Here is a 57,671-nt window from a genome sequence, read left to right as displayed (position 1 = left end):
CGTGAATTGATTCCCTTCGCAATGGAGCGCACTCAGGCCAGCCTGGGCGCCTATCGCGGCGGCAAATCCAGTCTGACGGATTTGCTGAGCGCCCGTCGCAATGAGATAGAGCTGCGTTTGCAAACCCTGCAACTGCAAGCCGATACGGCCCGCTTATGGGCGCAACTTAACTTCTTAATTCCGGATGACGGGGCTGGCAGGCTGGCTACTCACTCCGCCCACCAGGACATGCCATGAAAAATCAACACATTATTCTTGCCATCGCCGTGGCCGGATTAGTCGGGATCAGCGGCTACGGACTTTACCGGCTCGGTATCAGCCAGGGAATGCAGGGCAGCGGCGTCAAAGATGCCAGCGCTCAGGCCGCAGCAGGTGCAGGAGACGACAGGAAGGTGCTGTACTGGCATGACCCTATGGTCCCGGCGCAAAAGTTCGACAAGCCGGGCAAGTCGCCTTTCATGGATATGCAACTGGTGCCGGTCTATGCGGACGGTGCCGATCAGGGTGCGGTCAGTATCAGTCCCCGGGTGCAACAGAACCTCGGCATACGCACCGCAGAGGTGATCCGCGGCCAGCTTGTCGCCGCGGTGGCGGCAGTGGGCAGCGTCGCCTACGATGAACGCGACCTGGTGCTGGTGCAGGCGCGCAGCAATGCTTTCGTCGAAAAACTCTATGTCCGCGCAGCGCTGGATCGGGTCAACAAAGGACAAGCCCTGGCCGAGCTGTATGTGCCGGAGTGGGTGGCTGCGCAAGAGGAATTCCTGACCGTCAAACGTATGCAGGCAAGCGGTATCGATCGCTTGCTCGACGGTGCCAGACAGCGCATGCGGCTGGCCGGTATGACGGATGCGCAAATCGCTGCGGTGGAAAGCAGCGGCAAGCTGCATCCGCGTATCACGATTAACGCACCGGCTGGCGGCGTGGTTGCCGAGCTGGCGGTGCGCGAAGGCATGAGCCTGCTCGCCGGTGCTCCGATGTTTCGTATCAACGGCTTGAGCCGTATCTGGGTGAATGCCGATATTCCAGAAAATCTGGCGGCTCAGCTGCGCATAGGGAATGCGGTCGAGGCACGCAGCCCGTCTTTGCCTGGCACGGTATTCAAGGGCAAGATCAACGCCATCCTGCCGCAGGTCGACATGACGACCCGTACGCTGAGAGCGCGGATCGAGCTGGCCAATCCTGCCGGTCAACTGGTGCCGGGCATGTTTGCCACCTTGAATTTCAGCACCGATGCGCGCCCGGACATCTTGCTGGTGCCGAGCGAAGCCGTGATTCAGACCGGCACCCGCACGGTGGTGATGGTGGCGCAAAGCGCAGGACACTTCCTGCCTGTGGAGGTCGAGACTGGCACCGAGAGCAACGGTCAAACCGAAATCCGCAAGGGACTGCAAGCTGGTCAGAAAGTGGTGATTTCCGGTCAATTCCTGATTGACTCAGAAGCCAGCCTGAAAGCGACTGCGACCCGGATGGACGACACCCCTGCCGCTGGCGCCGACCAGGCTGGCGGAATGACACATCACGCTAGCGGCAAGGTCGAAAAAATCGAACAGGAGGACATAACGCTGTCGCACGGTCCGATCGCCTCGCTGCAGTGGGGAGCGATGACCATGGCATTCAAACTGCCGCTCGGCGGCTTGCCGCGTAATGTCGAAGTCGGCGATATGGTGATATTCGATTTCCGCCAATCCAAGGACGGTAGCTACCAGCTTACCTCGATCTCACCGCTCGCCGGCACCGGGGTAGCAAAGACATCCGCGCTGCCCGCAGGAGCAAAGAAATGATGGCCCGGCTGATACGCTGGTCGATTGCGAACCGCCTGCTGGTGCTGCTGGCAAGCTTCATGATGAGCGCCTGGGGAATCTGGTCCCTGGCCCGCACGCCGCTGGACGCGATTCCCGATTTGTCGGATGTGCAGGTCATCATACGTACCAGCTACCCGGGCCAGGCGCCGCAGATCGTCGAAAACCAGATTACTTATCCCCTGACCACCACCATGCTCTCGGTGCCCGGCGCGAAGACGGTACGCGGCTATTCTTTCTTCGGCGACTCCTTCGTGTATGTCTTGTTTGAGGACGGTACTGATCTGTATTGGGCGCGTTCGCGCGTTTTGGAATACTTAAACCAAGTGCAGTCGCGGCTGCCGCCGCAAGCCAAAGCCTCGCTCGGTCCTGACGCCACGGGCGTCGGATGGGTGTATGAATATGCGCTGGTGGATCGCAGCGGCAAGATGGATTTATCCCAGTTGCGCGCCTATCAGGATTGGTTCCTGAAATACGAACTGAAATCGGTGCCCGATGTTGCCGAGGTCGCCAGCATCGGCGGCATGGTGCGCCAGTACCAGATTCAGCTCGATCCAGACAAAATGCGCGCCTATAACATCCCGCATGGGAAAATCATCGAGGCGGTGCAAAAAGCGAATCAGGAAACCGGCGGCTCGGTACTCGAATTGGGTGAAGCGGAATACATGGTGCGCGCCTCTGGGTACCTGAAGTCGCTCGACGATTTCCGCAAGATCCCATTGACGAGCACCGATGCCGGCGTATCGGTGCGGCTAGGGGATGTCGCGCGCGTCCAGACCGGTCCCGAAATGCGGCGCGGTATTGCCGACCTGAATGGCGAGGGAGAAGTTGCCGGCGGCGTGATCGTGATGCGCTCCGGTAAAAATGCGCTGGAGACCATCGCTGCAGTCACAGCCAAATTGGAAAAACTCAAAAACGGCCTGCCGCCCGGAGTCGAGATCGTCACGACTTACGACCGCTCGAACCTGATCAAGCGTGCAGTCAAGAACCTGCAAGAAAAATTGATCGAGGAATTCATTGCCGTCGCCGTGGTATGCGCGATTTTTTTGTTTCATTTACGCTCAGCCCTGGTCGCCATCATCACCTTACCGATCGGTATCCTGATGGCTTTTACCGTCATGCATTACCAGGGGCAGGGCGGAATCGGTGCCAATATCATGTCGCTGGGCGGCATTGCGATTGCCGTCGGTGCGATGGTCGATGCGGCGGTCGTGATGATAGAAAATGCGCACAAGCATATGGAAGCCTGGAGGCACGCTCATCCGGGCGAGCGGCTGGACGGCGCAACCCACTGGCAGGTGATTGGCGATGCTGCGGCAGAAGTCGGGCCTGCCCTGTTCTTCTCGTTGCTGATCATCGTTTTATCCTTTATTCCGGTCTTTACGCTGGAAGCGCAGGAAGGCCGATTATTTGCACCGCTGGCGTTTACCAAGACGTATGCCATGGCAGCGGCGGCCGGCCTGGCGGTGACCCTGATTCCAGTGCTGATGGGTTATCTGATACGCGGCAAGATTCCGGATGAACACAAGAATCCCTTGAACCGCTTTTTGATTGCCTTGTATCGTCCTTTGCTTGATCTGGTATTACGCTTCCCCAAAGGCACACTGGTGCTGGCAGCCTTGATCGCTGTCGTCTCGGTATGGCCGATATCGCGCCTCGGTGCTGAATTTATGCCGCCGCTTGATGAAGGTGATTTGCTGTATATGCCGTCGGCGCTGCCAGGGATCGCTGCGGGTAAGGTGGCCGAATTGTTGCAGCAAACCGATCGCCTGATCAAGACTGTGCCGGAGGTGCAAAGCGTCTTCGGTAAAGCGGGTCGTGCCGAATCGGCGACTGATCCGGCGCCTCTGGAAATGTTTGAAACCACGATCCAGTTTAAACCGCGTGAGCAATGGCGCGCAGGTATGACTACCGACAAAATGATAGAGGAGCTGGACCGCATCGTTCAGGTGCCCGGCTTATCGAATATCTGGGTGCCGCCGATCAGGAACCGGATCGACATGCTGGCAACCGGGATCAAGAGCCCGGTGGGCATCAAGGTGGCCGGCCCCAGTCTGAAGGAAATTGACCGCATCACAGGTGCAATTGAGCGGGTCGTCAAGAACGTGCCGGGCGTATCGTCGGCACTGGCAGAGCGGCTCAATGGCGGGCGCTATATCGACGTGGATATTCAGCGCGACGCTGCGGCCAGGTATGGCCTGAATATCGCCGATGTACAAAGCATCGTCTCGGCAGCCATAGGCGGCGACAATATCGGTGAAACAGTGGAAGGCTTGCAGCGCTTCCCGATCAATGTACGGTACCCGAGAGAGCTGCGCGATTCAGTTGAAAAATTGCGCCAGTTGCCGGTATTGACGGAACGTGGCGCACAAATCCGTCTGGGTGATGTCGCCGGTATCCGCATCAATGACGGCCCACCTATGTTGAAGAGTGAGAATGCGCGTCTGTCAGGTTGGGTATATGTCGATATTCGCGACCGCGATCTGAGTTCAGCGGTACATGAGATGCAGCAGGTCGTCGCCAGGGAAGTGAAATTACCGGCAGGTTATTCGCTTGCCTGGTCCGGCCAGTTCGAATACCTGGAGCGCGCCAGCGCCAAGCTGAAAGTCGTGGTGCCGGCGACCTTGCTCATCATCTTTGTCTTGCTCTACCTGACCTTTAAGCGCATCGATGAAGCCATATTGATCATGGCGACCTTGCCCTTTGCCTTGGCTGGCGGTATCTGGCTGCTGTGGGCGCTCGGCCATCACCTGTCGGTCGCCAGCGGTGTGGGTTTCATTGCACTTGCGGGTGTGTCTGCCGAATTTGGCGTCATCATGCTGCTATACCTGAAACACGCATGGGAAGACCGCCTTAAAGCCGGGAAAAACACGGAACAGGATTTGCTGGAGGCGATACGCGAGGGGGCTGTCTTAAGGGTCCGGCCAAAAGCCATGACCGTGGCCGTCATCATTGCCGGTCTGGTGCCCATCATGTATGGCGCGGGTACCGGTTCGGAAGTGATGAAGCGCATCGCCGCACCGATGGTCGGCGGTATGATTACGGCGCCTTTGCTGTCCATGTTCGTGGTGCCTGCGGTCTATCTGCTGTTGCGCCGCAGGCAGTCAGGCTTGTAGTTGGCCTGAAGAAAATCTCCAGTCCATCCTAACGGTTAAATAAATTACCGATGCGGATGGACGTGGGTATGGCCAATCTGAATATATTTTTCTTTTTTGATTTCTACCGGCACCAGATGCACGTTGCCGTAGCGGACCCCGGTCTGGGAAATAATGGCATCGGCACAGGCGCGCACCTCCGCAATTTTCCCTTTCAAAATGACAGTCTCAAGACAATTGTCGTGGTCGAGATGAATATGCTGGGACGCCACCGCGATATCGTGATGCTCATGCTGCATTTGGGTCAGCCGGTTGGATAGCTGGCGTTCGTGGTGATCGTAGACATAACTGACCGTCGCGACACACCATTTTCCTTTGCCCGGACTGAGTTCCGCCTCGCCCAATTCTTTACGGACCAGATCGCGAAATGCTTCTGAGCGGTTTAAATAGCCCTTGCGCTCGACCAGTTGGTCAAACGCATCTGCCAGTGCCTCATCAACAGAAATTGTTAAACGTCGCATGTCTCACCTTGGCAAAATAGTTAAAATAGATGTCTCATGATGACACGGGAAATGTCTGGTAGCTACAAACTTATCACATGCTGCGTACCCGTTCTTTTTACCCAAAGGCTCTAAAAAATCAGGCAGCGTGGGCCAAGGCTATTCATGCCGGAATCAATATGCCACTTAAAAATTGGCGATCAGATTGATCCGGAACGAACGTGACTCGATAGGATGAAAATGCTTGTCAAAGACGCCGTCCGCAGGCTCGCCCGGCAGTCGCGATACATACGCATAATCGATAGCCGCATCCTTGCGGTTGCTCAGGTTGTATCCCTCAAGTTCCACTCGCATGGCAGGATTGATTTTATAGCCGATGCGGCCATTCAGAGTGATCGTGCTGTTGGATCGTACCGAATTATCTTCGATTAAAGGACGAGGTCCGAAGTAACGTAATTGCAGGCCGCCAAAATACCGGCCCAGATGATCGATGGCCAGAGCCAGTGAAGCAACACCCTCAATGGCACCGGGAATATGCGCACCTACAGGATCGAAATTTCGATATCGCGCCTGTGCAAAAGCAAGATCGGCATCGATGGTTAACCAATTCGCCGGTTTGTAGTAGTTGGAAAATTCGAAGCCGATGCGGCGGCTAGGGCGTCCGGAATCTTGTGTTGTACCAGCGTCGCCCTGGAATAATAATTCTGAATCGAGGTCAAGACGATACAACGACAAGCTGGTTTGCAAGCCGGGAATGGCTTCGGTTCTGACGCCGACTTCCAGGCCGCGCGACAATACCAACGCCGATTCGCGGGTAGCCCTGGCAGCCGGATCGCGAGGATTGACCGCGATGGTTGCTCCGCGTGCGTCATTGCTATGAAATCCACGGCCCAGGTTGACGTAGTATTCCGTTTTTTGCCACGGCCCAAAAACCAAACTCAACTTGGGACTCGGTACATGTGCTGAAACGGTATTGGAATTTTCCGCCAGATTACTAGTGACTTGATCGCGATAGAAATCTTCCCTGATGCCCGCCACGCTCCTGAATTTATCATTCCACTGCGTTACATTTTCTGCGTAAAAGCCCAAACTGCTCTCTACGATATGATCTGCCCTGGTGGTCGATAGCCGCTGACGGCTTTTTGTCGAGTACAGTCCATTCCGGATATTGTCGTTCTGAATTTGCATTCCGATGGTGTTCTCGGATGGTCGTCCCATCAGCGGCGTTTTCCAGCTATGACTTGCATTGATGGCAGTCGTGATGCGCTTGTCTGGCTGATTAAATTGATCGCCGTTTACTGGATTATCTAAAAAATAGGTGAAGTTCGAATACAGATCGAGCTGACTGCTGACCAGGTAGGCATTGATTTTTGTCGCAGTCGTATCGGTAGTTTTTTGCCAGGCGCCGGAAAGACTGTAGCGATGCGCGCTACCGCCATCGGTGGGGTCGATAGCGTCGAAACGGTTCGCCAGCAGGCCTGTATCGATCGCCCGTTGAGGAATTTGATCGGTCGCATTCCAGCGCGCTTTATATGCCATCAAACTGAGGTTGAAGCCGTCGGTGTCGTTGCCCTCGCTGTAACGCAACACGCCGTTGACTTTCCGGTAGTCATCGCCATGCACGAAGGGACCATCATTATGGAATAACTCCAGCGCATAGAGCAGATTGCCGTTGCCCAGCTTAGGAGAGTCAGCGAGCAAGGTGCGAACGTAGCCATTCTGCCCGATGCCGGCGCTGACAATTCCCTGAGTCAGGCGATTTGCATACAAGACGTTGACCGATCCGGCCGAAGCAAAGTCTCCCTGTTTGGCCTCGAATGGCCCCTTGCTATATTCCAGGCGAGTTGCCAGCTCGGGAATTAAAAAATTCACGTCGGTCCAACCCTGACCGTGCGCATGCGTGCGTTGATTCACCAGCATACCGTCAATCGTCGTACGTAAATCAGTACCGTGATCCAAATTGATGCCGCGCAGATAAAACTGATTGGCTTTGCCCTCACCGCTATGCTGACTAACGATCAGTCCCGGTGTGGCTTCCAGTAACTCGCCTGGACGATACACCGTGCGCGCCTCTAATTGCTGCTGGGTGACTACTCCGGCACTGGCGGCATCCGCGATGCCGATCTGGCTATTACGCGAGCCCAGGATGATGACCGCCTCTACCGGCTCTGCTACCTCAGCGCTCCAGGCAGGCTGCGCTAATGCTGAAAGAATGGCGAGTGCCATCGGCATCCTCTTTAATCGAAAAGGAGTGAAATTTTTATTTGCATCGGTACTCATCGGGAAATCCTTTATTACCAGTGATTGACAGCGAGCGCAGTTTTTTTGAAATAGAGTCAAGCTAAGAGACTATCGCAACGTTCCTTTGATGAGACGCGACGACAATACGCACGGTACGGCTAGCAAGAGTAATGCCAGAGTCATTTTCAACCGATTTTAAGTCTCGATTCTGTTCATAAGAAGTTAGCTTCGATTTAGAGTGTATGAATAATATATTATTGTTCACACGTTATAGCTATACGTTAATCAATCGAGTTCGGATTCAGATTTTTGAGAAATAAATGGAATGTTGTTCGATGCGGCTTATTTTTTCTGCCTGGAAAATGTGCTGTGATAAGCGGGTCAAACACGATATTTGGATCGGAGTGGCGTAAACAATGGGATCGATACCGTGTACTGCCAAAATAAATAAAAGCGCTGCCGGATGTGCCTCCGGCAGCGCTTTTATGTCGGTTGGGTACTGCTGACTACCTTTATCGTCTGCCCACTGATATCCGGTGAGCAGACGATGTCAATTAAGGATTTCTTTTCGCAATCTCGTTGCCCACGTAGCCGCCGCCCGCTGCACCAACGATCGTTGCCAGGGTGCGGCCATTACCACCGCCTACCTGACTACCCAGCAAACCGCCGATAACCGCGCCGACGCCAATGCCGATGGGACTATTGCGCGCGACCGGTGCCGGTTGTTGATATTCCTGATTTGCATATTCTGTGCGTGCTTGTTGCGCTGGGGGATTCACGGCCGCGTAATGCACAGGACGATGATGCTGTACGACGTGAGTCGGTGGCGAGTAACGCTGCGCTTCGTACTGAGGAGCCATAGGCTGAGGCGCCAGCGAGGCCGGTTGCTGTGTCGCCATAGCAACCGGTGCGACTGAAGCAGGTGCGGCTGATCCATGTGAGTTTGGCAGCAAGCCAGTGATTGCCGCGACCCCCAATAAACTGACCAGAATCACTGATCCAGCAGCACCGGCAACCAAGGGGTGAATGCGGTTTGATGTTTGAGTCTGTTCCATGTTTTTCTCCATTTGAAGGCGTGTTAAACGCTTGTACCCAGATAACGCGTACCGCCATCCAAATAGGGACACCGAAATTGTTTCAGACGTAAGTAAATGTAAGTTGCAGCCAAAGAAGATATTTAGCGCATCTGTTATAAAATGTATCTTTTGTAAAAGACTATTTCCACAAAAGAATGAAGAATATGCAAAGACTGACTCGAACAAAGAGTTTTTTATTGAATTCTTTGATTTTTATTTTATTCGCCCAGGTATCGCATCATGCTGTATCCGAGGAAAAAATTATTGAACCGGTTGACAAAGTCAGTATGGGCAGGGAGCCGATCGGCATTGAAGCTGGCTATGTCTATACCAAGGGAACATATGGGGAGATGGTTGAAAGTACCACCCATATAAAAAGTCTGACATTATTTTGGACGGCATTCGACATCGATTTTCAGCTGAGTACGGCTCACTTAGAGCGAACTGCGCCTGCCGGAACCATCATAGCGAGAGTGAAGAAACGCGTCACTGTCACACCGCGGGTGGTTTCCACTTCTGGTGCAGGGGATATCATCTTATCAGCCAATAAAGAGATATTTACCGATCCCGCAACCGCAATCGCGGTGAATGCCAGTGGAGAAATAAAAATCGCGGCAGCAGATAGTTCGAAGGGACTAGGCACCGGAAAAAATGATTATGCCATCGGATTTTCCGCCAGCTATCCTCTGGAAACCGCATTAATCAGTGGCGGCGCAAAATATTCCGTGCTGGGCAATCCAGGACGGATAAAAGTTAACGACATCGTTGAAGACATTCATTTTAAAAACGTTTGGTCCGGTTATCTGGCGCTTTCTACCGAACTGACATCCAAAAACAGTGCCTCGCTTAGTCTTAATGTGGCGCAGCCATCGGGATCAGGTACCTCTTATTACCAGACGGTAGAACTGGCGACTTCGTATAGATTCGGTGGATCCGGCAGCCTGCGTATATTCGCCTTAAAAGGCACCAATCAAAATAGCCCGGACTGGAGCGCAGGCGTCCTGTTATCAGGCAGTTTTTGAGTCTGAGAGGCCGCGTAAAAATCCGGTAAAAATTCTCTTTGGAAAAATCATACCGGGTATCCGGCTTACTATATGAGAAATTTCTTTTGTATCAGTTCAGGAATAAGCTCTGCCGGCAATGGCCGGGAGATCAGGTATCCTTGAAGTTCATCGCATGACAACTCGCGTAAAGTATGGAGTTGTTCTCTGGTTTCCACTCCCTCTGCAACAACCGTCATATTTAAAGCATGCGCCATCGATACGATGGCCTTAAAAAAAATCCCGCCCTCGCTCGATTGGGTTAATTCGCTGGTAAATACCCGGTCTATTTTCAGGACATCCATGTCCAGCCGCTGCAACTGAGAAAGTGACGAATAGCCGGTTCCAAAATCATCCACCAGCAGCTGGATTCCAAGCGACCGGATAGCGACCAGTTCCGACATAATATTTTTATCTTCCCCCATCATTGCCGACTCAGTAATTTCGACTTCGAGAAGATTCGCGCTCAAATTATATTTTTCCAAATAATGTACGAGTCGTTTTTGTAATCCGCCGGCATGAAACTGTTTTGCAGATACATTGATTGACACCGGAATAGGCGGCAGATTCTGCGACTTCCATTGAGCAATTTGCGCGCACGCCTTGTCCATGACCATTTCACCCAGCTTTAAAATCAGTCCGGTTTCTTCGGCGATGGGAATAAATTCAACGGGAGAAACCATTCCTCGAGTCGGATGCATCCAGCGCACTAATGCTTCCATGCTGGTGAGTTCTCCCGAAATAGCATTCACTCTCGGCTGATAGTGTAAAACGAAATGATCCAGCTCCAAAGATTGAACAAAGGCTTGTTCCATTTCGAAGCGTGCTTTGATCTTGGTATAAAGTTCGGGTTTATAAAAATTGTAGTTGCCTTTTCCAGTCGCTTTGACTGAGTACATCGCGATGTCTGCATTTTTCAGCAAAGTTTCGGTATCTTCTCCATCATTGGGATAAAGGCTGATGCCGATGGATGCGCCGACCAGATGTTTTTGCCCGTCCCACCAGAATGGCTGCTGAAAAGCTTCAGCAATTCTTTCGGCTACTCTAGCCGGTTTATTTTCCCGTTCAACCGGTTCTAAGGCCACCACAAACTCATCGCCACCCAGTCTGACCACATTATCGCTAGGCCTTACTACCGACTGCAATCGGGACGCAACCGATTTTAAAAGATGATCTCCGGCGGCATGCCCTTGGGTGTCATTAACGTTTTTAAAACCATCTAAATCGATGAACAAAAGTGCCATCATTGACTGCTTGGATTTAGCGCGCTGGATCGCCTTGGGAAGATAGCTTAAAAACCAGTTTCGATTATATAAACCGGTCAGGCTGTCTTGATTTACCAGCAAAGACAGTTTTTTTTCCGCTTCTTTCTTTGCGCTGATATCTTTGATGGTGACGGCGAGCCCCGACCCTGAACGGGCTAGACGACGGCGTGCCCAGGCCATCTTCATAGGGCTGGCATCCGACAGCTCATATTCATCTTCATAAAAACCTGTTTCCATTGCCTTGGAATAGATTTCCAATAAGGTATTGAAATAGCCCTCCCCTTGTAAGGACGACATATTCACGCCGATGAGTTCTTCCCGGTTCAATCCAAAAAAATTAGCGCCCCGCGCGTTGCAATCGGCAAACTGGAAATCAATGATCTTTCCCCGCACGTCTCTGATGGCATTCAAAATATAAAAACCTTCATCGGTTCCTTCTGTCGCTAGACGGTAGGTGTCGCTAACGCCGCTTGCTTCGTGCTTGCGCCAGGCGAGCCGGATTGCCATCGTTGTCGACACAAGTCCGAACAACAGGAGAAAGACGCTGCCCTCAATCGCGGAAATCCTGTGTTTTCTGAAAATATCAAAATGGGACTTCATCAATTCGGTTTCAGATAAGCCGACAACGGCATAGAAAGGATATGAGCCCAGCTTTTGCCAACCTAAAAACCGCGCTTCCTGATCGTTGAACATCTCTTTGTTTTCAAAAAACTGCGACCCCTCAAAAGTTTTGAAGGAAAGCTCCTGATTGACCGCCTGAGCCAGTCCGAAAGGAATTTTATTTCCTATCCTGGATGCACCAATTTTTCCGTCAGTGCCAAGAATTGCCAATAGTCCGTTTGAACCCAGACTTTGGAAATCGTAAAAAGAAGAAAAGTAATCAGGTGAGATAGAAATCACAACGATGCCGGCAAACGACTCATCTCGATTATCTAAACGGCGCGTGAAATGAATCACGGGTTTGCCCGAGCTGTTAATCACTGCGGGAAGACTGATTTGCATAGCGCTGGAATTATTATTTTTATGGTAATAAAATTGACCGCGCAACGTGGTGTCTTGCCATTTCTCCATCGGTATCGTTGAGGTATTTGGTCTTCCTGATTTGTCTAAAATGGCAACAAGAGCAAATTGAGATGCCGTGAATAGACCTTGACTCCTTAATTTCTCAAGGCTAAAACTCTTATTCGAGTTTTCCCAGTCGTACTTGACGTGCATGCTAATCTGATCGATTTGCTCAAAAGTGCGATTGAGATATTGGGAATAGGCACGCGATAATGAAGCAACATCTTTAAGGGCGTCAGTATGAAGTTGTTTACTGTCTTGCGAAATTTGAGAATTCGTTAATGCCCAAATAATCGAAATCAAGATTAAACTTATCATCGGCCAGACGAAAATAAACGAATAGCTTTTTTTCAAAAGCAGAAATTCCGTAGACCATTTTGACAATAAAGACGTAAATTTTGTTGGTTGCACAATTAGCTTAATAATTTTTTGAAAGATATACCTAAATGGACGAAGATCGTTTTGGAGTTCCAAGTTCAAATATACGTGCTGCAGAAAAATGGTTAAAAAGAACGAGCAATAAAGATTTTAAATGTTACGTTCCAACACGCAAGGAAGTCTCCAGCTTAAACACTGAAAAACTTGCGAAAATATTAATCGACTGGATGTGCAAAAGCCCCACCGAAATAATTCCGAGTAAAAATCAAATTGTTGAGGTAAGAAATATTTTGCTTCAAAGAGATGACGCGCAAAAACTCAGCGGGATAATTACCATGTGCAACCATTATATTAATGGTGATTGACTCACGTTATTGTATGTATCAATACTGATCACGCATTTACACATGCCGTGTATCTGCATCTAAGATTGGTAAGGCAGGATATGCAGTAATTATGACTTGCCGATTACTTTCTCCTTTTGGCTTGGCTATCGATTTTGATACTAACGCGAGACATTTCCATACTGCGTAAAAAATATTAATGGCTGAAGAGTGTGGCTGCAATGTGCGCGAAGATACGCTTGCATAGGGCCGTAACCACGGGCAAGGCCTTGGTCGCTGGCTCAACTTGATTGAGATCAAATTGAGGATGAAAATCTTTAATATCTGATATGAGAAAAGCGAAATGCATGATGTCTTACTCCGTATTGCCTAATGATGGATCTAATTTCCGGAGCTGCTGCTTATCATCATGTCGAGATCGCCGGATCAGGGTGTCAACAAGATGGAATAACGCAGTATCCGGATTCAATTTCAACAAATAAAATAGGTGTTGAAGGGCTACAACTATTGTCTTCAGCCATGATGGCTCCCGGTGCGTTGATCAAAAGCTGTGCAATATGCACAGCGTACTTCCAATGAATGTGTCTGTTTCACATATCTGCGTGCAGGCGCAATCCAAACAAAGAAACCGGACCGCGGTCTTTGTTGTAGGCAGGGTTTGTCACGCGCTGGTAGTCGACGCTCAATGAAACATGCGGATGTAATTTGAATGAATAATAGGATTCAAATATTTTCTCATTGCCATAGTTCAAGTCGCCATCGCCGATCAAGACGCCCAGGCCTCCCGCCTTAAAATATCTTTTTGCATCGCTAGATAAACCATTGACGGCAAACGCAATGCCGACGGTATCGTCGTGACGATTCCAGCGGTCGCCTTTTATGGATAAGCCCATTGCCAGAGATCGATTAATGTCCGTGAACTCATACGCCTCTTTGTCGCCAGCATTCATGCTGAACCGAGCAAATGCGCCGACATCCGAGGTTATTTCTTGTTCTGCATTGAAAGCGAAGCCCGTGTTTGATCCGAAGCGGCGAGTCAGAGATGCATCCGGGATAGCATTGCTTGCGATGCCCAATTGCACCGCATCTTTATAGCGGCTCATTTTGGCGCGGTTAACGAAACCCAGTAATTTGATTTTTCCCGGATGATTCTGCCATTCATGGCGTCGTTCAAATTCAGCTATGACCGAGTACTGGCTTGTGTGGATGCCTGCAATTTTGCTATTCGGCTCCGGCGATAATTGAAACACCGCGCCGCGCAAGCTCCAGTTATCCTGATTCCATTCTATCGTTGCCCCATTGGTATAGCCCCAGACATCGGCCGCATAGTCAAACGCTCCAGATTCTATGATTGACCAATTTAAAAAATCTGCGCGCGGATCATGTGCGTAAGTGTTGGTATCAAAAATATCAACCACCGCATATCTGCCGACCGTTAACACGACATTATTTTGCGTCCGGGTACCGCTCAATTGGTTCACGCCCGACGGCACTGCTTCATCGGTGCCACCTAATGACAAAGTCTGACGAATAAATGCGCGGGGCAAACGAATATACGGTTTATTCTGACCTAGCTTATACGCGCCTCCGCTAGGGTAGCCTGCGACACCAAGCGTGTTGCTCAAGCCGAAGCCCTGATCAATTTCCGGGTTCAGCCAAAATTCTGCACCGCGCCATAAGCGCACACCGGCAAATAAGGTAATGTCTGTCGTTTCTTCGGTGCGGCCGTTCGCGATCAGGCTATTCGCTCCGGCATAGGGCGAGGCAAATTTAGAATGCCCTTGCGTGATATTCGTTAATTGCGCCGACCAGGCCCACGATTCATTATCCGGGGTAATCTGTTCAACAGATTGGGCTGCCGAGACACCCTTATTCACGCTTACCTGATCGTCTGCGCTGGCGTGCATAGCCAATAATATGCTGCTTCCAGCCATCATCGACAAGACTGTCGAGAGATGCGGAAAGGCTGGTTTTACAAAAGTAGAAATGATTTTTTTCATGCTAAATTTTTTAGTTAAATGTGATGAGAGTAGCACCATTTAAGCGCTACTTTTTCCATTACGCCTGAGCACAGACGCATCAAGCCATTGCGATCAATTTTCGCAATCAAATCACGCATAAAAGAATTTCTTTATGCGGGCACAGGTTTGTCAAAGCAAAGTCGCAGAATATGACTATGCCTTGTAAAGGGTATTTCGAATGGGGTATTGATGAGATGGCGAAAGAACTGCCAGACAACTATAGCCTGCACTATGCAAGCTATAGCAGAGAGAATCTACTTGGCGCTTGCGGATAATGCCGGGCTGAGAACCCATCCACTGGTAGGTTGAAAACTACAAATACTACAGTCCAAGATTGAACTCCTATTTAACTCGACGGGCGGATTGTAAACGCCTTAAAAATGATATGTCAAGAAAATACTTGACTTTGCGAATGCTGCGTATTTTGCGGCCCTTGTCTGTCAAAAATCATTTATTACTGCAGAAAAGAAGCGATCTCATGATTGCGTCTTTCCTTAAAAATACCTCTTTTGAGGTTGCAACGCACATTCATAGTCCCTCGATTACTGTTGAGTGGACTACCTCAAGCCAAGAATTTTACGCAGAATCGCCTGCTCAATAATACATCACAATGTGATATATTATTGTTTTATGTGACCGCACATCAAGCGTTGCCTGGATCGAAACTATGCTGTCTTTGGAGAACTGAGCAGCCGCAAACCGGGCGGTACGAGATGGCCGACCCTAACCGGCCGTAGTGAATCCGCACTTCTGAAAAAAATGCCGGGAGAACACGACGAGCGTCATTTCCTTAACGCTGTTTCCCCGATGCTATTGATTAACTTCTAGAGATAAATGTGAACAAGGACAATACCCGACACGACGCAAGACGCGACTTTGCAACCGATTCCAGGCTGCTACGCATCGCTGCGATTGCGGCAGTTATAGGTTTGCTCAGCACGATCGCTGCCTACATCTTGCTGCATTTGATTAGTTTTTTCACCAACCTGTTTTTCTTCCAAAGCATTTCCGATCTCAGCCGTTCTCCGGCAAGCAACACGCTAGGAGCCTGGGTCATCGCGGTTCCGGCGCTCGGCGGTTTGATCATCGGTTTGATAGCACGCTTCGGTTCGGAAAAAATACGGGGGCACGGCATCCCTGAGGCGATCGAGGCGATCTTGTTCGGCAACAGCAAGATGTCGCCGAAAGTAGCGATTTTGAAGCCACTGTCGTCTGGCATTGCCATCGGCAGCGGCGGTCCGTTTGGCGCGGAGGGTCCCATCATTATGACGGGCGGTGCACTGGGATCGCTGATCGGACAATATTTCCATATTACCGGCGCAGAGCGAAAAACCTTATTGGTGGCGGGTGCCGTGGCGGGAATGACGGCAGTTTTCGGTACACCGATTGCCGCGGTCATGCTAGCCGTCGAGTTATTGCTATTCGAATTGCGTCCGCGCAGCTTGCTGCCGGTCGCCATCGCCTGTGCGATGGCGGGATTCGCCCGCCCGTTTTTCCTCGATGCCGGAGCCTTGTTTCCATTGCAGACTGCACCGGTCGTGCTGGTCGATCTTGTCTCCTGCGTAATCGCCGGACTGGCTTGCGGCGCCTTATCGTGGATATTGTCCAGCTCTCTATACAAAGTCGAAGATTTGTTCGGCAAGTTGCCGATCCACTGGATGTGGTGGCCCGCCTTGGGTGGACTGGCGGTCGGGATCGGCGGCTATCTGCAGCCGCGCGCACTGGGCGTCGGTTATGACGTGATCGGTGATTTGCTGCAAAACCATCTGGCTCTCGGGGTCGTGATTACGCTCCTGACTTGCAAGGCCTTGATGTGGGTCATTGCACTCGGCTCAGGTACTTCAGGCGGTGTACTGGCTCCGCTCTTGATGATGGGTGCCGGGCTTGGCGTGGTGATCGGGCCGTACTTGCCCGGTGCCCAGCCTGCCTTGTGGCCGCTGGTGTTCATGGCGGCGACTTTGGGTGGCATGATGCGTGCTCCGGTCATGTCCGTGATATTTGCGTTTGAGCTGACGCATGATATCAACGCATTACTTCCGTTGCTGGCAGCATCTGCGGTGGCCTACGGTTTTACTGTGCTGACCATGCCGCGTTCCATTCTTACCGAAAAAATTGCCAGACGGGGGCATCACATTTATCGTGAATATGGAATCGATCCGCTGGAACGTCAGAATGTTGCAGAGGTAATGACGCGCAAAATGCAGACGATAGAAAGCGATACCCTAATAGATGAGGCATTGCATACGCACTTCGGACAACTGCAGGTGCACAGGGCTTTCCCCGTGGTGCGGGACGGCTGTTTTGTCGGCATGGTAGATCGTGAAATTCTGCTTACCGGGCAGGCCAGTGCGTCGGACAGACGCGTCGCCGATTTATTCGGTGCCAATGTACCAATTATGGCGTTGCCTGAAGAAACCTGCCGCACCATCTCGACCCGGCTAGCGGTACATGGAATGGAGCGTTTGCCAGTGGTAACGGATCCGCAGTCGCGACGTCTGATCGGCATCGTCAGCCGCAGTGATTTGGTCAAGCCCTCTTTCACTCTGTTTGCCGAGGAGCATCAGCATGAACGGTTCCGGAAAATACCATTTGGAACGCTGAAACGGCGCAAGACGACTGCGGCGGAAAAGATTGACTCGTCTATTTAATATTTTGTATATCGGCAAGACGTCCACGATATAACCCCGCCACCAAATCCGAATTGCTGATGATGCCCACCAGCCGCCGTTCGTGATCGACAATCGGAATGTGGTGGTGGCCAAATTCGGATAGCAAGGGAACAAGCTCGACGATGTGCATGCTGTCTGTTGCCGTATGCACTTTGCGCGACATGATTTGGCCGATCACTTCCGGCTTGTCGGAATGGCTGCGCATCAACGGACGCAGGAACTGACGCAGCTTGAAAGCAAAATTGTCGTACGCATCAAGATCCTCATGGCGCATAAAGTCGAGCAGCGTGACGATGCCGATGACCCGCCGGCAACGATCAATTACCGGCAACGCTTTGACCTTGTGGCGGTGGATCAATTCCCAGCCTTCTTGTAAGCCGGTGCCGAACTCGACTGTCACGACGTCGCGCGACATGATATCGCCGCAGGTAATTTCACCAAGCCGGCGGCGGTAGGCATGCATTTCAGTCTGCAGCAACAGCGATTCCAGATCATCGCGGCTGATATCCAGAATTTCATTGTGATGCTGCACCACATATTCTAAGTCGGCGGGCGTAAATCCTAAGCGGTCCCACGGCGGCGCATCCGCAGTTTGATGGGTGTTTTCGCGCACCGGATGATTGCTATGCGGATATCGATGTCGCGTGAGGTTGTTGAATAGCAGGGCAACACCGAGTAGCAGCAGCGAGTTGATGCCTATCGGCGCCAATAAAAAATGATATCCCTGCGCATGAATCGCCGGACCACCCAACACGGCAGTGAGTGCGACTGCGCCGCTAGGTGGATGCACGCAACGCAGGGTGAACATGGCGGCGATCGCCAACGCGATCGCCAGCGAGGCCGCCAATATCGGATCCGGTATCCACATTGCGCAGGTGACTCCGGCGGCAGCGGAAATAAAATTGCCACCTATAATGGACCAGGGTTGCGCCAGAGGGCTTGAAGGCAAGGCGAATAACAGTACCGCTGATGCACCCATGGGCGCAACCAATAGCGGCCAGGAGACTGATTCGCCCAATATCCAGCGCGTCGTAAGGCCGGTCAGCAGAATGCCGACCAGCGCTCCGCTACAGGCCCGTACACGCTCAAGCTGATTAACTGTCGTCGGGACGGGTATAAAGCTTTGCAGCCAATGCAATATTCTTCTCATGCATCCTCATGCTTTGGTCGGATCGTTTTGCCGAGCGAATTCAGTTGTGCCATTGCGGGTTCTTTAGATCGGCAGAATTATGTTGAATACTCGATTGACGGGATTGAAAAAACGCCGCTCAACGATCTCAGTTCGGCGCGATGCAGATGGGCCAGATGAGTCAGCAGTCGCTCGCCTTCCTTGAGCAGGTGTACCTCAACAACGCGCCTGTCGGTAGCGCTTTGATGTCGTTGTACCAGGCCACGCGCCTCGCAGCGCGAAACCAAGGCGACCACTCCATGCGGCTTTGCCTGCAGACGTTCGGCCAGTTCGCTGACGGTGGCGTAGCTGCGACCTGGATAGCCTTTGATGTGCAACAGCAAAAGATATTGAAGCGACGTAATGCCCTGCGCCTGGACAATATCTTCCGAAAAACGCTCGAATCGCCGTATCTGGAATCGAAATTCGGAGAGTGCTTCGAAATCGGTTTTTTTTAGTGGCTCCTGAGCGGATCGTTTCATGGGATTGACGCTTGATGGATTGATTTGAGTACGACTGTGTCAGCGCCACAATATATCACGTCATGATATTTATTGTATTGTGAGAAAGTGCAAGAACTGACCATTTTCCGGTTTTGGATTTACTATCTGAATGGCTTTCACATGTTCTAAAATCAACTGAGCGAATACCTTATAAATGCGCACCATTTTCTGCATCGTCGCGTTGTTGACCACGGTCTTGGCGCCAAGCGCTGGCAGGGCGCAAGAATTTCAGAACTGGTTCAACGATCCTTTCTTTCAGGTGACGAACGCCGATCCAGCTTGCCCCGAGCCCGCCGGACCGTTCGTGGATGAGCGGAGTCGTCTGGAGCAAGCCCATCACCGGGCTGAGAAAGGCGCCAGCTGCTGGCTCGCCCGCGAGTGCGATAGACCAAAAGCCTATTTATACGATCCAGACATTGCTGTCGGCATCAGGCAAGCGTTCGAACGAACTGACGCGTTTGCCGCAAGTACGCTTTGGGTCACGGTTCAGGGGCGGGTGGTCTACATTGAAGGCTGCGTCAGCGAACCGTCCGCCGGAACGCAATTGGAATCGCTTATCCGCGCTTTGCCCTACGTCCAGCAAGCCATCGCCATCGTGCGTACGGATCCCAGTGTTGCACCGCCATACCGGCTCCGCCAGCACAAATAGTTCGGAGCAGTGCAAGCGACAGGTCGGGTCAGATTTGTGCCTGGCGCTGCATTTCGATTAAAGGGTTTTTAGAAGCCACCTAAAAACCAACCCGCAAGCCGGGTGCGCCTGTTGGCCCGAAATGCCCCTGAAAGCCGCATCCAGCCTGCGGTCATGATGTAAATGGCGGTCAGCAGCTTGCTGCTTTGCGTAAGTCCTATTTCAACAGTGTTGCACGACGCGGAGGGTGTCCGCCGGACTGATGCTGATCCAGCTTAAAAGCGCTGACTGTCTGCGCCAGATGGCTGGCCTGTTCTTGCAGGGATTGCGCGGCGGCGGCGGCCTCTTCCACCAGCGCGGCATTTTGCTGGGTTACCTGGTCCATTTGACCTATCGCCTGGTTCACTTGCCCTATGCCGCTGCTCTGCTCTTTGGTCGCCAGCATGATCTCCGACATGATGTCGGTCACACGTTTGACGCTGGTGACGATTTCATCCATCGTGCCGCCTGCCTGAGCGACCAGTTTGCTGCCCGACTCCACCTGGGCAACAGAATCGACGATCAGCGCCTTGATCTCTTTCGCCGCAGATGCCGCGCGTTGCGCCAGGTTGCGCACTTCAGACGCGACCACGGCAAAGCCCCGGCCTTGCTCGCCCGCCCGCGCAGCCTCGACTGCCGCATTCAGCGCCAGGATATTGGTCTGGAACGCGATGCCGTCTATCACGCCGATGATATCGACGATTTTCTTCGACGAGGCGTTGATCGATTCCATGGTGTCGACCACCTGATCCACCACGTTGCCGCCTTTTGCCGCATAGTTAGACGCGGTCAATGCCAACTGATTGGCCTGGCCGGCATTCTCGGCGTTTTGTGTGACGGTAGAGGTCAGTTCCTCCATGGAGGCGGCGGTTTCTTCCAATGAACTCGCCTGGCCTTCGGTGCGGCTGGACAGGTCCAGGTTGCCGGAGGCGATTTCCTGTGCGGACACCTTTACCGATTCGCTGGAAGTACGGATTTCTATCAATACCGTGGCAATTTTGTCGACGAAGCGGTTGAAGGCAGAGGCGATATGCGCCAGCTCGTCTTCCCCATTATTGTCCAGGCGGCGGGTCAGGTCGCCTTCGCCCGAGGCGATATCCTCCATCGCGTCCCTGACCGTGCTCAGGCGCTGCAGCGCCTTGGCTACCAGCACGGTGGAAATGGCGGCAGCCACGACAATGGCGAGGATTGCCGTGATGACCGAGGTCGTCAGCATGGTACTCAAATTTTTGGTCGATTCCGCGCTGTCCAGCACGATGGCCAGCATCCAGTCCGTGCCTTCAATGCGGGTAACGTAGAGTGAATTGTCGCGGCCGTTCAGCTTGACGGCGCTGCTTTGCTTGGAGCGTTCAATTTCCACCAGTTTTTGCGCCGACAAGGAGGCATCGGTTTCGGCAATCGGCTTGAGCGTCAGCTTCTGGTCAGGATGGGCAATGATCTTGCCGCTACCGTCGACCAGGAAGGAAAAACTGCTCGGCGTCGGCTTGATCGCAATCACGCTGTTGACGACGGTATCGAGCAGGATATCCGCTGCAATCACCGCCGACACATTGCCCTTGGGGCCGACCGGTTCGGCAAATGTCACCAGCAGCTTGCCGTTGCTGGCGCCTATGTAGGGCGCGGTGACCACCGGTGCGCCGGCTTCCGACGCCTTGATATACCAGGGACGCGCCGTCGGGTCGTAATCAGGCTTGCGCGTACGCTCCTGCGAAAAAACCGCATGCTTGTCTGCAAAACCTATGTAGGCCAGATCAAAGGCACCGGCCTGTTCTGCCGCTTTCAATGCCGGAATAGGTTCCGCCACGCTCACCGCCTGCCCGATCGAGGACACCACCGCTTTCTTGGCGCGCACCCATTCCGCGATACCGGCCGCATGGCTCTGGGACAGCTGGAACATCTGGATATTCAAGGACTCCAGCGTGTGGGAACGGGTACCGATAAAATTGGCGATCGACAGCGCCAGCATGGAAAAAACGACGATGGCGACGCAGATCGCCGTCAGTCGTACGCGCAGTGAGGAGAACATGAATGGCATCCTTCAAAAAATAGTACGTCGACGGCAAGAGGTTTATGTCAATACACCTTCGCAGATCATACGTTTATTGTTATTAATTTACAGCCGTGACTGGGGAAAAAACGACATTTTTAGAATTTGTTGCGCAAATGCGGCAAGGTTCCGGCAGTGCGCAGCATGACAGACCGCCATTATGAGGCATGACAATACCGGAAGACGTCATCCTGTCTGATAAAATGCCGGCCTATGGAATTGAGGCGCATATCTAACAGGACCAACAGGAAATTCATCACCTGGCTCACCGTGTTTGCCCTGCTGATGCAGGCATTCATGCCGTCGCTGTCGCACGCCTATATGGGTACATCCATTGGCAAATCAGCGCCTGGCATGGCAGAGATTTGCCGCTCTTCTGGCCTGCAATCCCTTGCACCTGATCAAGGTAGCACGCCCACAGTACCAGCCAAAACCGATCACGGAGAGCATTGTCCCTACTGCTTTGTTGGCGGAAGCATGGCCTTTCCCGTTGCGCTGGAGGCGGCTGATTTTACCATCGGCAATACGAATGAAATTGCGATAGCAACACCGGCGTCCAACAAAAAATCTGCCTTGATCCTGGCCGCCGCGCCGCGCGGCCCGCCATACCCTCTTAGCTGATCCAATCCAATACCGGTGGCTCTGTAGCCGCCGGACACTTTATTTCGCCAGGCGACATCCAGCTTGGCAGAACCCCCTATGCTTCAGGATTTCCATGAATACCATTACCCGTAATGCGCTGGTCAGCGCCTTGATTTTGTCGCCCGCTTATGCGATGGCTTGTGCCAGTTGTGGCTGCACCCTGAGTTCCGACTGGGATAGTCAGGGATTCGTGACCGAACCCGGACTGCGTCTTGATCTACGTTACGACTATCTGAACCAATCCCAATTACGCAGCGGCACCGGCAGCGTCAATCGCAGCAATTATCCGGCACCGCAAGAACGAGAAATTGAACAGGGAACAAAGAATAATTACCTTAGCTTGGGACTGGATTACAGCCCGAACGCCGATTGGGGCGTGAACCTGCAATTACCCTATATTGATCGCTCGCACAGCACAATCGCTCCAGGCGATACGGAGATATCTTCCTCGCATACCAAGGGCATAGGCGACCTCCGCGTTGTCGGCCGCTATCAAGGTTTGACGGATGCCAAGAATATGGGACTGCAATTCGGTCTCAAGCTGGCCACCGGCGGCTATCACAACAGCTTCAATGGCGGTCCTCAAGCAGCGCAGGCGCTGGACCGCGGCTTGCAGCCGGGATCAGGAACTACCGATCTGCTGCTTGGCGCGTATACCTTCGGTCCGATTGACCAGCGCTGGGATTACTTCGCGCAAGGCCTGGTCCAGGTCGCGCTCAACTCCAAAGAAGAATACCGGCAGGGTTCGTCGCTCAACGTGAATTTCGGCGTGCGCTATACGGCCATCGATCATCTGTCGCCGCAATTGCAGATCAATGCACGCAGCGCTAAGCGCGACGCCGGATTGAACGCCGATGCGGACAATAGCGGCGGAACGCTGGTATATCTCAGCCCAGGCTTGACGGTGTCGATGACGAAACAAGCCAAGATATTCGGCTTCCTGCAGCTACCGGTCTATCAAAAAGTGAATGGCTTTCAACTGGCGCCACGCTGGACCGCCTCCGTGGGAGTTCGTTACGAGCTTTAGTCACTAGAATGCGTCGCTTGACTAAGGCCGTTCACGACTGAAGAACCAGTCACCTTTGTTTCGCGTTACTGCGATAAGGAGGTCACGACGGTCATTGTCCCGTGATAATTGAGAATGCCAGCGCTGCGCTTACCTGGTTTCTTGGTCGCACCGGCATTGAGAAGCCAAAATGGAGTAAGAGTGACATTGGCAATCTCGTCTGTGGTGGCGGATGGTTGGACGTTCTCGAACGATTTATTCGGGGAAGTGATCTTGTTCATTTTGCTCCCCAGTTGTTAGGTGTAGTTGCTACGAATAGGAAAAGGCCCATGACATGGGAATGTCATGGGCCTTCGCGGGTGCAGGGTGAGTGTCGTCGGTGTGGCACCTTCAGCGGTGGTGTGTGACGCTCGGTTAGATCAGTGCCGATATTTCAGAGAAAATTTCAGATCAAGGCTGCGCGGGAGTAGGGCTCGTTTGAGTGCCGAAGCGCTCGCCGAACGAGTTTGTTGGCGTGTTCTTGCGCGTCCACTGTCAGGTCGGTTTTGCCGTGGCGTTCATTATTGATGGGATTTCTTTTTTCTGCGTCGGAATGAAAAAAGCCCAAAGCCTTGTGAGGAGCTGTGAGCTGCGGTTGCGTTCAACCATCGAAATAATATATCACTACTGTCCTGTTAAATTGCTTTAAAAGCTGAAGAATCCGTATAACGACGCGGGTTCCTGGGCGATTTTGTTTGGTGCCAATTTAAAATTGGAAATTGCATTTTTATGTCATTTTTTAAGTTTTTCTAACCGAGGAGATGAAACACGAATGTTGGCAAGACGTTGTTTTCCCAAGTAATGGAGTTCATTCCTTGGACGAGTTTTAAGCGGATTGTTGATCGCTATGCGGGTAATGCAGGCGTCCGTCGATTGAGTTGTGCCGAGCAATTTCGAGTGATGGCGTTTGCGCAATTGACCTGGCGTGAATCGCTACGAGACATTGAAGTGACGTTCGGTGCCAACAGTCGTAAGTTGTATGCAAACCGGCCAAACGTAGGTGTTCTTGACGAACAATACTACGCTGCCAGCAACGACGATTGCGGCGTTGTACAAAAGTCGCTGGCAGGTTGAATTATTTTTCAAATGGATTAAGCAGCATTTGCGCATTAAACATTTTTTGGGTAACAGCGAGAACGCCGTGAAGACGCAAATTTGGTGTGCTATCTCGACTTATGTATTGATCGCCTCGCCCTACACTTTATTACAGATTTTATCGGTCTCCGTTTTTGAGAAAACTGAGATTTCACGCGCCTTTCAGACCGATGACTACATTTGTGAAATGGCAACCATTGCTAACCAATTGAATTTATTCGATTTTTAACCGGACACTACTAGTGATAATATATGTAAGAAATTGCAGTCAACATCAGGGATATGCCGTCGATTGGTTTGGGCATCCGACTGCCGCTTTGCTGTTCGTCCTGATTGGCTAGTGAGAGCAGATCCCGACTTGGCATAAAGCATCATCGCGTAAGCTGTCAGTCCGTGCTCGCCTTGGACGTCTTTTGCTGGGCCGTGACGACTGCAATCAGGTCGTAGTTGCGCAGACAAGAAAATGCCGAAATGAATTTTTATGATTGTTGGTTGGTTTCAATTAGTATTTACCGCGTACACTAGAAAAAATTGTTGATTTGCCAATCAAAAAGCGTGACTGGAGCGACGTATTTGCTTGACCTGGCAATCAGACGCTCGCCGATGGCGTGGTAGTGATTGTAGGCGTTGTCAACAATGGAACCTATCGCCGGTGCTCGGCAATTTTTCGAAATCTATTGTAGGAGTAAAAATGAACAAAGTCGCTGGTCTAATTTTGGTTTCCTTGGCCCTTGCAGGCTGCGCCACGCCACCAACCGTTAATCGATACTTTGCGAAGGCCGAAGTCGTAATTTTGCCTGCCATTGACGTTGATGCCGAAGCGGAAATCGGTCAGAACATTGTTTCAAAAGCTTACAGGAGAGTTTACCCTGCGATTCGCATTGATCAAGACCTTAGCGATCCCAAAGCATCGGCTTCAGGGACGCTGCGTGTCCGCGCTGGCGTTTTTAGGTTGGACTCAGAAAATGAAAGCGGCAAGTTTTTTATTGCTGAGAAAGCTGAAACTATATTTTTGGGCAAAGAACATCCCAATGGTGGCGGGGTTTTTGTGCCTAGCGATACATCGAAGCCTGCTGTAGTCTACGGTACCAATGGCGTTGCCGGCAGCATGACGTACATGATCATGCTGGGAGCTATTCCTGTGACCAATTTTAAACATACGACCTACGAGAAATGGGATGGAGACAGTTTTAAGCGTGAATTGGTTTACACGGGAATTTCACAAAATACGATCTCAGTACTTTATCGAGAATTCAGCGACGGCACTGCGCGGCCAGCATTTTCGCAAGACCTGAAATATGATCTTTCTCAGGGAGACACGATTGGCTACCGAGGGGCAAGATTTCAGGTGATTAAGGCAAGCAATACTAACATTCGCTACAAAGTAATTAAAACGTTTGATTGATCTAGTTTATTTTTCAGGGCGGGAGTATCTCATTTCAACCAAGTTGTCCTTTATATGACCGCTCTATTTTCTGATTTCTATCAAAGCCTCGATTCCGACACCGCGAAACGGGGTAAGCAGTTTGAACATTTCGTCAAATGGTTTCTAACGGCTGATCCAGAATGGTCCACCCAAATTGACCAGATTTGGTTATGGGACGACTGGCCTGGACGCTGGGGAGCGGACTGCGGAATTGACTTGGTTTTCCGCCATAAGAATGGGGAAAATTGGGCCGTTCAGGCCAAGTGCTACTCGCCCGATTACCACATCACCAAACACGATGTCGATAAATTCCTCAGTGAATCCAACCGCAAGGGCATCGACCATCGCCTGCTTGTCGCCACGACCGATTTGATCGGCGGTAACGCCCGGCAGGTCTGCGAAGCACAGGAAAAACCTGTTATCCGCTTTCTGCTGTCCGACTTCGGGCGCGCCGAACTCGAATACCCGGCGAATATGGCCAGCCTGGCGCTAGGTAAGCGCCGAGCGCCACCCCAGCCACGGGAACACCAGATTGAGGCCATTGACGCCGCAGTGCAGGGACTGCACAGCGCCGAACGAGGCCAACTCATCATGGCCTGTGGCACCGGCAAGACCTACGTTACCTTATGGGTGAAGGAGCGCCTCTCTGCGCATAGCACGCTGGTACTGGTGCCGTCCCTTGGCCTGCTGTCACAGACTCTGCGGGAATGGACGTTTGCCGCAACCTCGCCATTTGAAGTGCTGTGCGTTTGTTCCGATCAGACCGTCGGGAAAAAAGGTGACGATGAATCTATCCACACCGTGGCCGACCTGGCTTTTCCCGTCACCTCCGATGCCGACGCAATAAAGCGTTTTCTTGCGGGGGCTGGCAATCGGGTGGTTTTCTCCACCTACCAATCGTCCGCCATCGTCGCTTTAGCTCAAGCTGATGCAACTATTCCCGCCTTTGATTTGGTCGTTGCCGACGAAGCCCACCGTTGCGCAGGCAAAGTCGATAGCGCCTTCAGTACCGTCCTCGATGGCGCGCAGATACGCAGCCATAAGCGATTATTTGCTACCGCTACGCCGCGCACCTACGCCAGCAATATCAAGAAAGCCGCTGAGGAGCGAGGCGTCGAAGTTGTTGGCATGGACAACGTGAGCTTGTTTGGCGAAGTCCTGTATGCCCTACCGTTCGGGCAAGCGATCGCCAGAAAGCTACTCACTGATTATCGCGTCGTCGTCATTGGTGTGGATGACCCCACCATCGCTGCTTGGATTGCCAACCGTGATCTGGTTGCAACTGATACAGGCATTGAAACCGATACTGAATCGCTCGCCGCGCAGATCGGGCTGCTCAAGGCGATCAAAGACTATGACCTCAAGCGGGTGATCAGTTTCCATAGTCGCGTCAAGCGCGCCGAAGCCTTCACCACGGAAGTTCAGCAGGTGATCGGCTGGATCGGTGAGGAGCACCGGCCCAGTGGTAGCCTGCGTACTGATTTTGTTTCCGGCGACATGCCCGCCAGCAAACGCAAGGTAAAGCTCGATCAGCTCAAATCTTTGAACGCAGATGAGCGTGGCGTGCTGAGCAATGCACGTTGCCTATCTGAAGGCGTGGATGTGCCTTCGCTCGATGGTGTGGCCTTTATTGACCCACGAAGTAGTCAGGTGGACATCATTCAGGCGGTAGGTCGCGCTATTCGCCTGAGTCCAGACAAAAAGGTCGGCACCATTATCCTACCGGTGTTTATCGCGACAGGGAATGATGCCGAAGAGGCCATAGAGGCGAGTAACTTCAAGCCGATTTGGGATGTGTTGAACGCGCTGAAGGCGCATGACGATGAACTGGCGGCGGAACTTGATCAAGTCAGAACCGGGTTGGGCAAAAGGCCAGGCTCCGTTGTCAGGTCGGATAGTCTTCGGAAAATCAGTTTTGATTTGCCTGCATCAGTAGATGCGGCATTTGGCTCCGCCTTGCGCACTCACTTGGTTGAGCAAGTTACGGCGTCATGGAATTTCTGGTTTGGCTTGCTTCAAGCATTTGTTGAACGAGAACAGCATTGCCAAATTCCTCAGGATTACCGTGCGGAGGAAAGGTACCGTTTGGGTTGGTGGATCGGCACGCAACGTCAAGCGAAAGAGGCATTGCCGCCTTCGCGCAAAGCCATGCTTGAAGCTACCCCAGGGTGGACGTGGAATGTTTTTTCGGATAAATGGGATTTGGGACTGCGATATTTGAGCGATTTCGCAGATCGTGAAGGGCATTGCCGAGTTCCCCGGAAATTCAGTACTCCAGATAGATTTCGCTTGGGACTATGGGTATCCGTTCAGCGAATGGCCAAGGATGATTTGCTACCTGGAAGAAAAGAGCGACTTGAAGCCGTCGTTGGTTGGGTATGGGATGCTATTGAAGATCAGTGGGAGATGGGGGTTCGCCACTTAGAAGAATTTGTAGGCCGTGAAGGGCATAGCAAAGTCGAAAGAGACTATCGGACTCCGACCGGATTCCCATTAGGCACATGGGTCAAGAACCAACGAGTAATTCATGATGATTTGTCAGATTCGCGGAAAGAACGGCTCGAAGCAATGCCAGGCTGGGCGTGGAATTTGCTTGATGAGCAATGGGAAATCGGGCTGCGCTATTTGACGGAATTTGCAGATCGCGAAGGACATTGCCAAGTTCCTGTTAAGTATGAAACGAGCGATGGGTTTCGCCTCGGACAGTGGCTGACTGTGCAAAGAAAGAAAAGAGACGTTCTGCCACGTGAGCGGAGGAGCCGACTCGAAGCAATACCTGGCTGGGGATTGGACGTCCTTTCTGAACAGTGGGAAAAAGGCTATAGGGAACTCGTCGACTTTGCAGCGAGAGAGGGGAGGAGCGATGTTCCTCAACGATTCAAGACGACCAATGGATACAGTTTGGGGTGGTGGGTTAGTACGCAACGACAGAAAAAAGACAGCTTATCTCCGGATCGTAGAGCCCGGCTTGAGGCAATCGCTGGTTGGGTATGGGCCGTGGTGTCCGATGAGTGGGAGTTGGGATTTCGTCATCTTGCGGAGTTTGTGGCCCGCGAAGGACATTGCCAAGTCAGTGGAGATCATCTAACGGCAGATGGCTATCGACTTGGGCAATGGGTAACGGTGCAGAGAGCAAAAAAAGAAAGTCTATCGACGGAACGAAAAGCGCTGCTGGAATCGACGGGCAGTTGGATTTGGAGCGTCCGAGCAGAGCAATGGGAGCTTGGATATCGTCATCTCACTGAGTTCGTGGCTCGTGAGGGACATTGCCGAGTTGCGGCAAAACATCAAACAACAGACGGTTTCCGATTGGGCTTGTGGATTAGTAACTTGCGGAAAACCGCTAGTAGTCTGCCAGCCGAGCGGATAGAGAGGCTAGAAGCTTTACCCGGCTGGCTTTGGCGTGCCAGAAACGGCACCAACGATGAGGACTTGAATGCAAATGGCTGAGTTCAGTTCGCAACAAGCAAAGTTCCTTAGGAAATTATTCTCAATTGCACCATCCTCGAAGGGGCTTGCGGAGCCTGAGGCATTCCTCCTGCAGTTTGTTCTCTTCGAAGCATCGGTGCGGCTTGTCGGACGATACTACCGCGAACGTTCCGGGCAGAAGAAAAAATCGACGGCACACGAATCACTGAATATTGAGGTTGTTAAGCGTTCATTGGCCTATTTTTCCATCCCTGTTTCGGACGAGCGACTTGTCCAGTTGGTAAGCTCCGAGCTTCGCAAACGAAACCAGAAATCAGCGCGCAAGCTGCGCGATGGATTGGCGCACCAATGGAACGTTGAGGATAGACGCGAAGTTACTGATCGATTCAAGGACTTGACTAACGGCCTTGCTGGCGTAGTCGATGCGATTCGAATGCGAGCCGGATAATTACGAGCGAATTCAAAAAAATGGACTCACCGATCATCATAGGCCTAACTCGGTAGCACCATCCAATCCGGCGTTCGTAAGTGTTGATACGGGAAAATCGGCAGTCTAGCCCGGAAATGGACCGGAGCCGAGGACTGCGAAGTCCAGAAACGACAACGCCCACTTGCATGAGTGGGCGTTGCGTGAACGATGTTCTTGGTGGTCCGGGGCGGAATCGAACCACCGACACAAGGATTCAATCCTCGCATCCAAGGTTTCACTGTTTTATACCTGTTCTATGGGACGGGGTTCTCGAAACACGCGACCAACTTTATTCGCTCTAGTCAGTAACCAGCCCAACAACTATTCCACTGTCACGCTCTTAGCCAAATTCCGAGGCTTATCTACATCCGTACCGCGTGCCAACGCCGTGTGATATGCCAGCAATTGCAGCGGCACCGTATGCAAGATCGGTGACAGCATGCCGTAGTGTTCCGGCAGGCGGATCACGTGCACACCTTCGCTTGGTGCGATGCGGGAGTCGGCGTCGGCGAAGACGTAGAGTTCGCCGCCGCGGGCGCGGACTTCTTGCATGTTCGATTTGAGTTTTTCGATCAGTGCGTCTTTCGGGGCGACGGTGACGACCGGCATTTCTTTGGTGACTAACGCGAGCGGGCCGTGTTTGAGTTCGCCTGCGGGGTAGGCTTCTGCATGGATATACGAAATTTCTTTGAGCTTGAGGGCACCTTCCAGGGCGATGGGGTAGTGCAGGCCGCGACCGAGGAACAGGGCGTTTTCTTTGCGGGCGAATTCTTCTGCCCAGGCGATGATTTGCGGCTCCAGTGCGAGTACGGCGGCGATCGCGACTGGCAGGTGGCGTAGTGCTTTGATGTGCTCTGCTTCTTGCTCGTCGCTGAGGCGGCCTTTGCTTTGGGCGAGTGTCAATGCGAGTAAGAACAACGCCGCCAATTGCGTGGTGAAGGCCTTGGTCGAGGCGACGCCGACTTCTACACCGGCGCGCGTGATGTAGGCCAGCGCGCATTCGCGCACCATGGCGCTGGTGCTGACATTGCAGATGGTCAGACTGTGCGGCATGCCGAGTTCGCGTGCGTGTTTGAGTGCGGCGAGCGTGTCGGCAGTTTCGCCGCTTTGTGAAATTGTGACGACCAGGCTATTCGGATTCGGTACGCTGTCGCGGTAGCGGTATTCGCTGGCAATCTCTACATTGACCGGGATTTTGGCGATGGATTCTATCCAGTATTTGGCGGTCATGCCGGCGTAGTAGCTGGTGCCGCAAGCGAGGATCAGGACGTTGTCGATTTGTTTGAAAATGCCAAAGGCCTTGTCGCCAAACAGTTCCGGCATGATGCCGTTAATGCCTTCGAGCGTGTCGCCGAGTGCGCGTGGCTGTTCGAAAATTTCTTTCTGCATGTAGTGGCGATACGGGCCCAGTTCGGCGGCGCCCGTATGTGCATGCACAGTGCGGACTTCGCGTTGCACTTGTTTGCCGCCAGCGTTGACGATCCAGACGCGCTGCAATTGCAGATCGACGACGTCGCCTTCTTCCAGATAGATGATCTGATCGGTGGTGCCTGCCAATGCCATGGCATCGGAGGCGAGGAAATTTTCGCCCTGGCCGACGCCGACGATCAATGGCGAACCCTGGCGCGCGCCGACTACCCTATGCGGCTCATCGCGGCAAAATACCGCAATCGCAAAAGCGCCGGTCAGGCGCTTGACGGCGAGCTGCACGGTTTCAAATAAATCACCGCTGTATAAATGATCGACCAGATGCGCGATGACTTCGGTGTCGGTCTGGCTTTCGAATACATAACCAACGGCGCTGAGTTCGGCGCGTAATTCTTCGTGGTTTTCGATAATGCCGTTATGTACCAGGGCGATGCGCTCGCGTGAGAAGTGCGGGTGTGCATTCGCTGATGACGGCGCGCCGTGGGTCGCCCAGCGGGTGTGGGCAATGCCGGTAAATCCTGCCAGGCCGGTCTGCTCGACTTGCGCCTGCAACTCGGCGACGCGCGATGTGCTGCGTGAGCGTTGCAGGTGACCATCGACATGCAGGGCCACGCCGCAGGAGTCGTAGCCGCGGTATTCCAGGCGCTTTAAGCCTTCTAGCAAAATAGGAGTGATATTGCGTTGCGCTACTGCGCCGACGATGCCGCACATAATGACCTCTGACTGATGACGTTGATGAAAATGAAGATGCTTATTGGTGCGAACTATCTGATGATAATTGTAAAATTACTAATCTTCTGAATTTTTATCATCGTAAGCCATCTAACATGAAATTAATTGTCAAAATTAATGAGTATTTGAATTAATATGAATATATGTGATTGATATGAAATTAAATTCCAATTATTTTTAATATATGACTATTTATGTCGGAACAATCTAAGCTTACGCTCCTCGATGAGCTGGATAAACGCATACTGCAGCAATTGCAGACGGATGCTTCGCTCAGTAATCAGGCTTTGGCCGAGCTGGTGCATGCCTCGCCGCCTACCTGTTTGCGCAGGGTCAAGCGATTGATTGATGAGGGCGTGATTGCCAGGCAAGTCGCGATTTTGTCGCCAGACAAAATTGGACTCGGTCTGACCGCGATTGTGGAAATCACTTTGGATAACCAGGCCAGCGAACAGTTGGTGGCGTTTGAAAAATGGGTGGGACAAGAACCAGCGGTACAGCAATGTTATCGGGTGTCGCCGGGACCGGATTTTGTCTTGATGATACAGGTGGTGGATATGGCGGCTTATCACGTTTTGGCGCACCGCTTGTTTGCAGGGCAGGCGAATGTACGCAATGTGCGAAGTTTTTTTTCTATCTTGCGCAGCAAATTCGAGACGCGGCTGGCCTTGTAGCAGGCCAGCTATGGGCCGACCATTCCATCAGCGCGGACGTGCGCCTTCTTTCAGGAGGTTGGCTGAATAGTGGCGCTGGAAGGCTTTCCAGACTACCCCTGACTTGGCGGCACGTTCCAAGCTCTCTTTAAGCGCGGTTTTATCTTCCGTACTTACCGAGGATTTTGAAATATATACGCCGCTTTCGATCCAGGGTAATTCGCTGATCGGTTCAAACCGCAATTTGTCCAGCATATCCCGGACCTTATCATTGTTCTGAATAACGCCGGCCAACACCGATGGCGCCATGATCGTGACGTCTGCCACCCCGGCTTTGAGAATGCGCGCAACCGATAAGGGGTCGGCCTCCATCGTCAGGCGTCCCTGCCTGTTTAATTCTTTGAGCAGAGTCGAATACGCCGGTCCATAGTCGTAGCCGCGGACTACCGCTACTTTGATGTCGTGGCGCTCAATTAATTCCTGTGCGCTTTTGACGCCGGGTCGCTCGGAGGCAATAGAAATCAAGGTAGCACGGACCAGAATCATGGGCACAAAAATACCGATTTCATCACGTCTAGAAGTACGGCTGGCGGGTATCAGCAAATCGGCGCTACCGGTCTCGAACATTTTTTCCAGCCGCGCCCACGGTACCGGCATAAAAGCGAACGTACATTCATCCTTCAGTTCGCGCAGCAAGTCCGGATAAATACCGCCGACGGCATTGCCGTCAATCGTCACACTTTGTCCAACTGGAGCGACCGGCACCTGCATCACCCGCGAACAGCCAGCCGACGCCAGGCGATAACTGACCAGACCAGTCAACAAGGCGATTGCCAGAAAAACTTTTCGGTATAAACGATGGCGCATTGGCTACGGCTTCACGTGTTGGAACTCGTTAACGGCGGTTGAATCATTTAACGATACCTGAAATTTTATCGCATGGACAAGGAAATCTGAGCTTTGTGTGCCGACGCAACGCAGATCGCCGCGACTAATTACCTAGCCGCTATGCTGCGCCACTTTGCCGTGCCAGCTGACTCGGCGAGATGATTTCGATGGAACGATAACCCAGGCTGATAATCCCTTGCTTAACCAATAGTTTTAATTCTTTGGACAAGGTCTGGCGCGTGATGCCCAGCATCATGGCCAGCGCCTCTTGCGATACCGGAACACGCGGCCGCGCACTATTCGACAACGAAGCATCGCCATGCGCCAGCAACAGCAAACGGCGGGCGATGCGGGCGCGGGTAGAGCGCAAAGTCGCATCCTCCACGATGCCGTACAGCAAGCGGATACGACCGGCCAGCATGCGTGCAATCGCTTGTGAAAACGCAGTTCTTTGCATCAGCATCTGGAACACATTGTTCGGCAGCACCAACACTTCGGCAGCTCCCAGCGCCGTTGCATCATGGGTGCGCGGCTGCTGGTCGATCAGCGAGATCTCTCCGAACCAGGTACCGCTTTCCAGCACCACCAGAATCGCTTCCTTGCCATCTTCGCTCAAGGTGGACATCTTCAGCGTGCCCGTGAGCAAGGCATACAATCCACCCGGCGCATCGCCTTGCCGGAACAGCATTTCGCCCGGTCGCAGACGCAACAACTCGACAGAATTCAGCATGACTTTACGATCCCGCAAAGGCAATGAGCCAAACCAGGGATGAGCGGAAAGCTGGGGCATCAGGTCGAGATGCGATTTCATGGCGGCATTATGGAGAGAAAATGTGAATTGTAAAAAAATTGACAGTTGTTAGTGTAGCGTGGCTGTAAGGTGTATGCACAACATGAAACCGGCACGGTTCAAAAAGACATTCTTATCCACGGAGTGAGACACATGGCAAATCACGCAAATTTTGTCCGTATGCAGGACAGTACCCAGCAGGACTGGCAAGTCATCGGTGCCGAGTTCATGCAGTTTTCTAAGGCGCTACCCGAGCGCGTCATCAAGCATCTGCAAATCCTGCAAGGCGATTACGGCGGCTTCCCGATAGACCGGTATACGCATTCATTGCAAACCGCGACCCGTGCCTGGCGCGATGGACGGGATGATGAATATGTGGTGTGTGCACTGCTGCACGATATTGGCGATACGCTGGGCTCGTTCAATCATCCCGATATTGCCGCGGCGATCCTGAAACCTTTTGTCGCCGACGAAAACTTATGGATGGTGCAGCATCATGGGATTTTCCAGGGACATTACTTCTTCCACCACATCGGCATGGACAGGGATATGCGTGAGCAATTCCGTGATCATGCGTATTTTGACCGGACTGCCGAGTTCTGCGAGCTGTATGACAATCCGGCGTTTGATGCGAATGCCGAGACGCTGCCGGTCAGCGAGTTCGAACCTATGCTGGGGCGCATCCTGGCGCGGCCACGCAATACGATTTACAAAGCTGCGCTGCAAGATTAGTTTGAATAAATCACCTTTAAGACTTACGCAAAAACCAGGACCTCTCACCACAGAGGCACGGAGACACAGAGAAAAGGCAGGAGAAGAACCGGCTTCATAGCGTTTTGATATTCAAGGTAACTTCTAAAAAAAACCTCGAAATTGAAAAATCACGTCTAATAAAATCAATGACTTAGAAGTGAAGAAACACCAAAAAATAGAATTTTTAGAAGTTCCCTCAAATGAATCCGCAAGCCGGGTGCGCCTGTTGGCACGAAATGTCCCTGAAAGCCGCATCCAGCAAGCGGCTTCAATGTACATTGTTGTCAGCAGCATGTCGTTTTGCGTCAGTCCCAACCTTAAATCAATTAAATCAATCAGGAGACACCATGCATATTCCCTCAGTTAAAGAGCAGGTCAGCGCCGAAGAATGGCAAATCCGCGTCGATCTCGCCGCCTGTTATCGCCTGGTCGCCATGTACGGCTGGAGCGATCTGGTGTTCACCCACATCAGCGCTCGGATTCCCGGTCCGGAACATCATTTTCTGATCAATCCGTATGGTTTGATGTTCGACGAGATTACTGCCTCGTCGCTGGTCAAGGTCGATCAGCAATGCAACAAGATCATCGACAGCCCGTTCCCGGTGAATCCGGCAGGTTTTGTGATTCACAGCGCCGTACATGAAGCGCGCGAAGAGGTGCAGTGCGTCCTGCATACGCACACCCGCGCCGGGGTTGCCGTCAGCGCGCAAAAATGCGGCATCCTGCCGATCTCGCAGCAATCGACTTTTGTGCTGGCATCGCTGGCCTATCACGAGTACGAAGGCGTGGCGTTTCGCGACGAGGAAAAGCCGCGTCTGCAAGCCGACTTGGGTAAGGCAAATTTCCTGATGCTGCGCAATCACGGTTTGCTGGTGGCGGGTAAATCGATTGCCGATGCGTTTCTCTCGATGTACACGTTTGAAGCGACCTGCCAGATTCAATTGGCGGCACAAGCGGGTGGCGAACTGACGCAGGTCAATCCGTTAATCGTTAAAGGTGTGGCGGAGGCGATGCGGGTACAGACCGGCGGGCTTGGCGGGGCATTCGTCTGGCCCTCGCTGATACGCAAACTCGATCGCGCCGATGAAGGCTACAAGTTATGAGTGCGCAACGCAGAGTCATCATCATCACGGGCGCCTCCGATGGTATCGGCGCCGAGCTCGCCCGCCAGCTTGCACGCAGCGGCGGCAGTCAATTCGCGCTGGTCCTGGCGGCGCGCAATAGGGAGATGCTGGAGGCCGTCGCCGCGACTTGCCAGCAATCCGGTTGCGCAACCCTGGTAGTCAAAACCGATGTCGGCGAGCAGGCGCAATGCATCGCCTTGATAGACAAAACTATCGCGCAATTCGGGCGCATCGATGTCCTGATCAATAATGCAGGCAAGTCGGCACAAGCCTTGTTGAGCGAGGTTAAAGACCTGGGCTGGTATGAGGAACTCATGCGCATCAATCTTTGGGGTAGCGTCTGGTGTACCCATGCAGCGCTGCCGCACATCAAGGCGGCGCGCGGCAATATCGTCGCGGTTTCGTCGCTGGCCGGATTGATGGGCGTGCCGGGCCGGACCGCCTATTGCGCGACCAAGTTTGCGATGAACGGTTTCTTCGAGGCGTTGCGGGTCGAAGTCAAAGAAGCGGGCGTTGCCGTCACGCTGGCATATCCGGGCGTGGTCGCGACACAAATCCGCTATCGCGGCTATAACGCGGCCGGCGTTGCCGCGGGCAGTAGCGGCTTGAAAGAAGATGACGCCATGTCGGTAGAAGAATGCGCAGGACTGATTATCAAAGGCATGGAGCAAAGGCAGCGCGATGTCGTGATGTCCGCCAAGGGCAAGCTCGGTCGCTGGCTGAAATTACTGGCACCGGGATGGGTGGAGAAAATGACGATGGCGGCTTTGAAGCAGGAAGTTCGGCCGAATTAGATTGCTCGAATTCCTGTACCGCAGATGCAAATAAAAAAGCTGGAGCGATTCATCGTTCCAGCTTTTTTGTCGAACTGGTCATCCGGTTTCAGGCTGACTGGAGCGGCCGATCAGAAGCGATGCTGAATACCCACAGTCGCGGCGTTCTGGGTCGTGCCGAAACCAGCGTCGTCACGCGAGACGCCGACCAGTTTGTTGTTCGAGGCTTTGGAGTACGCGCCAGCGATGTACAGGTCGGTGCGTTTGGACAAGGCATAGCGGGCACGCAGCACGGCCATGCGCGGATCGGCATCGCTGCCTGCCGGCAGGTTTTTGATGTCCTGATAGTAGTACACGCCGGTCAAAAGCCATGATGGCGTCAGTTGGTAATTCACGCCGGCCCAGAACAGGTCGCTGCGCAAATCGGTTGCGCCGGATGCCAGTGTCTTTTTGTAGTTGCGATAGGCGAGGAATAATTTTGCGGCATCGATCTGATACGAGCCTGCCAGATGGATCGTTTTCGCTTTGTCGATATTGCCGTTGGCGGCCAGTGCGCCGTTGACCTGATCGTATACCGCGACGGCTGAGAATGGACCACTGGTCATGCCGGCTGCCAGCGAATACTTGGCGCTGGCAGTAGTGTTGCCGGCGACTTCGCCCAGACCGTAGGTCGCGCCGAGTTTGAAGCCGTTGCCATCAAACTGGTATTTGAGCATATTCGATGTGCCGGTCAGCATGCCGTCTTTACGGCCGCCAGTGGCGCCTGCCGAGGTCGCCCATGAATATTGCGGTGCATAGCCCATAGGATCGAAAGGCAGGATGAAATCATAGCTGGTGCTGTAAGAGCGGCCGGCAATCAGGCGGCCGAAATCGCCTTGCAAACCGACATTGGCCTGACGACCGAACATGTCGCCGTCGGTTGCGCCGGTGTCGAGGATAACGCCGCTTTCCAGTTGCCAGAGGGCTTTCAGTCCACCGCCCAGATCTTCGGTGCCGCGAAAGCCGAGACGCGATGTATTCATGCCGCCGCTGTTGAGTTTGAAGACGCTGCTTTTAGTCGCATCGGCGTTATTCGTGTAACCGATATTGGCATCGATCAAGCCATAAATAGTGACGTTGCTTTGTGCAGAGGCTGCGCTTGTCGCGAATGCCAGCATGGCGATACTGACGGCTTGGAAAATGGCCTTAGGTTTCATTGAGAAGTCTCCTGATAATTATGAGTGACAAATCGGTGAGTGCTACCGATTAGTTGAGTGCTATGACTACGATGCCCGACGAGTGACTGGTCGCGGACGTCGGGCACCGCGCTGGGTAAGCGAGGTGCCCGACATCAGGGTGCAGCAGGGATGAGTACGCGTCTTAGTGATAGTTTCTGAGGTGCGGCAGTCAGGGCAAATGGTAACGATCGCAAGCTTTCAGTTTGCTTTCGGTAGCTGCCAGTGAATTTTGTGGAGAGTGTAAAAACAACAGATGGCGAAGCGGGGTGACTTTATTTGTCCGTTTCGGGTTTCCACTGTGCAGCCAGTTGTCTGGCTTCGGCGATTTGCTCTTTGCTCATCACGCGTTCTGCATAGCCGCGGTAAAACACGGCATCGTTATAGCTACCTGCGAGGGTGAACCATTTATACGCTTCCACCAGGTTTTTCTTGACGCCATTGCCCTTGAAATACAGCAGGCCAATGTTGTATTGCGCGCTGGCATTGCCTTGATCGGCGGCCAGTTGAAAATAATACAGCGCCATCCGAAAATCCTGTCGCGCCCCGATCCCGCTTGCGTAGATGACGCCGAGGTTGTACTGGGCATCGGCATAACCGGCTTCGGCGGCTTTTTTGTACCAGGAAATCGCCTGCCCGTAATCTTGCGGCACGCCCAGCCCTTTGGCATACATGCGGCCCAGATTCACTTGCGCCCGCACATTGCCTTGCCTGGCCGATTCCTGATACAGTGCCATCGCTTTTTTGTAGTCGCGTCCGGTACCTTCGCCATTCACGTACATCAGGCCGAGATTGAATTGCGCATCGGCATTGCCCTTGGCCGCGGCCTTGCTAAAGGCGGCCAGCGCAGCGACGTAATTCTCGTTCTCATAAAAGGCCACCCCGTCCTCAAAGTCACCGGCCATCGCAAGCGGGCTGCTCAGGCCGGCGAGGCAAACGAGGATTAAAAATGCGCGGATGACTGGTTTCATGGTCGGCTTACGAAAATGCGGAAGCGTCGCGCCTGAGCGGTAACGCAACAAAGCGATTGGTGCAAGGTGCGATAGATTCAAACTGCCATGCACAGACCATAATCTGCGTCTGTGATGCTGTCAATATTCTCTGTGCATAAATATACTCATTACCAGTATATTTTATGTGCGCAATAAAATAGAGCGAGTAAGGCGGATTTTAATAAAAAATAAGGGGAGTATATGACTCCCCAAGATAAAACCGGTTACAGCTGATCGCCTGCGATCGCCGCCTACTGCTTGATCTTCACTGGCCGCTGCCAGTTCTCTATCGTCAGCTGTCTGGCGCGCGAGACGGTCAGCTTGCCTGCCGGTGCATCCTTGGTCAGGGTGGTGCCTGCGCCCAGCGTCGCACCTTGGCCGACGCGCACCGGCGCCACCAGTTGCGTGTCGCTGCCGATGAAGGCGTCGTCTTCAATCACCGTACGGAATTTATTCACGCCGTCGTAATTGCAGGTAATGGTGCCGGCCCCGATGTTGACGCGGCTGCCGATGGTGGCGTCGCCGATGTAGGCCAGATGATTGGCCTTGCTGTGCGCCGCGACCTGGCTGTTTTTGACTTCGACAAAATTCCCGATATGCACATCTTCTGCCAAGGCGGTGCCCGGGCGCAGACGTGCATACGGACCGATCTGCGACTGCGCACCGACGCTCGCGTCTTCGATATGGCAAAACGCCTTGATCACCGCGCCTGCTGCGATGTGCGCATCCTTGATCACGCAATGCGATGCAATCTGCACCCCGTCTTCGATGCTGACCTTGCCTTCAAACACGCAGCCGACATCAATCGTCACATCGCGTCCGCAAGTCAGGCTGCCGCGGATATCGATGCGGCTTGGATCGAGCAGCGTGACGCCTTGCTCCAATAATTTTTGCGCCAGATTGCGCTGATAGATGCGCTCCAGTTCGGCCAGCTGGACTTTGCTGTTTACGCCTAGCGTCTCCCACACCGCATCCGGCTGCGCCGACACCACCGGCACGCCATCCGCCACCGCACGCGCCACGATGTCGGTCAGATAGTATTCAGCTTGCGCATTATTGTTCGACAGCGTGCTCAGCCATTGCTTGAGCTGCACCGTCGGCGCGATCAGGATGCCGGTATTGATTTCGGTAATCGCCTTTTCCGCTGCGCTCGCATCTTTTTGTTCGACGATGCGCACGATCTCGCCAGCTTCGCGCACGATGCGCCCGAGACCGGTCGGGTCTTCCATATTCGCCGTGAGAATCGCCAGCCGGTCGCGACCCGCCGCAGCGATCAGACGTTGCAAACTCGCACTCGTGGTCAGCGGCACATCGCCATACAAGACCAGCGTCGGCACGCTGTCATCGAGCAGCGGCGCGGCTTGTGCGACGGCGTGGCCGGTGCCGAGTTGCGGCTCCTGTTTCGCAAAGCGTAAATCGTCTGCCGCAATCCGCGCCGGCACCTGATCGCCGCCATGACCGTAGATCACACAGATATTGCTGGCCTTGCCATCACTGGTCAGGCTGCGCGCGGTATCAATCACATGCGACAACAAGGGTTTGCCCGCCAGGGGATGCAAGACCTTAGGCAGGGCAGATTGCATGCGCTTGCCCATGCCGGCAGCGAGAATAACGACGTTCATGGAAATTCCTGTGAATGGTAATGTTGGTTATGTTGAAATTTTAGCATGGGGTAAGGTCGCTACTGAAAGATGTTTGATGAGAGGGGGATTGTATTCAAACCTGGGCATCTGGTTTGCGCAATTAAACAAAATTAAAATTCAGTATTTCGCAACGAGATTGGAAAATTGCCTTTTTACATATGATCGGTTACCGTTTGGCGATAAATATGCAGACCGGAATTCTATTCCGAACCATGCAATGATGGGCGCACGACGCACCCGACGATGCTCAAGACGCATTGGAATAGAAAATTCTCATTTTAGCGATTGCCTATATGACCGACTCCTTGACTGACTCTTCATCCGATACTGCAGCAACACCTCGTCCTGATTCTTCCGGGCTGATTCCGACAGCTTTGCTCGTCATCGCCTGGTTCGGCGTGCTGTTGCAGCTATGGCTGTCTGTGCAGTTAGCCCAGGCTAACGGTAAATCGATCCCGGCGGGGCTGGTCGTCTATCTCGGGTATTTCACGGTACTGACGAATATTTTTGTGGCGCTGGTACTCACTTGTCAGGTAGTGGTTGTGTCGAACCGGGTGGGTCGATTTTTTACCGATCCGTCTACCCGGGCATGCGCGGCGACCAGCATCGCATTGGTCGGGCTTGGGTATCACTTTTTATTGCGGCAGATTTGGAATCCGCAGGGTTGGCAGTGGGTCGCAGACATCGTGCTCCACTATGTGACGCCTATCCTGTTTAGCATCTACTGGTTGGTCGCTTTAGCTAAATCCGACTTGAAGTGGTGGTCGCCATTTGCCTGGTGCATTTATCCCGTGAGCTATTTTGCGTATGCGCTTATTCGCGGTGCCGTTCTCGGTGCTTATCCGTATCCCTTCATTGATGTGGCGGCGATCGGGTATGTGCCGGTACTGCGCAACGCATTCGGCTTGCTGCTGGTTTTTATCCTGGTCGGATGGCTGTTGATCGGGCTAGGTCAAGTTGTCAGCGGAAAGAGAAATGCACTTCTAAATAATCGTTGAGTTTTGTCAATAGGACTTACGCAAAAACCAAAACCTTTCACCACAGAGACACGGAGACACAGAGAAAAGGCAAGAGAGTAAAGGCACCATGGTCTTTGATATTCAAATGAACCCGCAAGCTGGGTGCGCCTGTTGGCACGAAATGCCGCTGAAAGCCGCATCCAGCTTGCGGGTTCAATGTACGTTGTTGTAAGCAGCGTGTCGTTTTGCGTAAGTACTGGTCAATTAATTCGGGTCCGCCTGGATCGAATATATTTGCCAGGTGACTTTGAATCATCCGCTTATAAAAAAATGGAGCAAGCCGCATTCAGCGACTTGCTCCATTGTTTAGTCAGCTATTGACGCTAAATCTGCAACCAGTTCCCCTTAAACACGATCGGTCCGGTCGGTTTTTCAGGATTGCCCGAGCCGCCTTTAGGTTCGAGTGTGACTGCCAGCAGCGGCGTCGCTTCTGCATTCATGTACTCAGGCATAGGCAGGGTGATGCTGCCGTTGTTGGCAACCAGGCCGAGCGATTTGACTTTGCCTTCCTTGCTGACGGCCCATAGTTCCAGGCTCTTGTCGGCGGCGACATTTTGCGCAGTGACGATGCGCACCACGAGTTGCTTGCGCTTGGTGTCGCCGGTGATGACGGCGATTGGCTGGGCTTTGTCATCCGACAGCGTGGCGACGTAGTTGCTGACCGCTGGCAAAACTTGTTCCGGTTGTTTCGTCATCAGCACAGAGACCAGCACCACGGCGGCGGTGGTCGATACCATGCCGAGGCCGCGCCAGAAGGCGAGGTCGTCATGCAGGTTGCGCCAGTAGGCCCAGCGCTCGCTGAGGCTGGAAGATTTTTGCAGCCCCAGGCGTTTTTCCAGGGCGCGCCAGACGCTGGATGCGGGCTGGGCTGTTTTGGCAAATTCTGCCATCGGGATCAGATTGCTTTCCCACTGACGCACCACTTGTTGCAGGTGGGCGTCGCGGTTCAGCCAGTTTTCGAAGCGGCGACGGGCGCCGCCGCGCAGGGTGCCGAGTACGTATTCGGCCGCCAACTTCTGTTGCAGGTTGGGCTTGTTCTGGATATTCATGTTAACTCCATTTTGCCAAGGCAGGTGCGCAGCTTATCCAGCCCGCGGCGTATCCAGGTCTTGACGGTGCCCATCGGTAATTTCATTTGTTCGGCGACTTCGCTATGCGACAGGTCGTGATAAAACGCCAGCGCCATGGCCTGACGATGCAGACCTTCCAGGCGCGACATGCAGGACGCGAGCGCCTTGGCATCCTGGGTCATTTCCAGTGACTGTATCGGGGTGAGTTCGCCGCTTTCCAGTGCATGCACGACATCCATATCAAAGTTATCCGCGTCAATTTCTACATCATGATCGAGTCTGCGTAACAGATCAAAGGCGCGGTTGCGCACGATGGTTGTCATCCAGGTCATGGGCGCGGCCAGACTGGCCTGATAACTGGCGGCGTTGTTCCAAATGTTGACAAAACTCTCTTGCAACACTTCTTCCGCCAGTTCGCGCTTAACTAATATACGCAGCGCGAAGCCAAACAGTTTCGGCGAAGTTGCTTCGTAGAGCAATTTAAATGCAACGGCATCCTTGCGCGCTACGCCAGCCAGCCAGATATGCAGCTGGCCTGAGTCCAATTTGGAGGTTTTTTCCACTTGGTAGTCCGTTTCGTTTCGAGAGGGAATAGATTAATCGTGCAAATCATACGATAAGGCTGGCAAATTTGTTATCCCGCTGACCCGGATTCTTTAATTATTCCTTGTTGCGCAACAATTCATTGTGATTAGTCGTCTTTATTGATTGATCCGGCTTGTATAGACTTGCTTCATCGATGAGCACGACACCGCAGTAATAGAAGCAAACAGTGCGCGACTCACCGAGGCAGTTTTCAGCGGACTATTTCCGCTCTGCCCAGAGTCATCAACCTAATTGGAGAATTACAATGAATGCGAAAAATTTAATTGCCGCTGTTGCCCTGATCGCTGCCGGCGTTACCACTGGTACAGCTGCATTTGCAGGCGACTATCAAGTTGGCGGTGAAGCGTATGTCAGCTTCCCTATCCCTGACATGATTAAATCGACTGCGGAAGTCCGCGCCGAGTTGGTCAAAGCCCGTGCCGAAGGCCAGCCAGTCGGCGGCGAGTCTTACACTACGGTTGCTACCAGCAATGCGACCAACGGTAAAACACGTTCTGAAGTGCTGGCTGAATTGAGCCAGGCGCGTAACGAGGGTTTTGTGGTCGGCGGCGAATCCTATGTGGCTTTCGCTCCAGCGGCACCGGCACACGTAACAGCCGACACAGTACAAACTGCAAAAAACAAATAAGTTGCGCGACCCTGAATAGTCTTGCCCAGTAAATAAGCATGCCACCGCGAGGTGGCATTTTTTTATGGGTTGGGACTTGCGCAAAAAACCAAACCCCTCAGCACCGAGACGCAGAGAAAAGCACAAGAAAGGCTGCATGGCGCGTGGATGTCAAAACGAATCCGCAAGTCGGGCGCGCCTCCTGGCGCACAATGCCTCTGAAAGCCGCGTCCAGCCTGCGGTTTTAATGTGCACATGGTGCGACGCAGCTTGCCGTTTTCGTAAGTCCTTTGGATAAAGTAATGACTTTAGTCGTCGTGACCGAAGTGCAGTGAAATCACATTCTTCTCCGGTGTCGCGCACGGTTCATCGTCGAAGGCGATATCGCCGTCCGGATTTGCGACGCCATCGATATCCAGGTCCTTGAAATTGAATAAATTCTGGTCCATCAGATGCGATGGCGCGACGGTAGCGAGTGAAGAAAAAATACTTTCCACCCGGCCCGGATGGGTTTTTTCCCAGCCGCGCAGCATGTTTTTGATTTGCTTGCGTTGCAGGTTTTCTTGCGAGCCGCACAGGTCGCATGGAATGATGGGAAATCCCTTGACCTGCGCATAGCGCTCGGAATCGGCTTCTTTGACATACGCCAGCGGACGGATCACGATGTGCTTGCCGTCATCCGATTGCAATTTGGCAGGCATGCCTTTGAGTTTGCCGCCGAAGAACATGTTCAGGAAAAAGGTTTCCAGAATGTCGTCGCGATGATGGCCGAGTGCGATCTTGGTTGCGCCGAGTTCGTCGGCGACGCGGTACAGAATGCCGCGCCGTAAGCGCGAGCACAGCGAGCAGGTGGTTTTGCCTTCCGGGATCAGGCGCTTGACGATGCTGTAAGTGTCCTGATTCTCGATGTGATACGGGATCCCGAGTTGTTCCAGATACGCCGGCAGGATGTGATCAGGGAAATTCGGTTGCTTCTGATCCAGATTGACGGCGACGATCTCAAAATCAATCGGCGCGCGTTCGCGCAAGGTCATCAGGATATCCAGCATCGCATAACTGTCCTTGCCGCCGGACAGGCAGACCATCACCTTGTCGCCTTCTTCTATCATATTGAAATCGCCGATCGCCTGACCGACCTGGCGACACAGGCGCTTATGCAGCTTGTTATTTTCGTAGGCGATTTTTTCTTGCGACTTTTGACTGACCGTTACAGTGGCGGATACAGGGTTCGTATCATGGATGACGGCGGTGTCTGGAGCGGCGAAGCTGGTTTCTTGTACTTGCATGATGGTGCTTGGGTTTCTTTAATAAATCAGTCAGGTCAGCAATCAGGTCAGATTGGCGGCAGGATCAATCAGATCTCCGTTTTAATCTGGAACACTTCGACCCCGACACCTTCGCAATCGGGATACACATCCGGCTTCATGGTCGAGACCCGCACCGCGCGTACGCGCGGGTGCGCCAGCATGCTTTTGGTCACGTCATCGCATAAGGTTTCTTGCAGATGCACATGGCCTTGTGCCATACGCTGGGCGATGGTTTCGCGCATGAAATCGTAATCGACCACTTCATTCAGGTGATCGGCGGTCGGTGTCGACAAGGCGAGCGGGATATACAGATCCACATTGATGAGGACGCGCTGCTCGCCCTTTTTCTCAAAATCGTGCACACCGATATTGATCATGACTTCGTAGTTGCGCAAAAACAGGCGGCGGCAATCGGCGAGCTGGGGATAGTGGAGGACAGATAACATAAGTGTTTCGGCTCAATCAAAGAGGTGGTAAGGAGTTCGGCAGCACAGTGTCGGCCGTGACGACATACATGATGTCGCGTGTCGATGGCAGCAGATGCTGTCCGCCATCCACCATAATCGTGCTGCCTGTGATTGCCGGCATATCGGCGACAAAGCAAATCGTCTTCGCAATATCTTCAGGGGTGCTGGAGCGGCCCAGCGGCGTGACCTGATGCGCTTGCGCAAAATCGGCGGCAGTCTGATGACCCGATATCATGGTGATGCCGGGCGCCACGCCGACCACCCGCACTTTCGGCGCCAATGCCTGGGCCAGCGTAGTGGTTGCGCATTGCAAGGCGGCCTTGGACAAGGTGTAGGACAAAAAATCGGGATTCAGGTTTTGCAGCTTCTGGTCCAGCAAGTTAATCACGCAGCTTTGCTGTCCATCCGGTGTCGCCGCATGCAGGGCGCGTGCCAGCAGCAGGGGGGCGAGCAGGTTGACGTGCATGTGCTGGTCCAGCAGCCGTTGCGACAGGCTAGTGATCTGGTCTTCTTCAAACAGCGAGGCATTATTCACGATGCACTGGATGCCGCCGAACGCGGCGATCACATGGGGTAGCAGTGCTTGCACCGCATGCTCATTGCCTAAATCGCATTGCAAGGCGACCGAGCGTCGTCCCAGAGCCTTGATCTCGGCGACCAGGCTGAGCGCTTCTTCTTCCGATTGCCCGTAATGCACGGCCACGTCCCAGCCGCGCTGCGCCAGTGCGAGCGCAATGGTGCGGCCGATGCGCCTGGCGGCACCGGTCACGAGGGCGACGCGCGGCTTCTCGCTGCTAGCCGCGTTGTTAGCTGATTCAGTCATAGGAATGCGTTTTCACTGGTTTCTCACTTATTGTCCCTGTAATTATCCCTGTAATGGCGACGATTTTTATACAATGCGGGTATGCGACTACCTCATTCTCCACGACCACAACTCTCACTCCCCGTCCCTGGCGACGATGCTTTGGCCGCTTCGCAGGCTTTGCAGAAACTCATCGGCACCGACATTGCAGCACAGGCAGGCTGGATTTCGTTTGCCCGCTATATGGAACTGGCGCTGTATGCGCCGGATCTCGGTTATTACAGCGGCGGTGCGGCAAAACTCGGTAAAGACGGTGATTTTACAACCGCGCCAGAGATGTCGCCGCTTTTCGGTGCGACTTTAGCGCAATTGGCGGGCGCTTTATTTGTGCAAACTAGTGCCAATGTGATGGAATTCGGAGCAGGAACCGGGCGGCTGGCTTTCGATTTTTTGTCGGAATGCCAAGTTTCGGGGATTGCCGTTGAGCGCTATTTTATCGTGGAATTGTCGGGCGAGCTCAGGGCAAGGCAAGAAGTTTTGCTGAAAGATTTCCCGCAGGTGCAATGGCTGCAACAAATGCCGGCGGCCTTCAGCGGTGTGGTGCTCGGCAATGAAGTGCTCGATGCGATGCCGGTGCAATTGGTGCGCAAGACTGAGCAAGGCTGGCGCGAGGTCGGCGTCGGGCTGGAAGCGGCGCATTTTGTGTGGAGCGAGCGCGCTTGCGATGCGGCGTTGTCGGCGCAATTGCAGGCGCAAATTCCCGAAGCCGACGAATTGCCAGTCGGCTACCTGACCGAGTTGCATGCGGTAAGTTGCGGATTTATGCGCAGCCTGGCATCGATGCTGAAGGCAGGTTCAGCGCAGCCGGGCAGGGCGGCGGTGGCGATTTTGCTCGATTACGGTTTCCCCGGGCGCGAGTATTACCTCGAGCAAAGAGCGCAGGGAAGCTTGATGTGCCACTATCGGCATCATGCTCATCCCGATCCGTTTTATTTGCCGGGTTTGCAAGATATTACGGCGCATGTCGATTTTACGACGATGGCGCGGGTGGCGCAGGACGGCGGACTCGATGTATTGGCGTATCTGAGTCAGGCCGGATTTTTGTTGGAAGCCGGTATCGCCACGATACTCATGCGGACGCCGGCTGACGATCCCATGCGATATCTGCCCCAAGCGAATGCGCTGCAAAAACTGATTTCACCGGCAGAAATGGGCGAATTGTTTAAAGTATTGATCGTCGGCAGCGGCGTCGAACTCGATCGGCGCCTGTTGCGCCATGACCGCAGCCATCGACTGTGATGGTGCACGGTATTTAATATACTCCACCCAGGTATATTTTTATTGTTCAATCAGGGTTTGCGGAGTAAGCTCGGTTTTAATGGATGGTAGGGGGAGTATAGGGAAATGAGAACGAAGTTAATACGGAAAGCAGGCACATGATACGCTGGGTACTGACGATTTTTGTGGCCTTGATTGTGTTCACGGCCCTGTTGCCGTGGCTGGAGAAAATTGGCATCGGCCGTTTGCCGGGTGATTTGCGTTTTAAATTGTTTGGCCGGGTTTTTTCACTTCCCTTTGCGTCGACGATTTTGCTGTCCTTGCTGGTCTTATTGATTGCCCGTTTCTTGAAATGAGTTTGTGAAAGAGTCATTGCGTGGCGTTTTGGTGAAAGCTAACGCAAAAATATATGTATTCTCTATTCAAAATTTGCATGAATCGGTTAAAGTTTTAGCATATTTGCGACGACACCTTAGTATCGGTACCGCTAGCAAAATAAATTGATTTAGAGTGACGTAAGCAAGAGCATCAGTATCCGAAGCCAATAATAAATAACGATATTCCCGAAAGCGCCCATGAGTGATCTGGCTGACATTAAAGCATTGCTCATTGAGCCGCATGCAGGCATGCGGGTCAGTTTGCATAATATGCTGAACTTATGCGGCATCAACAAAATTGAACATGCGTTGACGGCGGGCACGGCTATCCGCGCGATCCAGTCGAAACCATTTGACTTGATCTTATGCGAATACGATCTCGGTGTAGGACAAGACGGACAGCAATTGCTGGAAGATATACGGCATCACAAGCTGACGCCGTTATCGACTATCTTTATCATGGTCACGGCTGAACGTGCCTATGCCAAAGTCGTCAGTGCGGCGGAGCTGGCGCCGTCCGACTATCTGCTCAAGCCTTTTACTGCCGACACGCTGCTGGAGCGCGTCGTCAAGGCGATGGAAAAACGCAAAGCCTTCGTCGAAGTATTCAGCCTGATGGAGCAAGGCGCTTTGACCGAAGCGATCAATGCCTGTCATCATGGCGAGCGCGATTTCCCCCGGTATCTGGTCGACTTCATGCGCATACGTGCCGAACTGCATGTGATCCTGGGCGAAGCCGCCGAGGCTGAAGAGTTGTATACCGCCTTATACGAGATGAAAACCGTCGCCTGGGCCAGACTGGGGCTGGCCAAGACCTTGTTCATGCAAGGGCGCTATGAGGAAGCGGAAGACATTCTCAAGAATCTGGTCGCAGAAAATACCAAATACATGGATGCCTACGACTGGCTGGCCAAGACCCATGAGGCAATCGGCGAATTGCCCGAGGCGCAGACTGTGCTGACCACGGCAGTCGGGGTATCGCCACATGCCGTGCGCCGCCTGCGTAAATTGGGTGAGATCGCCTTGGAAACCGGCGATGTGGAAACCGCCGAATCGACCTTTAAAAAAGTTGTTGCCAAGGCCAAATTTTCCGAATTCCGCGACCCCGAAGACCATGTCAAACTGGTCGACGCACTGGTGCAAAAGGGCGACACTGAGCAAGCGAAATCAGTCATCCGCGACATGGAAAAAAACATGGTCGGCCTGAAAAAGACGGCTGCCTGCAAGGCGATTTCGACTGCCAAAATCCATGCTTCTACAGGAGATGCCCGACTGTCCGAGGAGCTGGGCGCTGCCGTCGCAGCGAGCCGTGACAATATCGGCCTGTCCACCAACATCAAACTTGGACTGGCAAAAAGCTGTCTCGACAATAATCAGGAAGGCGAGGCGTCGGAGGTCATTCTCGACGTGATGCGCAATGCGACCAATCAGCAAGTCATGGCGCGCGCATTGGGGGTATTTGAGAATGCCGGTAAAGGACATCTGGGGAAGGAGCTGGCCCAGCAAAGTCAAAAAGAAGTGATGGACCTGGTCGCGCAAGGGGTGCAAAAAGCTAAACAAGGCGATTTCCGCGGTTCAGTTGAATTGCTGACGACCGCAGCGCGTAAATCGCCGGATAATCCGCAAGTGGTCATGAATGCTGCCCTGGCGACCCTGAAATGTCTGGAGCACCAGGGTTGGGATCATCAGATCGCGGAACAATCAAAACATTTGATCGAATCGGCGCGTCGTCTGGATCCTATGAATCCGCGCCTGAAAGCGATTCGGGGTATGTATGATGAATTGCAAAAGAAATATGGCATCAATGTGCTACGTAAAACTAAATAACAATCCCAGCAAAATTCCGCTGTCATCCGAGTGCCGCAATCCCTCACGTCATATGGCGTGACGTTGAACGTGGCACCAAGACCTTGGCAGCAAGTACCTTCGCCAGCGAAATCCAACCATGTCCAACGACACTTCGGTTTATTTAGGTCAGCACGCGCCAGAACCGCCGCGTGACCGCTTGCTGCGAAAAATCAGCGAGGATATGGCCTTGCCGACGCTGGGCGCAGCCGTGAGCAAAGTCGTCGAGATTACTTCCAGCGGCGAAGATTCGGTTTCCAAACTTGCGCATTTTGTATTGGCCGATGTCTCCTTAACCCAGAAAATCCTGCGCCTCTCCAATACGATTCATTACCGCACGATGGCCGGCGTGCCGGTCACGACCATCTCGAGAGCGATCTTTTTGCTCGGATTTAATATGGTCAAGACCAGCGCACTCGCGATGCTGTTGGTCGACTGCTTCAAGGATAAAAGCCAGGCGCAAAGCGTACGTAAAGAACTCATGCATGCCTTGTGCGCGAGTATCGTCGGCCGTGAAATGGCGCAGCGCGGCAGGTATCAGGATGCGGAAGAAGCGGCGGTTGCCGCTTTGTTTAAAAATATCGGTCGCCTGCTGGTCGCCTCGTTCGATCATGTGCTGTTCGGACGGATAGAAGCGATGCTCGCGAGCGGTCATGCCGATGCCGGCAATGCCGCCAATTTGTTAATGGGCTGCAGCTATGACCGGCTGGGCGACTTGGCCTTGCAGGAATGGAAGATCCCCGAATCCATCATTCAGTCGCTCGGGCCATTGCCTATGGGAGAGCAAAAAAAAGCCACACATCGCAACGACTGGCTGAAGCAGGTCGCCAGTTTTAGCGATGAAGTGGCAGGCTTGGTGCTGACTACCGCCAGCGATAAGCTGAGCGCCCGTTGCAAGCCTTTGCTGCTGAAATTCGGCAAAGTGCTGGAACTCGATCAGAGCAAGCTGGAAGAACTTTTAAGCAGAGTGGTGCAAGAAACCCGGCAGTTAGCAGAAAGCATGGATATTGCCCTGCCCTCCGATGGACAGTCTGGAGATGAACTGGCGGAAGATCAAGGCGTACCCAGCGAATTTTTGCTGAAAACCTATGATTCCGAACAGATGCAACAGGCAGAGCGCTATGCCAGCGGCAAACCGCATAATGCGCGCGACCTGTTGCTGGCGGGGGTACAGGATGTCACGCAAATGCTGGCATCCGATCAGATCAAGCTCAACGATATGATTTTGCTGGTGCTGGAGACGCTCTACAGCAGCATGGGCTTCCGCTTTGCGACTGCCTGTTTGCGTGAGTTGCAAACCTCGCGCTACGTCGCCCGTGTCTCGGTCGGTGAATTATATGCAGAGCGGCAACGCGGTTTTGCATTTCCGATTAAAAGTGAACAAGATGTATTTCATCTGGCCATGAGTAATAACGTCGACCTGATGATTTCAGATGCAGCAGTGCCGAAGATACAAAAATTGCTACCGGCATGGCACCATCAATTACTGCCCGACACCCGCAGCTTTATCGTGCTGCCTTTGGTGATACAAAAAAAATCCCTGGGGTTTTTCTACGCTGACCGCGCCGTTGCTGCGGTAGAAGGGGTGCCGCCGGACGAAACCGCACTGATCAAAACCTTGAAGAGTCAGTTGCTCGCGGCGATGATGCGATCTTAGGCCGGTTAAAAAGCGCTTGAATTTGCTGACGCCGGATCGGATGCGCAGCAGGATTGGCGACGTACAGTTAGAATGATGGCCTGAAATACTCTGGGATTGATCATGCTGTTGACTACTTGGCTTACTTTTTTCTTCGCGGCTTGCCTGATCGCGATTTCCCCCGGTTCTGGCGCAGTGTTGTCGATGTCGCATGGCTTATCGTACGGCGTTAAAAAAACCAGTACAACGATCGCAGGTTTGCAAGTGGGATTGTTGTTGATATTGGCGATCGCCGGTGCCGGCGTGGGATCGATTTTGATGGCGTCCGAAATCGCGTTTAATGTGATTAAAACCGTCGGCGCCTTGTATCTGATTTACCTCGGTATCAGCCAATGGCGCGCCAAGGTCGATGTGCCTCATGATGAGATGGTCGCAGCAAACCTCGTGATGCCCGATTGGCGCAAGCGGTTTTTGATCGGTTTTTTGACGAATGCGACGAACCCCAAAGGGATTATTTTTATGGTCGCGGTATTGCCGCAATTTATCAGTCACGACGCACCCTTATTGCCGCAATTATTGATACTCGGCGTAACGATGTGCCTGATCGACCTGGTGGTCATGCATAGCTATGCATTGGCTGCGTCGTCGATGCAGCGTTTCTTCCGTGATCCGCGTTTATTGAAAAAGCAGAATCGCTTTTTTGGCGGAGTCTTGATGGCGATTGGTACGGCTTTATTTTTCGTGAAGCGTAGCCCGAGCGCCTGATGCACTCGCATCGACTGCCTGCTCCGGTATCAGGTGCCGGAGCAGGTGGTTCTAGTTTTATCCCAGCGGGATTTCCTGTTTCTTCGCCAGTGCATCGAGGTCTTGCCAGATACTCATCTGATTCAACAAGCGTGTCGCCGGATCAAGCATCGCGTTCAGGTTAAAAAAACGTTCCAGTGCGGTGTCGTTGAAGGCGCTGCTTTGGGAGAAGTTCGTGCGGCCATATTGTTTTTTGAAGGCGAGCAATAAATCGCCTGGCGTATCTTTATGCCATGACTGCATCAGGCCGCCAACCATCAGTGCGCTATCTGCGGTTTGTTCCAGCATGCGCGGATTGCGCGAGCTGCCGACATCTTTGTAGTCCAGCAAGCGCGGGAAATAAAATTGTTTGATCCATTGGGCGGGGATACCGCCTTCGCGCACAATCGCCACGCTGCGCCAGAGTTTCCAGCTTCTCTCCGCTTTTTCCGCCTCGACAAAGACCTCGTCTGCATGGACGGCGCAGTCTTCTGCCAGCTCAATTTCCAGGATAATGGGCAAGCCCGCTTGCGCCGCGATTTCTTCGAGTTCCGGCATTTCCGGTTTTTGACCGTGCGCATTTTGCAGTGCTTGTACAAAGTTGCCCAGAGTCGCTTCATAGGCCGCATGCAGGCTGCTGGTGGCGTGACAAAACGCCGTACATGCGGCGAAGTAGGCCATCAATTCACCGACATAAATCCCATCGGCGACGCCCGGTTGTCCGGCGTCAGCATGCAGGCTTGCACGTATCGCATCGGCATGGATGCCGTGCCTCAGGATGGGGTAGAGCCGGGTAGAGATGGTCCCGAATTTCACCAGGGTGCCAGCGGGTAAAGTAAACGATGTCATAGAATTCTTAATTAAAAAAACGGTTGCCAAGGCCAAGTAATACGATGCTGCCTAAGATGGCGAAGATCGTCGCCGCTATCCAGCGCACCAGCTTGAAAGGAAAATTCGGCGCCGCGATTTTGCCGAGAAACACCGCAGGCACATCCGCGATCAGCATACCTAATGTGCTGCCCGCGACGACCCAGGTCAGGCTGCTGTATTTAGCCGCAAGTGCCACCGTGGCGAGCTGGGTTTTGTCGCCGATTTCGGCAAGAAAGAAGGTTACGCAGGTCAGTAAAAAAACGCCGTAACGGCTTTCGCTCAGATTGTTTTCTTCCATCTCATCCGGTTTAAGCGTCCAGGCGGCAATTCCTAGAAACGACAGGCCCAGAGCCCATTTCAAAATATCCGGCGAGACATGCGATGCAACCCATTGGCCCAGCCAGGCAGCCAGCGCGTGATTGGCCAGCGTGGCGACCAGGATGCCGGCAATAATCGGCCAAGGTTTTTTATAACGGGCGGCAAGTAGCAATGCGAGTAATTGTGTTTTGTCGCCAATTTCACCGATGGCGATGGCTAAGGCAGAGACGAGGAAAGCTTCCATGAGATAGGCGGATCGGGCGAATTTAACCAATGATAGATGCACCTCTCGCCCAATCCCTGGTCAAAAAGGTACATATATCAAAGGTCTTGCCGGACTAGCGCCTGAAACAGTTTCTGGCTTCCAGTCAAACGCACCATGACGGCTGTCAAGTATGTTGATGCGTTTACTTCAGTGTCGCTATCTGGCTATGCCGACGATTGAAACGGGCTACTCCCCAATGAAATAAGTGAGGCAGTATACCCTAATCCGCAATCAGGACGCATCCCAGCCATTTTTATGCGCGACTTCGCGCGCTTCCCGGTCTCTGGCGAACATTTCTTCCAGCTCATCCCTGGCTTGTTTAGATAAGGAAACCATTTGCTGCTGGTCTTTGTAATGCGGATACACTGCATGCATGGTCTTGATGTTGTGATCACGAAAGCGTAAGGCACTCAGGCGCGCCTGATAGGCCCTGAAGCCGAGTAGTTGCAGCACCTGGCGACCGGTTTGCAGCGAGGATTCAAAGGTTTCGCGCTCGAAAATACTCACGCCCCTGTCCATCAGTTGATAGCAATGCGTGATGTTGCGAGCGCGCGCCACGATGGTCAGATGCGGAAAATGTTCTTTGGCGATATCCACTAATGCCAGGCTATCTTCGACATCATCAATCGCGATCACCAGAATTTTTGCCTTGCCGGCACCGGCAGCGTGGAGTAAATCAGCCCGCGTCGCATCGCCATAAAAAATTTTGAAACCGAATTTACGCAGCATTTCAATCTGATCGGGATCGTGATCCAGGACCGTCGAGCGGATCCGGTTGGCATACAGCAGGCGCCCGACAATCTGACCAAAACGACCGAAGCCCGCGATGATCACGGGATTATCTTGCGACGTGATCTCATCTTCGGGCGGTTTCTCCAGATTGCGCAGGCGCGGCTCCAGCCATTTATCGTAGATCACCAGCAGCAGCGGCGTTGCAACCATCGACAAGGCAACCACCACGACCAGCAGGGCGGAGGTTTCGGCAGAAAAAACCTTGGCGCCGGTCGCAGTGGCGAACACCACAAAAGCAAATTCCCCGCCTTGCGCCAGTAAAAATGTGAACAAGGAGCGCTGTGCTTTAGGAATCGAGAAACGACGACTCAGCAGATACAGCACGCTCATTTTGACCAGTAAAAATAGCAAGACGATGCCGAGAATTTGCAGCGGTTTAGTCAGGAACAGGCCGAAGTCCACCGACATGCCGACTGCAATGAAGAACAAGCCGAGCAAGAGTCCCTTAAATGGCTCCAGATCGCTCTCCAGCGCATGACGGTATTCAGATTCTGCCAGCAGGACGCCGGCCAAAAACGTTCCGAGCGCCATCGACATATTCACCGACTCCATCAGCAGCGCGATAGAAATCACCAGCAATAAAGCGAACGCGGTAAAGATTTCACGCATCTCGGTTTTGGCGATGATGCGCAAGATCGGACGTATCAGGTAGCGACCGCCGACGATCAGCGCGGCTATCACGCCGACCACCTTCAGGCCGGCCAGCCAGCCTTCGGTGTCGCCCTGGCTCTCTGCCACACCCAGCAAGGGAATCAAGGCGATCATGGGAATCGCCGCAATATCCTGAAATAGTAAAATCGAAAAACTGGCGCTGCCAGCCGGTGTCGCCATCAGATTGCGTTCATCTAAAGTCGCGAGTGCGATGGCAGTCGAAGATAACGATAAGCCAAGTGCGGCGATCAGCGATGTCTTCCAGCCTGCGCCAAACGCGATCCCCACAAGACTAAGCGCGACCGTGCAGCCCAAGACTTGCGCGCCGCCCCAGCCAAAAATAGGGCGGCGCATGGACCACAGGCGCTTCGGCTCCAGTTCCAAGCCGATAACGAACAGCAGAAGCACCACACCGAATTCTGAAAAATGCAAGATGACCTGTACATCTTCAATTAGGCGTAAGCCCCAAGGGCCGATCGCCATGCCCGCCAGTAAGTAGCCGAGCACAGCGCCGAGTCCCAGCCGCTTTGCCACCGGCACGGCAATCACCGCTGCCAGTAAGTAGATCAAGGCGTTCAGCAACAAAGTATTGTCCATCATGCTTCCTTGATCTCTGGCATCGGCGTCGTTGGCAACTTCGCCCAGTCTGGGTAGGTTTGGAGTAATTCTCGATAGCGTTGGCAATGCGCTTTTACGCCGACTTCATCGACCTGCAATGCGCCGAACAGCAAGAACGGCGGCACCCAGTTCATGCCGCATAAATTGGCAGTTTGTTGTAGCGGCGGCAAGAAGGCTTCGAAGGAATGACCATGCGTACCATCTGTGCTGTAGTCATGTGAGTTACCTCCTGTTGTGGCGGCCAGCCAGTAATCTTTTCCTCGCAGTGCCGTGCCGTCCTTGCCGTAGGCCCAGCCATATTCCAGCACTACATCCATCCATTCTTTAAGCAGGGCAGGCATGCTGTACCACTGGATAGGGTGCTGAAAAATCACCAGATCCGCGTGTTCAAGCAGAGCTTGTTCATGCCTTAAATTAATATGAAAATCCGGATAGGTTTCGTACAAGTCGTGTACGCGTACATGAGGCAGATCGCTGACGGCCTCTATCATGCGGCGATTAACGCGCGAGCGATGCAGGGCTGGGTGCGCACATATGAGTAAGATCGATTTTAGTGTCATGGGCAATAGAAAAATCAAGGACAACATCAGGCGTCGGATGACAGATGTGTGCATGCTAACGCAAATTCCGTGCCTCAAGGATCTGTTAAAAAACCGGGTCGGCAGACATGTTTTATGCTAAACGTGGAGCGTAAGCAGGGGGAGCTAATTCGAATAGCAAAGTAATGCCCGCTACCAAGCGATGATCGTTAGAATTTATTATTCTAATAACTTTCCGGCTAAGCCTGTAAATTGAGCGAAAACAAATTAAGAATTAATAAATAATTCTTTTAAATCAATAATTTGCTTATTTGTTGTTGTATCGCGACATTAAAGCAGCGTCGCCTGCCAGCATCCGGCATTGCAAAATTTCACTCCCTTTTCATAAAAAGCTATTGACAGTGAAATCGAACTTCTGCATAATTCGGGGTTCCCTACGGAGGGGTGGCCGAGTGGTTAAAGGCGACAGACTGTAAATCTGTTCTCTCTGAGTACGCTGGTTCGAATCCAGCCCCCTCCACCATAGGAAGAGAATTGCTTAATCGTGTGCGTGATTGATGCGGCTGAAGTGGTGGTCCCTGCGGGTGTAGCTCAATGGTAGAGCTGAAGCCTTCCAAGCTTATGACGAGGGTTCGATTCCCTTCACCCGCTCCAGTTTTATTTTTGTGCGATAGCTGTGCACAAAACAAGCTGCCCTTGTAGCTCAGTGGTAGAGCACTCCCTTGGTAAGGGAGAGGCCACGTGTTCAATCCACGTCAAGGGCACCATGTACGCAGGTGTTTTCAAAGTTTTCAAATCTAAAGGTTGTCGGGCGCGTGCCTGAACATTCTCATCAAAATCGTTAGGAGTC

Annotated in this window: 49 protein-coding genes, 4 tRNA genes, 1 pseudogene and 1 riboswitch (1 of these 55 running past the window's edge); of the genes and pseudogenes, 28 read left to right on the top strand and 26 right to left on the bottom strand. The window is 52.9% G+C overall.

Features of this window, described 5'->3' with window-relative positions; genetic code table 11:
• The 3 genes in view from LPB67_RS09485 to LPB67_RS09475 are tightly spaced (each overlapping or abutting the next) and all read left to right on the top strand, a layout consistent with a single transcriptional unit that may run on beyond the window.
• Positions 1–237 carry the 3' end of a TolC family protein gene (locus LPB67_RS09485; protein WP_262836899.1) on the top strand. Its footprint begins 1,056 nt before the window's first position, so the window shows 237 of its 1,293 coding nt (coding positions 1,057–1,293); the start codon falls outside the window, past its left edge; its stop codon occupies positions 235–237.
• A complete protein-coding gene (locus LPB67_RS09480) occupies positions 234–1,781 on the top strand; it encodes an efflux RND transporter periplasmic adaptor subunit (protein ID WP_262836898.1) in 1,548 nt (515 codons plus the stop codon). Before LPB67_RS09485 ends, LPB67_RS09480 begins: the two co-directional genes overlap by 4 nt.
• Positions 1,778–4,915, top strand: coding sequence for an efflux RND transporter permease subunit (locus LPB67_RS09475; RefSeq protein WP_262836897.1), 3,138 nt, complete (start codon positions 1,778–1,780; stop codon positions 4,913–4,915). Before LPB67_RS09480 ends, LPB67_RS09475 begins: the two co-directional genes overlap by 4 nt.
• A 44-nt stretch (positions 4,916–4,959) precedes the next feature.
• On the opposite strand, the gene nikR is transcribed toward LPB67_RS09475, so the two are convergent.
• From nikR to LPB67_RS09460, 3 genes are all read right to left on the bottom strand, one after another.
• Positions 4,960–5,415 carry a nickel-responsive transcriptional regulator NikR gene (gene nikR, locus LPB67_RS09470; RefSeq protein ID WP_262836896.1) on the bottom strand — a complete coding sequence of 152 codons (456 nt, stop codon included), beginning with the start codon at positions 5,413–5,415 and terminating at the stop codon, positions 4,960–4,962.
• A 165-nt stretch (positions 5,416–5,580) separates the two neighbouring features.
• The gene (locus tag LPB67_RS09465; protein ID WP_262836895.1) at positions 5,581–7,620 is read right to left on the bottom strand and encodes a TonB-dependent receptor; all 2,040 of its coding nucleotides are present in this window, start codon (positions 7,618–7,620) and stop codon (positions 5,581–5,583) included.
• 569 nt (positions 7,621–8,189) lie between these two features.
• Entirely contained in the window at positions 8,190–8,690 is a 501-nt protein-coding gene (locus LPB67_RS09460) for a glycine zipper 2TM domain-containing protein (protein WP_262836894.1), read from the bottom strand.
• A gap of 185 nt (positions 8,691–8,875) precedes the next feature.
• On the opposite strand from LPB67_RS09460, the gene LPB67_RS09455 reads away from it, so the two are divergent.
• Positions 8,876–9,733, top strand: a complete 858-nt coding sequence (locus LPB67_RS09455) for a hypothetical protein (protein WP_262836893.1) — start codon at positions 8,876–8,878, stop codon at positions 9,731–9,733.
• A gap of 68 nt (positions 9,734–9,801) precedes the next feature.
• On the opposite strand, the gene LPB67_RS09450 is transcribed toward LPB67_RS09455, so the two are convergent.
• Positions 9,802–12,489: an EAL domain-containing protein gene (locus LPB67_RS09450; protein ID WP_262836892.1), complete on the bottom strand. Its 2,688-nt coding sequence runs from the start codon at positions 12,487–12,489 to the stop codon at positions 9,802–9,804.
• Between the two features lie 35 nt (positions 12,490–12,524).
• Here LPB67_RS09450 and LPB67_RS09445 point away from each other — a divergent pair, with 35 nt between their 5' ends.
• Positions 12,525–12,821 (top strand): hypothetical protein, encoded by a 297-nt coding sequence (locus LPB67_RS09445; RefSeq protein ID WP_262836891.1) that lies wholly within the window; start codon positions 12,525–12,527, stop codon positions 12,819–12,821.
• Positions 12,822–12,996: 175 nt separating this feature from the next.
• On the opposite strand, the gene LPB67_RS09440 is transcribed toward LPB67_RS09445, so the two are convergent.
• Positions 12,997–13,149, bottom strand: a complete 153-nt coding sequence (locus tag LPB67_RS09440) for a hypothetical protein (RefSeq protein ID WP_262836890.1) — start codon at positions 13,147–13,149, stop codon at positions 12,997–12,999.
• 241 nt (positions 13,150–13,390) lie between these two features.
• The gene (locus tag LPB67_RS09435; RefSeq protein WP_262836889.1) at positions 13,391–14,800 is read right to left on the bottom strand and encodes a carbohydrate porin; all 1,410 of its coding nucleotides are present in this window, start codon (positions 14,798–14,800) and stop codon (positions 13,391–13,393) included.
• An 857-nt stretch (positions 14,801–15,657) separates the two neighbouring features.
• On the opposite strand from LPB67_RS09435, the gene LPB67_RS09430 reads away from it, so the two are divergent.
• Entirely contained in the window at positions 15,658–17,469 is a 1,812-nt protein-coding gene (locus LPB67_RS09430) for a chloride channel protein (protein ID WP_262836888.1), read from the top strand.
• Here the strand turns inward: LPB67_RS09430 and LPB67_RS09425 are convergent.
• Both LPB67_RS09425 and LPB67_RS09420 read right to left on the bottom strand, forming a co-directional pair.
• Complete coding sequence (locus LPB67_RS09425) at positions 17,462–18,640, bottom strand: HPP family protein (RefSeq protein ID WP_262836887.1); 1,179 nt, start codon at positions 18,638–18,640, stop codon at positions 17,462–17,464. The genes LPB67_RS09430 and LPB67_RS09425 overlap by 8 nt on opposite strands.
• Positions 18,641–18,717: 77 nt before the next feature.
• Complete coding sequence (locus LPB67_RS09420; RefSeq protein WP_262836886.1) at positions 18,718–19,140, bottom strand: MarR family winged helix-turn-helix transcriptional regulator; 423 nt, start codon at positions 19,138–19,140, stop codon at positions 18,718–18,720.
• A 205-nt stretch (positions 19,141–19,345) separates the two neighbouring features.
• Here LPB67_RS09420 and LPB67_RS09415 point away from each other — a divergent pair, with 205 nt between their 5' ends.
• On the top strand, positions 19,346–19,810 hold the full coding sequence (locus LPB67_RS09415) for a BON domain-containing protein (RefSeq protein ID WP_262836885.1): 465 nt from the start codon (positions 19,346–19,348) through the stop codon (positions 19,808–19,810).
• Between the two features lie 196 nt (positions 19,811–20,006).
• Here LPB67_RS09415 and LPB67_RS09410 read toward each other — a convergent pair whose 3' ends face one another.
• The gene (locus tag LPB67_RS09410) at positions 20,007–21,854 is read right to left on the bottom strand and encodes a methyl-accepting chemotaxis protein (protein WP_262836884.1); all 1,848 of its coding nucleotides are present in this window, start codon (positions 21,852–21,854) and stop codon (positions 20,007–20,009) included.
• 234 nt (positions 21,855–22,088) lie between these two features.
• Here LPB67_RS09410 and LPB67_RS09405 point away from each other — a divergent pair, with 234 nt between their 5' ends.
• Together LPB67_RS09405 and LPB67_RS09400 are read left to right on the top strand one after the other, a co-directional pair.
• A complete protein-coding gene (locus LPB67_RS09405; protein WP_262836883.1) occupies positions 22,089–22,496 on the top strand; it encodes a DUF2946 domain-containing protein in 408 nt (135 codons plus the stop codon).
• Positions 22,497–22,590: 94 nt separating this feature from the next.
• Positions 22,591–23,544, top strand: coding sequence for a TonB-dependent receptor (locus LPB67_RS09400; protein WP_262836882.1), 954 nt, complete (start codon positions 22,591–22,593; stop codon positions 23,542–23,544).
• 65 nt (positions 23,545–23,609) lie between these two features.
• Here LPB67_RS09400 and LPB67_RS09395 read toward each other — a convergent pair whose 3' ends face one another.
• Positions 23,610–23,804 carry a hypothetical protein gene (locus LPB67_RS09395; RefSeq protein ID WP_262836881.1) on the bottom strand — a complete coding sequence of 65 codons (195 nt, stop codon included), beginning with the start codon at positions 23,802–23,804 and terminating at the stop codon, positions 23,610–23,612.
• A 559-nt stretch (positions 23,805–24,363) separates the two neighbouring features.
• Between LPB67_RS09395 and LPB67_RS19110 the strand changes: the two genes are divergently transcribed.
• The 5 genes and pseudogenes from LPB67_RS19110 to LPB67_RS09370 all read left to right on the top strand — a co-directional run bounded on the left by LPB67_RS19110 (position 24,364) and on the right by LPB67_RS09370 (position 29,960).
• On the top strand, positions 24,364–24,636 hold the full coding sequence (locus LPB67_RS19110) for a DUF4372 domain-containing protein (RefSeq protein WP_316685198.1): 273 nt from the start codon (positions 24,364–24,366) through the stop codon (positions 24,634–24,636).
• Positions 24,566–24,886, top strand: a pseudogene (locus LPB67_RS09385) (transposase); the annotation flags it as partial. The gene LPB67_RS19110 and the pseudogene LPB67_RS09385, both read left to right, overlap by 71 nt.
• A 462-nt stretch (positions 24,887–25,348) precedes the next feature.
• Positions 25,349–26,062 carry a hypothetical protein gene (locus LPB67_RS09380; RefSeq protein WP_262836880.1) on the top strand — a complete coding sequence of 238 codons (714 nt, stop codon included), beginning with the start codon at positions 25,349–25,351 and terminating at the stop codon, positions 26,060–26,062.
• 54 nt (positions 26,063–26,116) lie between these two features.
• The gene (locus LPB67_RS09375; protein WP_262836879.1) at positions 26,117–29,533 is read left to right on the top strand and encodes a DEAD/DEAH box helicase; all 3,417 of its coding nucleotides are present in this window, start codon (positions 26,117–26,119) and stop codon (positions 29,531–29,533) included.
• Positions 29,520–29,960, top strand: coding sequence for a hypothetical protein (locus LPB67_RS09370; protein ID WP_262836878.1), 441 nt, complete (start codon positions 29,520–29,522; stop codon positions 29,958–29,960). The genes LPB67_RS09375 and LPB67_RS09370 overlap by 14 nt, the downstream gene beginning before the upstream one ends.
• Positions 29,961–30,156: 196 nt before the next feature.
• Here LPB67_RS09370 and LPB67_RS09365 read toward each other — a convergent pair.
• Positions 30,157–30,245 (bottom strand) — tRNA-Ser (locus LPB67_RS09365).
• A gap of 57 nt (positions 30,246–30,302) precedes the next feature.
• Positions 30,303–32,120, bottom strand: coding sequence for a glutamine--fructose-6-phosphate transaminase (isomerizing) (gene glmS, locus LPB67_RS09360; protein ID WP_262836877.1), 1,818 nt, complete (start codon positions 32,118–32,120; stop codon positions 30,303–30,305).
• 215 nt (positions 32,121–32,335) lie between these two features.
• Here glmS and LPB67_RS09355 point away from each other — a divergent pair, with 215 nt between their 5' ends.
• The gene (locus LPB67_RS09355; protein ID WP_262836876.1) at positions 32,336–32,815 is read left to right on the top strand and encodes an Lrp/AsnC family transcriptional regulator; all 480 of its coding nucleotides are present in this window, start codon (positions 32,336–32,338) and stop codon (positions 32,813–32,815) included.
• 27 nt (positions 32,816–32,842) lie between these two features.
• Here the strand turns inward: LPB67_RS09355 and LPB67_RS09350 are convergent, their stop codons facing one another.
• Complete coding sequence (locus tag LPB67_RS09350) at positions 32,843–33,661, bottom strand: substrate-binding periplasmic protein (protein WP_262836875.1); 819 nt, start codon at positions 33,659–33,661, stop codon at positions 32,843–32,845.
• A 139-nt stretch (positions 33,662–33,800) separates the two neighbouring features.
• Positions 33,801–34,493, bottom strand: coding sequence for a Crp/Fnr family transcriptional regulator (locus LPB67_RS09345; RefSeq protein ID WP_262836874.1), 693 nt, complete (start codon positions 34,491–34,493; stop codon positions 33,801–33,803).
• 132 nt (positions 34,494–34,625) lie between these two features.
• Between LPB67_RS09345 and LPB67_RS09340 the strand changes: the two genes are divergently transcribed.
• From LPB67_RS09340 to LPB67_RS09330, 3 genes are all read left to right on the top strand, one after another.
• Complete coding sequence (locus LPB67_RS09340) at positions 34,626–35,204, top strand: HD domain-containing protein (protein WP_262836873.1); 579 nt, start codon at positions 34,626–34,628, stop codon at positions 35,202–35,204.
• Between the two features lie 368 nt (positions 35,205–35,572).
• On the top strand, positions 35,573–36,328 hold the full coding sequence (locus tag LPB67_RS09335; protein ID WP_262836872.1) for a class II aldolase/adducin family protein: 756 nt from the start codon (positions 35,573–35,575) through the stop codon (positions 36,326–36,328).
• Positions 36,325–37,143 carry an SDR family oxidoreductase gene (locus LPB67_RS09330; protein ID WP_262836871.1) on the top strand — a complete coding sequence of 273 codons (819 nt, stop codon included), beginning with the start codon at positions 36,325–36,327 and terminating at the stop codon, positions 37,141–37,143. Before LPB67_RS09335 ends, LPB67_RS09330 begins: the two co-directional genes overlap by 4 nt.
• Positions 37,144–37,253: 110 nt before the next feature.
• On the opposite strand, the gene LPB67_RS09325 is transcribed toward LPB67_RS09330, so the two are convergent.
• From LPB67_RS09325 to glmU, 3 genes are all read right to left on the bottom strand, one after another.
• Positions 37,254–38,318, bottom strand: a complete 1,065-nt coding sequence (locus tag LPB67_RS09325; RefSeq protein WP_262836870.1) for a porin — start codon at positions 38,316–38,318, stop codon at positions 37,254–37,256.
• A 293-nt stretch (positions 38,319–38,611) separates the two neighbouring features.
• Positions 38,612–39,307 (bottom strand): tetratricopeptide repeat protein, encoded by a 696-nt coding sequence (locus LPB67_RS09320; RefSeq protein WP_262836869.1) that lies wholly within the window; start codon positions 39,305–39,307, stop codon positions 38,612–38,614.
• A 272-nt stretch (positions 39,308–39,579) separates the two neighbouring features.
• A complete protein-coding gene (glmU, locus tag LPB67_RS09315) occupies positions 39,580–40,950 on the bottom strand; it encodes a bifunctional UDP-N-acetylglucosamine diphosphorylase/glucosamine-1-phosphate N-acetyltransferase GlmU (RefSeq protein ID WP_262836868.1) in 1,371 nt (456 codons plus the stop codon).
• Between the two features lie 314 nt (positions 40,951–41,264).
• Between glmU and LPB67_RS09310 the strand changes: the two genes are divergently transcribed.
• Positions 41,265–41,969 carry a Pr6Pr family membrane protein gene (locus LPB67_RS09310; RefSeq protein WP_262836867.1) on the top strand — a complete coding sequence of 235 codons (705 nt, stop codon included), beginning with the start codon at positions 41,265–41,267 and terminating at the stop codon, positions 41,967–41,969.
• A gap of 344 nt (positions 41,970–42,313) precedes the next feature.
• Here LPB67_RS09310 and LPB67_RS09305 read toward each other — a convergent pair whose 3' ends face one another.
• Both LPB67_RS09305 and LPB67_RS09300 read right to left on the bottom strand, forming a co-directional pair.
• Entirely contained in the window at positions 42,314–43,039 is a 726-nt protein-coding gene (locus LPB67_RS09305) for an anti-sigma factor domain-containing protein (RefSeq protein WP_262836866.1), read from the bottom strand.
• A complete protein-coding gene (locus LPB67_RS09300; RefSeq protein ID WP_262836865.1) occupies positions 43,036–43,623 on the bottom strand; it encodes a sigma-70 family RNA polymerase sigma factor in 588 nt (195 codons plus the stop codon). Before LPB67_RS09300 ends, LPB67_RS09305 begins: the two co-directional genes overlap by 4 nt.
• Positions 43,624–43,910: 287 nt before the next feature.
• Here LPB67_RS09300 and LPB67_RS09295 point away from each other — a divergent pair, with 287 nt between their 5' ends.
• Entirely contained in the window at positions 43,911–44,294 is a 384-nt protein-coding gene (locus tag LPB67_RS09295; protein ID WP_262836864.1) for a DUF4148 domain-containing protein, read from the top strand.
• 287 nt (positions 44,295–44,581) lie between these two features.
• Here LPB67_RS09295 and ttcA read toward each other — a convergent pair whose 3' ends face one another.
• From ttcA to LPB67_RS09280, 3 genes are all read right to left on the bottom strand, one after another.
• Positions 44,582–45,559 (bottom strand): tRNA 2-thiocytidine(32) synthetase TtcA, encoded by a 978-nt coding sequence (gene ttcA, locus LPB67_RS09290; protein WP_262836863.1) that lies wholly within the window; start codon positions 45,557–45,559, stop codon positions 44,582–44,584.
• 68 nt (positions 45,560–45,627) lie between these two features.
• On the bottom strand, positions 45,628–46,026 hold the full coding sequence (locus tag LPB67_RS09285) for a dihydroneopterin aldolase (protein ID WP_262836862.1): 399 nt from the start codon (positions 46,024–46,026) through the stop codon (positions 45,628–45,630).
• A gap of 16 nt (positions 46,027–46,042) precedes the next feature.
• A complete protein-coding gene (locus LPB67_RS09280; protein WP_262836861.1) occupies positions 46,043–46,870 on the bottom strand; it encodes an SDR family oxidoreductase in 828 nt (275 codons plus the stop codon).
• 81 nt (positions 46,871–46,951) lie between these two features.
• Between LPB67_RS09280 and LPB67_RS09275 the strand changes: the two genes are divergently transcribed.
• From LPB67_RS09275 to LPB67_RS09255, 5 genes are all read left to right on the top strand, one after another.
• Entirely contained in the window at positions 46,952–48,148 is a 1,197-nt protein-coding gene (locus tag LPB67_RS09275) for a class I SAM-dependent methyltransferase (RefSeq protein WP_262836860.1), read from the top strand.
• A 137-nt stretch (positions 48,149–48,285) separates the two neighbouring features.
• The gene (locus LPB67_RS09270; RefSeq protein WP_262836859.1) at positions 48,286–48,483 is read left to right on the top strand and encodes a DUF2905 domain-containing protein; all 198 of its coding nucleotides are present in this window, start codon (positions 48,286–48,288) and stop codon (positions 48,481–48,483) included.
• Positions 48,484–48,702: 219 nt separating this feature from the next.
• Positions 48,703–50,331, top strand: coding sequence for a tetratricopeptide repeat-containing response regulator (locus tag LPB67_RS09265; protein WP_262836858.1), 1,629 nt, complete (start codon positions 48,703–48,705; stop codon positions 50,329–50,331).
• Between the two features lie 118 nt (positions 50,332–50,449).
• Complete coding sequence (locus LPB67_RS09260; RefSeq protein WP_262836857.1) at positions 50,450–52,006, top strand: HDOD domain-containing protein; 1,557 nt, start codon at positions 50,450–50,452, stop codon at positions 52,004–52,006.
• A 102-nt stretch (positions 52,007–52,108) separates the two neighbouring features.
• Positions 52,109–52,750 carry a LysE family transporter gene (locus tag LPB67_RS09255; RefSeq protein ID WP_262836856.1) on the top strand — a complete coding sequence of 214 codons (642 nt, stop codon included), beginning with the start codon at positions 52,109–52,111 and terminating at the stop codon, positions 52,748–52,750.
• A gap of 57 nt (positions 52,751–52,807) precedes the next feature.
• On the opposite strand, the gene LPB67_RS09250 is transcribed toward LPB67_RS09255, so the two are convergent.
• From LPB67_RS09250 to LPB67_RS09235, 4 genes are all read right to left on the bottom strand, one after another.
• Entirely contained in the window at positions 52,808–53,617 is an 810-nt protein-coding gene (locus LPB67_RS09250; RefSeq protein ID WP_262836855.1) for a hypothetical protein, read from the bottom strand.
• Positions 53,618–53,624: 7 nt separating this feature from the next.
• Complete coding sequence (locus LPB67_RS09245) at positions 53,625–54,200, bottom strand: TMEM165/GDT1 family protein (protein ID WP_262836854.1); 576 nt, start codon at positions 54,198–54,200, stop codon at positions 53,625–53,627.
• 92 nt (positions 54,201–54,292) lie between these two features.
• Positions 54,293–54,428: riboswitch (yybP-ykoY riboswitch) on the bottom strand.
• Between the two features lie 24 nt (positions 54,429–54,452).
• Positions 54,453–56,261 (bottom strand): glutathione-regulated potassium-efflux system protein KefC, encoded by a 1,809-nt coding sequence (gene kefC / locus LPB67_RS09240; RefSeq protein ID WP_262836853.1) that lies wholly within the window; start codon positions 56,259–56,261, stop codon positions 54,453–54,455.
• Entirely contained in the window at positions 56,261–56,896 is a 636-nt protein-coding gene (locus LPB67_RS09235) for an NAD(P)H-dependent oxidoreductase (protein WP_262836852.1), read from the bottom strand. Before LPB67_RS09235 ends, kefC begins: the two co-directional genes overlap by 1 nt.
• A 363-nt stretch (positions 56,897–57,259) precedes the next feature.
• Here LPB67_RS09235 and LPB67_RS09230 point away from each other — a divergent pair.
• The 3 genes from LPB67_RS09230 (at position 57,260) to LPB67_RS09220 (ending at position 57,588) form a co-directional block, all read left to right on the top strand.
• A tRNA-Tyr gene (locus LPB67_RS09230) sits at positions 57,260–57,344 on the top strand.
• A 57-nt stretch (positions 57,345–57,401) separates the two neighbouring features.
• A tRNA-Gly gene (locus tag LPB67_RS09225) sits at positions 57,402–57,475 on the top strand.
• Between the two features lie 38 nt (positions 57,476–57,513).
• Positions 57,514–57,588, top strand: a tRNA-Thr gene (locus tag LPB67_RS09220).
• Positions 57,589–57,671 lie beyond the last annotated feature (83 nt).

The organism is Undibacterium sp. Jales W-56 (genome assembly GCF_025548535.1).
Classification (GTDB): domain Bacteria; phylum Pseudomonadota; class Gammaproteobacteria; order Burkholderiales; family Burkholderiaceae_D; genus Undibacterium.
This window is presented reverse-complemented; position numbering and strand designations above follow the sequence as displayed.

Excerpts from the sequence above, each read along its gene's own strand:
- LPB67_RS09480 (WP_262836898.1), top strand. The coding sequence starts at position 234 with ATGAAAAATCAACACATTATTCTTGCCATCGCCGTGGCCGGATTAGTC.
- LPB67_RS09475 (WP_262836897.1), top strand. The coding sequence starts at position 1,778 with ATGATGGCCCGGCTGATACGCTGGTCGATTGCGAACCGCCTGCTGGTG.
- nikR (WP_262836896.1), bottom strand. The coding sequence starts at position 5,415 with ATGCGACGTTTAACAATTTCTGTTGATGAGGCACTGGCAGATGCGTTT.
- LPB67_RS09465 (WP_262836895.1), bottom strand. The coding sequence starts at position 7,620 with ATGGCACTCGCCATTCTTTCAGCATTAGCGCAGCCTGCCTGGAGCGCT.
- LPB67_RS09460 (WP_262836894.1), bottom strand. The coding sequence starts at position 8,690 with ATGGAACAGACTCAAACATCAAACCGCATTCACCCCTTGGTTGCCGGT.
- LPB67_RS09455 (WP_262836893.1), top strand. The coding sequence starts at position 8,876 with ATGCAAAGACTGACTCGAACAAAGAGTTTTTTATTGAATTCTTTGATT.
- LPB67_RS09445 (WP_262836891.1), top strand. The coding sequence starts at position 12,525 with ATGGACGAAGATCGTTTTGGAGTTCCAAGTTCAAATATACGTGCTGCA.
- LPB67_RS09440 (WP_262836890.1), bottom strand. The coding sequence starts at position 13,149 with ATGCATTTCGCTTTTCTCATATCAGATATTAAAGATTTTCATCCTCAA.
- LPB67_RS09435 (WP_262836889.1), bottom strand. The coding sequence starts at position 14,800 with ATGAAAAAAATCATTTCTACTTTTGTAAAACCAGCCTTTCCGCATCTC.
- LPB67_RS09425 (WP_262836887.1), bottom strand. The coding sequence starts at position 18,640 with ATGAGAAGAATATTGCATTGGCTGCAAAGCTTTATACCCGTCCCGACG.
- LPB67_RS09420 (WP_262836886.1), bottom strand. The coding sequence starts at position 19,140 with ATGAAACGATCCGCTCAGGAGCCACTAAAAAAAACCGATTTCGAAGCA.
- LPB67_RS09410 (WP_262836884.1), bottom strand. The coding sequence starts at position 21,854 with ATGTTCTCCTCACTGCGCGTACGACTGACGGCGATCTGCGTCGCCATC.
- LPB67_RS09405 (WP_262836883.1), top strand. The coding sequence starts at position 22,089 with ATGGAATTGAGGCGCATATCTAACAGGACCAACAGGAAATTCATCACC.
- LPB67_RS09400 (WP_262836882.1), top strand. The coding sequence starts at position 22,591 with ATGAATACCATTACCCGTAATGCGCTGGTCAGCGCCTTGATTTTGTCG.
- LPB67_RS09395 (WP_262836881.1), bottom strand. The coding sequence starts at position 23,804 with ATGAACAAGATCACTTCCCCGAATAAATCGTTCGAGAACGTCCAACCA.
- LPB67_RS19110 (WP_316685198.1), top strand. The coding sequence starts at position 24,364 with ATGGAGTTCATTCCTTGGACGAGTTTTAAGCGGATTGTTGATCGCTAT.
- LPB67_RS09380 (WP_262836880.1), top strand. The coding sequence starts at position 25,349 with ATGAACAAAGTCGCTGGTCTAATTTTGGTTTCCTTGGCCCTTGCAGGC.
- LPB67_RS09375 (WP_262836879.1), top strand. The coding sequence starts at position 26,117 with ATGACCGCTCTATTTTCTGATTTCTATCAAAGCCTCGATTCCGACACC.
- LPB67_RS09370 (WP_262836878.1), top strand. The coding sequence starts at position 29,520 with ATGCAAATGGCTGAGTTCAGTTCGCAACAAGCAAAGTTCCTTAGGAAA.
- glmS (WP_262836877.1), bottom strand. The coding sequence starts at position 32,120 with ATGTGCGGCATCGTCGGCGCAGTAGCGCAACGCAATATCACTCCTATT.
- LPB67_RS09355 (WP_262836876.1), top strand. The coding sequence starts at position 32,336 with ATGTCGGAACAATCTAAGCTTACGCTCCTCGATGAGCTGGATAAACGC.
- LPB67_RS09350 (WP_262836875.1), bottom strand. The coding sequence starts at position 33,661 with ATGCGCCATCGTTTATACCGAAAAGTTTTTCTGGCAATCGCCTTGTTG.
- LPB67_RS09345 (WP_262836874.1), bottom strand. The coding sequence starts at position 34,493 with ATGAAATCGCATCTCGACCTGATGCCCCAGCTTTCCGCTCATCCCTGG.
- LPB67_RS09340 (WP_262836873.1), top strand. The coding sequence starts at position 34,626 with ATGGCAAATCACGCAAATTTTGTCCGTATGCAGGACAGTACCCAGCAG.
- LPB67_RS09335 (WP_262836872.1), top strand. The coding sequence starts at position 35,573 with ATGCATATTCCCTCAGTTAAAGAGCAGGTCAGCGCCGAAGAATGGCAA.
- LPB67_RS09330 (WP_262836871.1), top strand. The coding sequence starts at position 36,325 with ATGAGTGCGCAACGCAGAGTCATCATCATCACGGGCGCCTCCGATGGT.
- LPB67_RS09325 (WP_262836870.1), bottom strand. The coding sequence starts at position 38,318 with ATGAAACCTAAGGCCATTTTCCAAGCCGTCAGTATCGCCATGCTGGCA.
- LPB67_RS09320 (WP_262836869.1), bottom strand. The coding sequence starts at position 39,307 with ATGAAACCAGTCATCCGCGCATTTTTAATCCTCGTTTGCCTCGCCGGC.
- glmU (WP_262836868.1), bottom strand. The coding sequence starts at position 40,950 with ATGAACGTCGTTATTCTCGCTGCCGGCATGGGCAAGCGCATGCAATCT.
- LPB67_RS09310 (WP_262836867.1), top strand. The coding sequence starts at position 41,265 with ATGACCGACTCCTTGACTGACTCTTCATCCGATACTGCAGCAACACCT.
- LPB67_RS09305 (WP_262836866.1), bottom strand. The coding sequence starts at position 43,039 with ATGAATATCCAGAACAAGCCCAACCTGCAACAGAAGTTGGCGGCCGAA.
- LPB67_RS09295 (WP_262836864.1), top strand. The coding sequence starts at position 43,911 with ATGAATGCGAAAAATTTAATTGCCGCTGTTGCCCTGATCGCTGCCGGC.
- ttcA (WP_262836863.1), bottom strand. The coding sequence starts at position 45,559 with ATGCAAGTACAAGAAACCAGCTTCGCCGCTCCAGACACCGCCGTCATC.
- LPB67_RS09285 (WP_262836862.1), bottom strand. The coding sequence starts at position 46,026 with ATGTTATCTGTCCTCCACTATCCCCAGCTCGCCGATTGCCGCCGCCTG.
- LPB67_RS09280 (WP_262836861.1), bottom strand. The coding sequence starts at position 46,870 with ATGACTGAATCAGCTAACAACGCGGCTAGCAGCGAGAAGCCGCGCGTC.
- LPB67_RS09275 (WP_262836860.1), top strand. The coding sequence starts at position 46,952 with ATGCGACTACCTCATTCTCCACGACCACAACTCTCACTCCCCGTCCCT.
- LPB67_RS09270 (WP_262836859.1), top strand. The coding sequence starts at position 48,286 with ATGATACGCTGGGTACTGACGATTTTTGTGGCCTTGATTGTGTTCACG.
- LPB67_RS09265 (WP_262836858.1), top strand. The coding sequence starts at position 48,703 with ATGAGTGATCTGGCTGACATTAAAGCATTGCTCATTGAGCCGCATGCA.
- LPB67_RS09260 (WP_262836857.1), top strand. The coding sequence starts at position 50,450 with ATGTCCAACGACACTTCGGTTTATTTAGGTCAGCACGCGCCAGAACCG.
- LPB67_RS09255 (WP_262836856.1), top strand. The coding sequence starts at position 52,109 with ATGCTGTTGACTACTTGGCTTACTTTTTTCTTCGCGGCTTGCCTGATC.
- LPB67_RS09250 (WP_262836855.1), bottom strand. The coding sequence starts at position 53,617 with ATGACATCGTTTACTTTACCCGCTGGCACCCTGGTGAAATTCGGGACC.
- LPB67_RS09245 (WP_262836854.1), bottom strand. The coding sequence starts at position 54,200 with ATGGAAGCTTTCCTCGTCTCTGCCTTAGCCATCGCCATCGGTGAAATT.
- kefC (WP_262836853.1), bottom strand. The coding sequence starts at position 56,261 with ATGGACAATACTTTGTTGCTGAACGCCTTGATCTACTTACTGGCAGCG.
- LPB67_RS09235 (WP_262836852.1), bottom strand. The coding sequence starts at position 56,896 with ATGCACACATCTGTCATCCGACGCCTGATGTTGTCCTTGATTTTTCTA.